Here is a 57,671-nt window from a genome sequence, read left to right as displayed (position 1 = left end):
GCCAGTTCAGAACTACCATCATAACGGATATTCCAACTAGGGTCAAGACACTTTTTACTGAGTTGACAATGACGCTGGTATACATTTCGTTTAAAGTCTCTGTATCATTGGTGACACGGGTTACCAGTTTACCAACCGGATTCTGATTAAAAAACTCAATAGAACGCCCTTGAATATGAACAAAAATCTCATCTCTGATTTCATAAATAATTTTTTGACCTGTGTAATGAAGCAATATAGTTTGAAAATAAGCGATAATCAAACCTGCTATTAGAATAATAATAAAATACACCATTAACTTAAAAAGTTCTGTATAGTCCATAGACCTTAATTGATCAATTTCTTCAGATGTTAATAATTGAGTGCTATACACTATACCTTGATCCGTTACAAATGCGCCATTATGATCTAGGCTACCTTTTTTTTCTCTTATTCTTAAAGCTTCTTCATAAGTTAAATTATCAATCAGATAGTAGCGACCCTCTTCATATATAATTGTGGCTTTTGACGCTTCCTTCATCTTATTGTCTTCATCTTCTATATAACCTGTTTCTGCTATTACAGAACCTTCTTCAGGGGATACTTGGCTATAGATTTTTTGATAGTTAACGATTACTTCATCAATGGCTTGACCAATAATAATCGGTCGAATCAATTCAAAAGCAACCACCACCACCAATAGTATCATGGATAGCGTTATGGCAAAATAATGCTTTTTGGCATATTTAAGCAGTCTTTTTAATAACGCGCCATCATAGCCTTTTTCTATGGTTTTGTCTTCTATGTCCATTTTACCACCTACCCTTCCTCTATGATTTCTTTCTCTAGCTGTTGTTGCTTGACCATTTCATAGTAGAGGCTTTTATTGTTAATCAACGTTTCATGATTTCCTTGTTCAACAATATGACCGTCATCTAGAACAATGATTAAGTCCGCATGTTGTATCGTAGATATACGATGTGCTATTAGAATCTGGGTTTGATGGCCTCTTTGATGTTTAAGCATATCCAATATGGCTTCTTCCGTCTTTGTATCCACAGCTGATACGGCATCATCCAAAATCAGAACCGGTGCTTCACAAAGTAAGGCTCTGGCAATGGAAATCCGTTGTTTTTGACCTCCGGATAGCGTGACACCGCGTTCCCCAACAATGGTATCATACCCCTCTTTAAACTCTACTATATTATCATGCACGCACGCTTCCTTTGCTACGTTCATTGCCGCTTCTTTTTGAATAACCTCTTTTGCAAAGCCTATGTTATTGATGATTGTATCTGAAAAAAGAAAATTATCTTGTGGTACATAACCAAAGCTTTTTCTTAACTTTTCAAGAGGTAAATCAAGTACATCCACACCATCCAGAAAAACCGTGTTCTCAGGTGGATCAAAAAGCCTTAAGAGAAGGTTGGCTAAGGTGGTCTTACCACTACCGGTAGGTCCTAGAATACCGACCGATTGTCCTGCTTCTATTGAAAGACTTATGTTCTTAAGAACCGGTTCAGCATCTGCTTTATAAGCAAAGGTCAAGTCTTGCATCTGAATGCTACCCTTAAAATGCGCCACCTCTACTAATGCTTCTTTATCAACCACGGTACTCTTTGTTGCCATAATTTCTTCGTAACGGCTTAGAGAAGCCATGCCTTGAGATACTATATTAATGCACCAGCCAAAAGCCATCATTGGCCATACCAAAATCAATATATATTGTACAAAGGCTACAAAATCACCTAAAGTTATTTCTCCTCGAATGGTCATCCGACCTCCAAATCCAAGGGCAATTGCAATTGACAAACCACTAATGAGCGTCACCAAAGGCATCATTATTGCAAACAGCTTTACAACATGCATATTCTTATCATAATTATGCTGATTCGCTACATTGAACTTAGATATTTCATAGGTTTCTTTTACAAAAGCCTTAATAACACGCATACCGGATATGTTTTCTTGAACCAGATCGGATAGGTGTGCAAAAGCCTCTTGTTTATCCTTAAACCGTTTTCGTATGAACTTACCTAATATCAGACTTCCAATAGCAATTACCGGTAGAGGTAATATACTTATTAAGGTCAGCTTTAAGCTAATGGTTTCAATCATCTTATAGAGTACCAATACTGTTAATATAACCGCATCAAGAGCCATTAAAACACCGGGTCCAACCATCATCCTTATTGCATTTAGATCATTGGTGGCATAGGCCATTAAGTCACCTGTTTTGTGTTCATTAAAAAAATCAGTGGATAAGGACTCTAATTTAATAAAATAGTCTCTTCTCATGTTTTTTTCAATATGTCTGGAAGTACCAAATATATAGTAGCGCCAAGCGAAACGTCCGAGCGTAATAATAATACCGATTATTAGCAACTTAACAAGTTCTCTCATGAGTAAAGCCATTGTAAGAGCACCATATTGAAGGTCATTGGTAATGTTCCCGGTAATCACCGGAATATTCAACTGTATAACATCTACTAATATTACGGCGAGTACACCTAGGATATAGTGACCCATATATTGTTTCATATAGCCAATCAGTCTTTGGCCTTTGTTGATTACTGGATCCATAATTGCCTCCATATTTTTCTGTCATTACCTATTGTTGATTCCTGATTTAATCGAGGCTATAGCGCTTCCATAAATAAAAACCGGTAACTACAAGTATGATTGATAAGAAGGGCTGTGCTTCCTTTGTCTTGAGCCGTAAAATCGGCATCAAATCCGTTTTTATCCATGCTCTCTACCATAACGCCTTCTCCATCCGTCCCCATCAAGGTCATCCACCGAACATCCTGATATGTATGACACTTTAAGTGTCCATCTTCCTCATAACTAAGCTCCAGTAAATCCATTTGATATAGACCCATTTGAGTACTTGTCATTCGTTCAAAACAGGCTGGATGAGGACCTTTACCAAACCAGTTGACCTGATTTTTTTCACCCCTTAAAGTTATCATAGAGCCAAGTCTATCTGAATAATCATTTGCCTTACCTTCATAATAAATGTTGAGTTCACCCGTTGAAAAGATCTCATATTTAATCTGTAATAAGGTTTTTACCGTCTTAATACTTATTTCAAAATGAAGATCAACTTGAGAACCTTTTTTCTCTATTTTGTATGCCTTAACTTGTCTTTGTACATCATCTTTGATTGCATTAGACTCAGTGTCTGATAGACTTCTCAAAATAGGTCGAATAGGCTGTTTTAGTAATTCTTTGTTATCCACTTTGATTTGTGTGATGTGACCTGTCTTTTTATCGAATTCATAACATACTTTTTCACCAACCACCTTGATGATTTGACTGGATTCGTTTATCATACAGTCGATATTCGATTTGGGTATGAAAATAATAGGGTTGTAGCCTTCCTTCTCAAACTGTTGACTGGCAAGTATATGTCCTTTTTTAGCCCACCACAAATCTTTTGTAAGTAGGACCTCAAAAATAATATGGTACAAAACGCTCTCATTATTTAATTGCAACCATGATTTTATAACACCTGATATTACCTCACCTGGTTTTATGCTCGCCGAATCAAAGCCTTCCATCTTAATCGGCGTACCATCTTCTTGGATGGTGATGCGCACTTCTATTTCTTCTGCCAATAAGTTAAGGTTCTTAATGCTGTAAAAAGCTGTCTGTGAATCGAAGCTGATGTGATAGGCTTCAAATGCTTTTTTTATTTCATATGCTAATGGCCGAACTTCAAAGTTCCCCTCCCCAAAGTGACTTTGATGTGAAAAATAATTCATGAAACTACCTATAAAGCCACCATGCCATCTGGTATGAACATGCATGCTCTCCATCACCGGCCTTAAATTAATAAGTTCCTCATTGGCCGTTTGCCTGTTTGTATATAGAACAGCAGGTTTTTTCTTATAGGCCATTGCTGTATATTCATCCATCCCTTTCGAAAAACGACGGTCTTTTAACAGGAGCATATCACCTCGAATATCAAGACCTTTTCCAATTCTTTCTATTGTTTTTTCATGCAGCATCTCCATTACAAATACATCACTAATGTGAAACGCTTCGTCACCTTGAATCATACAAGAGCGTCGATCGTCTAATGACATTATTACTTTTTTAACCGCTAGATTTTCATTTTTATTAAGCGTGCTTTTTAATGACCACATAATACTGCAGGGATGATTCCTCGCATTACCTATAACAGAAACCGCTTTTGTAATAATACCCTCTATATTTTTATTAATACTATTGATTTCAGTCACAACATAAAAACCCAATTGGTTACAACACTCATAAAAAACATCATCTACATTGTCACTGTCAATTATAAGGGCATTCATATTATATTGTTTTAAAAGCATTAGGTCTTTTTTATACATCTCTGGATAACTGGCCTTTTTCAAATCCTTATGATAGTTGATGCCTTTTAACAACAAGGGCTTATTATTCATTAATATTTGTGCGCCGCTGGTTTTTATTTCTCTAAAACCGTATTGGAGGCCTACAATTTGAAGTATCTCATCAAAGTGGTCCGTCATGATCACAAGGACATCATATAAGTAGGGTTCTTGATCAGACCACAATTTGATGGTACTTATTGGCACTTCAAAATAACCTTTGCTTGTCCTTCTACCTTGGACAACCATCCTTGTATCCATCGCACCTATAGACTCTTGATCTACATCTTCATGAAGAAACAATTTTATTTTCACCGGAATCTTTTCATCTAATAGATTGCGAACTCGAAAGTTAACTTTCATAATAGACCTTATATAATCCTGGCTAAAATCACACCTTAAATATAGATCCTCTATATGGGTCATAGGATTAAGGGGCCTATCTGATTGAATATGTTGTTTCCAATCCGAAATTGTATCATAAACCTTCATCTTAAAACGACCTTCATATTCTTTATCCATGTCCCTATCACCGGTCTTTTTCTTTATTAAAGCCATTTCAATTACCTCCAATACGCATAGATCTTCCATCAATAAATCCTTTTTATCCCGTTCCCTCATTATACCTTATGAAGACATCTTTGCCTATGGAGAAAAAATCTGCATAGCTCAAGACAAAAGAAAAGCTATTTCTTCAAAGGTCTTCACACCTTGACGAAATAGCCTGTTTTTTCTATTTAGCAATTGGTCCACCGTGTTTTTTTGAATCAAAGGCTTCATGTTCCTTACCCGACTTCTTCTCAGGTCGCAAATGGCTATCTTGATGACCTCGTTTTTTTTTCTCTTCTATTAATTTTTTTAGTTCCTCTTCTGTCTTTTTCTCCATAACAATCACTCCTTCTCTATAAACATAATTATAACATGCTTAAGGCGTCAAAATTATATAGTTGAACTTAGTTTTGACCCTTTAACCATATCATTAAAGTATGACCGTCTTGTGTCTATGATTTACTTTTTAGTTTCTAACATAAGCCAACGTTGATTCTCTTTCTATATAATTTGCTTCAACTATGATGTTTCTTTCCATAGATGTGTTTTTTTCTAATTGATCGATAAGCACTAGAGCTGCATAGTGGCCTAGTTTCTCGGCATTGATATCCACTGTTGATATGGTTGGACTATTAAATATGGATAAAGGGGTATTGTTGAACCCGGCAAACGCAATGCCAAGAACACCGGCTTCAATAGTTGCCTTGTATGCACCATAAGCAACCATATCATCCGTTCCCACTATGGCATCAGGACTTATGACTTTAAGCATCTGCTTCATCGCTTCATAAGCCTTTTGTTCTGTTGGCTCACTTTCAATTACGAGTCTATCATCCCATTCTATTCCATTTTGCTCAAGTGCTTGGCGGTAACCTCTAAGGCGATGTCGGTAAACTGTAAATTGTTGCTCACCACCGATATAAGCAATCTTTCTATGACCCTGCTTAATTAAGCGGTTTACAATGTTTTCCATGGCCATTACATTATCATTATCAACCCATAATACCTTATCCCTTTGTGCTTCCGGTCTTCCAATAACAACAAAAGGCTGGTTTCTCTTCATGAGTAGTTCCACACTTTTATCCTTGATTCTTGTTGAAGTCAGAATAATACCATCTACCCATTTGCTGTCCATGTAATGTTTGATAGTTTCTACTTCTTCTTCTTCACTTCTACAATAATTGTACATAATATAATAACCTTTTTGCTTGGCATAGACACTAAGGCCGCGCATCACTTGCATAAAAAATGGATTCTCAAAAACTGCTTCATCCTTGCTTGGTAAAATGAGACCAAGTGTGTAGGTTACTCTATTGGCTAAGCTTCTTGCAATAATATTCGGTTGATAATTCATCTCTTTCATCGTTTCAAAAACACGCTTCTTAGTAGCCGCACTAATTTTGGGACTATCTGCTATCACTCTTGAAACTGTGGATGGTGATACCCCTGCTTTTTTTGCTACATGTTTTATGGTTACATCCATTTCGACACTTCCTAACTTCATCATTTTTGTTGGTTACTCTAAATGCTCTTCAACTGTGGCTTGATACTCATCCACTTTCTGGGATAAAAATTCTGCAAGACCAACAAACTCACAACCATATAGGATGCTTCCATCATAATCGACTTTTCGCACAATCTTGACGACACAATAAAAATAATTCTGACTGTCAAAATCAATTCTGGCATCAAAATAATAACCTAAAGGCAGTTCAGATTCACATTCAAATCCTATACCTGTCCTAGATATGTTCACAACATGTATTTCTTTATTGACCCTTGGTATGATTTCATGATCTTGTCTAAATAATTCGTTAATGGCTAACTCAAGTCTAATCGGCAAACGTTTATTTTTTCTTCTCTCTTCCATTTCACTTCTCCTCTTTATCTGCTACGTATCTCTTGCTCTTTCGAGAAGTTCTTTACCTACCTTAATGGCACTTCTAAACTTCTCTTCCTCAAACAGTCCAACCATTTCGTCATACATACCTTGATTGTCCGGAAATATCTGGCTCATAGTAAATACGCTCTCTTCCTATTATTCATAATCTTTTTTAAGCTGTGTCCGAATCGTATTTGGGTTGATTTGCTTTAAAGTGCCTTCAAACTTACTAATAACTTTGCTATCGTGAATGCCGTCTTTCATTTCATTGTATAAGGCTTCCCACGCATTGCCATCCTCCGGAAATGTTACGCCGTATAAAAACAGTGCACTTCTTGATGAAACTTCTTCTTTAATTTGGTCATAGGCTTTCCTAACTTTATTCTCAACTTCTACAAGAAAGTTTTTGAGTGTAAATGGACATATTAGCAAAATATTATTAGCTTCAAAATACATCACGATATCCGTGGTCCTAAGCAATTGATTTAAGGTGCTTTTAAACAGAATCCACTGTGCTTGATCTAAACTATGGTATTCTACTAATACAAAAGAGAGAGGATATTTGCCACGCATGGCTCTATTGATTTCATCCCTGATCTTGTCTATATCTATTTCCATATAATTTTGAATCTGAACTTTATCTTGATTCGATGGCATGAGAGGTGAAGACTTCTGTATGTCAAAGAAAGACAGAATCTTTTTGGATAAATGGGTTCGCTCCATCGGTAAAACAATGATATCTTTAACCTTAAGTGCCAAGGCATCATCTATGACATGTTTGGAATACTTGTGGATTAAAACAATAGTACGCACTTTTTCCATGTCGATACGACGAATCTGGTCTAAAGATTCTTCATAATTATTTTCATCTAACTCTTGAATATAAAGGTCAATCTGATCCTTGATTAAGTTATATTTGAAGTTTAATTCACTTTTATTAAAAACCTCTAAAAAATCATGGCCATTATTGACTAAGATACTTAATATATCGTTTTTTACCTGTATGGTATAAACATGAATCAGTACTTTTTTCTTCACAAAAATCACCTCTCAATACTTATTTATCGGCAAATCTAGGTGATTTATTAAGTATCTTACCTTATCATATAGGACACTTAGCCGTTCGTTACTAAGTAACGCTCAGCTGCGTAAACGGATATTGCCCCATCTGATGCTGCGGTTATAACCTGGCGTAAACTTTTAACTCTTAAGTCGCCGGCAGCAAATACGCCCGGTACACTTGTTGCACAATCTTCATTGGTCTTAATCCAACCTTTTTGGTCTGTTTCAACCTGATTTGTTACTAGTCCTGAATTAGGATCACTTCCAACGGCGATAAAGACACCACTGACTTCAATTAACTGTTTTTCATCGGTCAACCTGTTGCTGACATGAATTTTTTCTACCGTTTCCTCACCGATGATTTCATCGACTTCACTATCCCATATTATTTCGATGTTCTCTATTTTGAAGAGATGTTCTTGTAATACCTTAACCGCTCTAAGCTCATCTCTTCTGTGAATTAAATAGACCTTCTTACATAGTCTGGATAAATATATGGCATCCTCAACCGCCACGTCGCCTCCGCCCACGACTGCAGTCACTTTGTCTCTATAAAAGGCGCCATCACAAGTCGCACAATAAGAAACACCCATACCTGAGAATTCGTCTTCACCTTTGGCACCAAGCTTTTTCCAAGATGCACCTGTGGCCATAATAATGGTTCTTGCCTCATAACTGCCGTCATTGGTTATGACTTTTTTTATTGGACCCTCTGTAATCACTTCTGAAACTTCTTCACTTATGAACTCAACCTCTAATGTTTCAGCATGCTCCCTGAACATATTGCTAAGCTCAAAACCCGAAGTCGCTTTAATACCCGGATAATTCTCTATTTCATATGTGTTAACAATCTGACCACCAGTAAAAGCTTTTTCTAAAATTACAAAAGACAGTTTTGCTCGACTGGCATAAATCGCTGCTGTAATACCAGCCGGTCCGGCACCAATAATAATTAAATCTAATACGTTTTTCATTTATTTACCTCCAATAACCATTTATTTAGCTTAAAGCTTTCTGAATGGCTTCTTCCAATTTTTTAATAGTTACAGGTTTTTGCATAAACCCAACCACACCTTCACGTAGAAGCTGTGCAGTTACTTGCACCATACTATACCCTGATAGCAAGATGACCTTATTATTGCTACCCACTTGACAGATTTTACGATACAGCTCTAAGCCATTCATCCCTGGCATCATCATGTCCATAATGATGAGGTCAATACTTTTTCGGTAATGGCTAAAAACTTCTAAAGCCTCTTCAGGAGATCTACATAAGACTACATTGTAGCCTAGCATATCCAAAATATCTTTTAGTAGATTTAAGATTACCACTTCATCATCTACAATGAGAATCGTTTTCTTGGTATAATCCACTTCAAACTGATTAAAATCATTTGACATTCTTTTTACCTCGTAAATTCCCAACCCCATATCTCTCAAATCCACGTCGATACATTCCAGTTAAATTATACCAAGTCAATTAGGGGAAATCAATGTAGATATTGTGTTTTAGCTTTTTTTTGTATATGATAAAATGGTTAAGGCGTCAAAGCTATAACGCTACTATTTCAAAAGGAGAATGTCATGACCTATCAAGAGAGTTTAAAAGCCCTGAAAAATATAGAAGTTGCCCAATATCGTCCTGATCATAATAACAGTCTTCATCTTATGACTTATTTGGGTTCACCTCAAAACACTTTACCTGTCATTCATATTGCCGGGACGAATGGAAAAGGTTCTACAGCAAAGTATCTCCAAAATATTTTAACCTATTCCGGCTATAGGGTTGGTACTTTTCTATCACCCCATATACTGGATTACAAAGAACTTATTGAGGATTATGAAGGTTTCATCTCAGAGTCTGATTTTGCCAAAAGTACGGATATGGTACTTCAAGCCTGTAACTGTATGGTAGACGATCACCTTAACCATCCTACCCTATTTGAATGTCTTGTTGCCATTGCTCTTGTTCATTTTAGTCATAAAAAACATGATTTCATCATAATTGAAGTCGGCATGGGTGGTACGTATGACGCTACCAATGTCTTTGATAAACCATTGATGACCATCATCACCCCAATTTCTTATGATCATGAAGCGTATCTTGGTTCTTCTCTTGGGGCAATTGCTGCCCATAAAGCCGGGATTATCAAAGCTGATGCCCCCGTTATCATGGCGCCTAATCCGATAGAAGTTGTAATAGAAGTTACCCAAAAAGTTAAGGAAGTGGATACCTATCTATACCTGTTAGATGAAAGTCTCATACAAGTGTCTCTGCTTTTTAACAGTATCAAGAAAAAGTTGTTTAATATCCAAACGCCTTTTTATGCATATAAGGGTCTATCAACCGCTATGATTGGCAAACATCAGGAAATTAATATTGCAACAGCTCTACTGGCCATCCATGAACTCAAAAAAAAATGGTCCGTACCAGATGCAGCGGTAAAATCCGGTATTGCTAACACGCATTGGACTTGTCGTAATGAATGGATTTCCTATCGCCCCATGATCTTATTAGACGGTGGTCATAATCCTCAAGGTCTATTGGCTGTAAAAGAAATCTTAGAAACTTACTGTAAGCACAAAACTATAATTACTATAATTGGCATACTTAAAGATAAAGATTATAAAGCCATGTTGAACCTAGTCGACGCTTTTAGCCAGAAAGTAATTATGACTTCACCACTTAGTCCCCGTGCTATGACCTTAGATGACTTAGATTTACCCCAGAATTCAAATCTAGAATGGATTGATTCTTTCGAAAAAGCTATTGAAAAAGGTCTAAGTTTATTGAATCAAGATAGTATTCTTCTCATTACTGGTTCTTTATATTTGGCCTATCCTGCTAAAGCCTGGTTAGAAAAAAATCTATAACTGTTCGTTCTTTTTCAGTACCGTCTTGATTCGGGGTGATTTTTTTATTAGATGCTCTAATTCCTTATCTTCCGATATATAAGTTGACATCTCAGGATATTCCGAGAGTATTTTTAACAGCTCATTTTCACAAGCTGTTGTATTATTTTGTTTTAAATAGCAACAAGCTCTATTATAAGCCAAGTACACACCATCTTCGCAATGCCTCATACCTACACTAAAGACTTTAATCGCTTCCTCCAACATGCCCATATCCCTTAAAATAACCCCTTTATTTAAATAGGCATATCCATATGAAGCTTCTTCGACAATGGTCTTGTTAAAATAGTCCATAGCCACCTTATTCTGATGTCTACGCATGGCCAAAACGCCTTTATTAAAGAGTACCATATAATGATCCGCTTCTATTAATGCTGCCTTATTAATGAGTTCTTCCGCCAACACATACTTACCTTCTTCTTCATAAAGGGCACTGAGATTAACCAGACTCCAAAAATCGTTATCGTCAATTTCCAGTGCTTTCTGGTAATGGCGAATGGCCAGTTCACTTTTTCCGATTTGGTCATATGCGTAAGCCAAGAAAAAATGCGCTCTTAAAAAAGTCGGGTCATAAGATATGGCTTTTTCATAATAAGGGATTGCCTTATCAAAATCATCTAAGTGGTCGTACAATATGGCTATGCCATAATATGCTACTGCTTCTTGTGGATCAAGAGCAATGACTTTTTCATATATATCCATAGCCTGATCGTTGGCCTCTAGTTCATCGTAAAGAAGTGCTAACTCCAACATCCATTCTGTATCTCTAATGCCTGCACTTAATGCTTTTTCGTATAAGCTCTTCGCTTTAAGAAGTTCACCTTTATCATAATGTTGTCTTGCAATGAGAATCATATTGTCTCTATGGTATTCTTTCATTTTCGTCCTCATTTAATATTCTTCAAAACTATTTCTATAGTATCACTAGGTTTTATTCTATCACATTTTTTCTTAAGCGTTTGATTATTTTTCCTTACAATCATTAGACAATGCTGTTATAATGATTAAGTGTAACTTATAACTGTATTCACGAGAAAAAAGGAGATCGTCTATGAACTTTTTTTCCTTAGATAGCCCCTTTCACAAATATGGTACGATGGTTTTTGATATGGTTTTACTTAATTTTTTATGGCTCTTTACGAGTGTCCTATCTTTTGGATTTCTTTTTCCGCTTGCATGCGCCGGACTCTTTCACGGCATCTATCATGTTATTATTCTGGAAGAAGGCTACACGCTGAAGACTTATTTTTCAGTATTTCAAAAGAAAATAATCCGAAGCCTCGGATTGACTTTGATGACATTTTTATTATACGGTCTGGCCTTGCTCAATATTTGGAGTGTATGGAGCGGTTATATCGACATCATCATTCTCCTACCCATCTATTTGTTCATACTTTTTGAAATCATGATTACCATGACTTATTCATATGCTTTACTCGGCGAGACCCATATGACCTTAAAACAACTTATGAAATATGGTTTTTTACTGGCCAACAAACATCTCTTAGCTTCTTTGATATGTGTCATCACTATAATTGCCCTTATCTTTGCCACTGCTTTTTCTATGCTCACACTCTTTTTTTTAGTTGCACCTGCTTATTGGCTTATGGCGAATGTTATTCACAAAGGCGTCTTGTCTAAGTATCATCTTAATAAGCTGATATAATATTAAAAATCCCCACAACAAGCTATGAGCTGCACTTCTTAAGCTGGTTATTCTTCCAACTAATGGGTACAATTCTTAGATCCATGGGGATTCTTATTGGCCTTAACTTCTTATGCCATATAGGCTTATGGATTCTCTTCTAAGTTCGATGGCTTCATCTAAAGTTACCGGTTTTGAGAAGTAATAGCCCTGAGCATAATCACAACCCAGCTCACATAGTAAATCTAATTCTTCTTTCTTCTCCACACCTTCGGCCGTTACGGATATTTCCATACTTTTTGCTAAGTTAATCATGGTTTTGACCATTTTATATGCCTCTGGTTCAAATCTGATTTTACGTATATATGATGCATCAATCTTAATTTCATTTATATCCATTTTATTTAATATAGCCAGAGACGCATAACCCGTTCCAAAGTCATCTAAGTTAACATGAACACCAAAGTCTTTAAGTTCATTAATATTTTTTGAAATTAGGCCAATTTGATTATTTTTAAAACGATCCGTTATATCAATTTGAATTTCATTGGAATGGATGCCGTTTTCAACGATAGACTTCTTAAGACCATCAATATGTTTTTCATTCATCAATTCCTTGCTTGTTAGATTTACAGAGATAAAGCAACCTTGTCCGGTTTCCTCTTTTATACGTTTAACAGCTTTTAATGCCAGCTTCATAACCATATGTCCAATCTCTAAAATCTCGTCACTTTCGTCTGCGATAGGTATGAATTCTTTGGGTGAATACTTAAAACCGTTTAAAGAACGCCATCTCAAAAACCCTTCAAATCCAATAATTCTAATACTCTTAAGGTCTATAATCGGTTGATATAGAAGATCCATTTCATCATCAAAATCCGCCGTTCTAAGAGATAACTCAATATTATTATGACGTTCAACCTTCTTCTGAATAGATTTTTCATAGAAGATGTACCGCCCGCTACCACTCTTATCTTTTTTTGCTTCATACATCGCTTGGTCTGCTTCTTTAAGTAGTATATTATAGTCATTATATTTGGATACATTGTCTACAATTCCGATGCTTGAGCTCACGCTTATACTTAAATCATCCACCCTAATAGGCATGGCAATTTCTTTTTGAAGGCGCTTTATCAATTTCACGATTTCTCTACGGTCGTGGTTAAGGAAAAGTATGGCAAACTCATCTCCACCCATTCTAGCGACAACATCTCCGTCTCTAACTGAGTTTTGTAGTCTGTGACCAATTTCTCTTAATACATCATCCCCAACGACATGGCTATAATTGTCATTAACTTCTTTGAAATAGTTTAAGTCAATTACAGCAATCGAACGATTTTGCGGATTCATAATCTCTCTTTGGTTGTTTAATCTACCCTTAAGCTGTTCGATGAAGTATTCTCTATTATACAAGCCTGTATTGGAATCATGTTTAGCTTGATACATGATTTTTTTGGTATTATTGATTTTAGTAATCCCACTTTTGACTTGTTCCGCTATCGTATTAATATATTTTAGGGCAACTTCATTGGTTTCAATCCATTGTTTGATCACAACAAGCATTATTTTGTCATTCATCGGATATGCCACTACTGTACCTATATTGTTATTCATAATAATGTAATCTTCATTAAAATTCTTTTTTATGATGTTTCTCAAAGATTTTAAAAGTGTTTCAATTTGTTTCTGATCAAAGCTTTTTTCGCCTTCACCATAGAACTCAATATAAGAGGCGTCGAAGTCCTCACCGGCAATACACATCAGTCTTAGCTCAAAATACCTTTTTAGATACATATGCGCCTTTTTATACATCTCTATAACAGATTCTGATACATTAATATGTTTTGACATCTCAAGCAATGAGGCACTCATACCCTCCGCTCTTTTTTGCTCTGTAATATCCAGTAGTGTCAAAACCATGCCAATCGGTTGATTCACTTGATCAAATACTGGAAAATAGCGTATGAGTTTATAAGTGTCATCTTCGAATTTCCGTTCAAATTTATAAGGTTTTTTTGTTGTCAATACTTGGTCCATGGGGCAATCCGGACAGCTTTCTTTAAGCCCGTATATCTCTCTATAGCAAAGGCCGGACGCCTTCCATATAAGTAAATCCCGATCTGCAATACTATTTTTCCATTGTATTTCATAATCTAAGTTAACATAGATGATGGATTCAGAAATACTTTCCAAAATCAGACTCTTTTGCTGCTCAGACACTCTTAATCGGCTCATAAGGCCACTTAATTCCATGTCCGTATCGTATTGATGACATGCATCTTTTACCAATTGAACAAGGCTGTCGTCATCCCAGGGTTTCTTTATAATATTATAAACATCGCTATGATTGATGATTCTTTGAGCAAAGTCAATGTCCATTTTATTTGCCATTAGAATCATCTTAATACCTTGGTACTTTCGTTTAACTGTATGTATCAATTCAAGACCATTCATATCGCCCACCATGTAATCTGTAATGAGCACACTTGTCTCTATATTAATGTCAAAAAATGTCCTTATAATATCCATAGCTTCGCCAGAGTTCTCAGCCATTTCAATAACGTACTCCTGTCCAAAATTCAGACTCAATAGTTTCTCCAAACTTAAAAGCTGATCTATAGATTTCCCCACACACAATATCGCTTTATGATGTACATTAATCATTGTTTCACCTCCATTCCATCCTCCACAATTTAGTTAATGTTACTCTTTAATATATAAAAAAACATGATATAAAAACAACTCTGTTTTTATGCGCATGCTTTCATCAAAATGTCACTTAAATAAAATTATATTACAATACTATTATACCACAATCTTAACTTCATTGTCTCAAATTTTTATTTTTACATCCTATTAACCCATTTGGACAATTCCATCTGCATTACGATGCAAATGCAACGCTCTTAAGTCCTATTTCCTTGAACTTAATCATTAGCCTTCCGTAATCTTTTCTCTTTCTCTTTGTTTGATGTTTTCGATTGTACCAATAAAATAGTGGTCATATGTCAAGATTTCGGACAAAATAAATAGAAAGATTGGTTAAGGCGTCAAAACTATATAGTTGAACTTTCACCTACCATATGTAGTTATGAATGTATCAACGTAATCTACATATGGTAGGCGAATTTAGTGAAACTTAGTTTTGACCCTTTAACCAAGATTATGATTTACCGATATTTCTTATTCACTTAATGAGTGTTGATGCACCAATCTTTAGATCTTTTGCCACTTCATCTTGTGTTTTACTAGATGAGTAAAAATAGTTTACAGCATCCTGTTTGAACTCATTACTGTATTGCTTGTGTTTGTTGGACATAATAGAACCTCTCCAGTTCCGGCCTCTTACATTCACTACATTCCGCTCCCCATATACCGGAGACTTCTTCACCAAAAGCTCCAAGTTATACTTTGGCTTCCATGAATTTCGCTACTAAGGAATTAGCGCATCAGTCTCTTTGTCCTCTCTCGATGTTTTATAACAGTGCTACAGGATTCACTTTATGTTACTATGGTCAGTACCTTTGATAGAAGCACTTTGGTCCATTTTCATGACGCTTCATGCATCGCTTCTCAACCATACATGGTCATATATCTATCACGCTTCTAGAGAACAAAAAAATGATGGTAACAAAGCACCATCATTTGTATAACTCTATTTTCGTTGACCTAGAGGAACATATGTCACCTTAGGCGCCACACTTTTATATGCTGGTCGTATGATTTTCCCCTTATTTACAACTTCTTCAATTCGATGGGAACACCAACCGGACACTCTAGACACAGCAAACAAGGGTGTATATAATTCTTCTGGTATGCCAAGCATCCTATAAACAAAACCAGAGTAAAAATCTACATTGATTGACACACCTTTATACATCTTTCTATGCTTCTCGATAATAGAAGGGGCCAGTCTTTCCACTATATCAAACAGCTCAAATTCTGCTTCAAGGCCTTTCTCTTGGGCCAGCGTTTGAACATAATTCTTAAATATAACCGCTCTTGGGTCTGAAACAGAATAAACCGCATGACCTATACCATAAACCAATCCTGTTTTGTCAAAAGCTTCTTTATTTACCAATCTTTCAAGATAGTCTATCACTTGTCCTTCATCTTTCCAGTCTTTAACATTCTTCTTAATGTCCTCAAACATAGCTATAACCTTAATGTTAGCACCACCATGCCTTGGCCCTTTTAGTGAACCTATGGCTGCCGAAATCGCCGAATAGGTGTCTGTCCCGGTAGAACTCACGACATGTGTTGTAAAAGTGGAATTATTACCACCACCATGCTCAGCGTGTAAAACCAATGACAAATCTAGCAATTCCGCTTCAAGAGGGGTGAATTTATTATCCGCTCTTAACATGTATAAAATATTTTCAGCGATACCCAAGTCCTTATGAGGACTATGTATAAATAAACTTGTGTTACCATGATAATGTGCATAAGCCTGATAGCCGTACACAGCTAATAATGGCAACTGAGATATAAGTTGCATGCTTTGTTTTAATATATTGTCTACCGCAATATTGTCCGGATCCTCATCATAGCTATAAAGACTCAAAACAGATCTTGCAAGCACATTCATAATATCTTTACTCGGTGATTTCATAATCATATCATTTACAAAAAAACTTGGTAATGTACGGTATTCAAGCAATTGTTCTTTAAAGACTCGAAGCTCATCTACATTTGGGAGCTCACCAAACAGAAGCAAATATACGGTTTCTTCATAGCCGTGCCGTCTATCTCTTAAAAAGCCATCTACCAAATCTTCAATATCAATCCCTCTATAAATCAATCTCCCAGGAACCGGTTTCGTTTCACCTTCATCAATGATATATGAGTGAACTTCACCGATTCTTGTTAAGCCGGCTAAAACACCTTTACCACTAATATCTCTAAGCCCTCTTTTAACTTCAAATCTTGTATAGAGCTCTCTATCTACTTCATTACAGGCTATTGCCATCTCACTCCATTTTTTTATTCTATCCACAATATCATCCTTCCGTTCATAATTATAGCCATATAAAATCAAGTCTTTTCATTCATCAGTGTGTTAACGTACGAATCTGAATCTATTCTATCACTATACGAAAGAAAAATCAAACTTGACTTATTAATACCATGGTTAAAAGGTCAAAACTAAGATTCACTAAATCCACATACAATATATAGATTATGTTGATACATTCGTAACTTTATATTGTATATGAAAGTTCAACAATATAGTTTTGACACTTTAATCATACCACTCAATGACAACAACTTCCGGTGGATTAAAGACCCTTGGTAATCTAGGGTTAAATGAAAGACCCCGACTTACGATTAAATCCGTTGCTCTTGTATAGGCATAATAGCCACCTGCATATTTAGGTAAGAAGCCTTGGTTTGGAGCATATAAACCATTTATCAAAAAAGGTATTCTAACTTGACCACCATGGGCATGACCGCTTGCAACAAGATCAAATCCATAGCTTTCATATACTTCTATATGCTCTGGACGATGGCTAAGCAATACCCTATAGCCGGTTTGACTGTCAATATCTTCAACCCGATTTAAAGACCGAATTAGAGCCTCTTTACCACTATACGCTAAAGTAGCATCCGGATCGATTACACCTGTTATTGTGATTTTATTATCTCGTATACTAAGGGTTACAGATTCATTTTCTAAAATTATCACACCATAGGCTTTAATCGTTTCAAATATCAACTCAGGATCATCATGCCAATATTCATGATTGCCGGAAACATAGTAAATTGGGCATTTATCTTTTATACCCTCAAGAAATTCAACCGCACCTTGAATAGATCTATTTTCATCCATAAGATCTCCCGTTATCCAAATCATGTCTGGCGCTTCTTCTGTTATCATATTCAATAATCGTCCCTGTCCTGTTCCATAAGTGCTACTATGTAAATCGGATATTAAAATAACTTTTAGATCAAATATCTCTTGTTTACCGTCTATTTTGTAATATCTATAAATCGGTTGATTCCAAAAGATAAGTATAAATAAACAGATTGTAAGAATAATACCTATCCATCTTTTGAAATTTTTTCGACCTTTCATCTTGTTCACCTCATTCATAATATTAATTCGGATAATTATCCCATATATGATACAAAAATGCAAGCTTTCGAAAGACAAGAAATCGGTGCAATCCCTTTGAATATAGGACTTCTTTTGATAATTTCCTAGATAGTTGCCGCGACGCTTCAAGGCATTAACATGGCATAGGTTTCCTAAGAGAACAAAAAAATAAGCACCTAAAAAGGTGCTTGTAAAGGATGAGGGGGAGAGTATTTAATACGTAAGAGGTAACTCATTCTTACATTTAATATAATACACTATACTCATAAATAGTCAATACAAAATATCTATTTTTTTATTAAATTTAAATAATGTTCATAATGTTCAACTGTTATTGTCTATATAATCCTCTATTACTTTCAAGAACTGGTCACCGTATTTTCTTATCTTACTTTCACCAACACCGCTTATCGCCATTAAACTCACCTTATCTTTTGGCTTTTGACTGGCCATTGCTTTTAATGTCTTATCGTGAAAAATAGTATAGGGTGGTAATTTTGTTTTAACTGCAATTATTTTTCTAAGAGCTTTCAATCGGTCAAAGAGTTGATCCGATGACTCAATGGCTACAATCTCTATACGATTAGAATATACTTTTTTACTACCGTACAAAATCGATTCTGCTTCTTTTGCTACTTTTATAACCGGATAACCATCTTGAGTCACGTGTAAATAACCCTCAGCTATTAATAGATGAATCATTTCTTTGATTTGTATTAAAGTATAACTTCTCAGAATGCCATAAGTTGAGAGTGACTCTAGTGGTGTTTCTAACACTTTCTTAGACTTTGAACCTTTAAGAACTTCTGCAACTATGGACACGCCATATCTCTCTTTCATTCTGATTATACACGATATAATTTTTTGGGCTTCTGTTGTGATTTCTACACGGTGAGCTTTTCCATCACAGTTACCACAACCTTCACACATATCTTCATTCGCTTCTTCTCCAAAGTGTTCAAGTAACTGCACTCTTAAACAGGTGTTAATATGACAATAGTTAACCATTTTCTGAAGTTGTCCAAATCGATATTTCTTTCTGTCCGGCGTTATACCCGGTGTCTCTTCGATCAAAAATCTTCTAAGCTTCTGGTCACCTGGTCCGTATAATAATATACATGCTGATTTTTCTCCGTCCCGGCCGGCACGTCCGGCTTCCTGATAATAGGATTCAATATTTTCCGGCATATTATGGTGAATCACATATCGGACGTTGGATTTATCAATACCCATACCAAAGGCATTTGTGGCTACCATAACTTTATAATCATCATATATGAAACGCTCTTGATGCATCCGACGTTCATCCTTACTCATACCACCATGATACATACCAACTGCTATATGCATACGGTCAAGGGTATGGTATAGCATTTCGGTTTCTTTCCTTGTGCCACAATAGATAATTCCTGAACTTTCACTGTTTTTCTTGACATATTGGACAATATAGCGTTTTTTGTTTACGCCCTTCAAAACAGAAAAGTGAAGATTTTTCCGATCAAAACCGGTAACAAAAATCTCAGGCTTGTATAACGACAATTGATCCATGATATCATCACGTACCAGTTCTGTCGCCGTAGCTGTTAATGCAGCAATCACCGGTCTATAGGGCAATTTGTTCAATATATTCGCAATGTTTCTATAACTTGGCCTAAAATCATGACCCCACTGTGAAACACAATGAGCCTCATCAATAGCAATAAATTCAATTGTATTATTACGGATGATATCTCTTATCAAACGGCTTTCCATGCGCTCCGGAGCAATATAGATCATTTTGTAGCGCTGTGCCCTTATACCTTCAAGTCTATCTAGCATCTCCCCATCATCAAGGGTACTGTTAATATAAGTTGCTTCTATCCCCATGTCTTCTAGCGTATCCACCTGATCCTTCATCAAAGATATAAGTGGTGATATCACTAAGGTTACACCTGAAAAAATCAACGCCGGAATCTGGTAGCAAATTGATTTCCCCCCACCTGTCGGCATCAAAATCAAGGCATCTTTTCTGTTCATAATACATTCTATGGCTAATTTTTGTCCTTCCTTGAAGTCGGTATATCCATAGTACTTTTTCAAACATGATTCTATTGTCTTTGTTTTGCCATAAGTTTCCACTTGGAACCTCCGTATAATCTTGCTTTACTAAAAACTTAAGTTTTGTCTACACCTCTATGAATACAGTCCGGCGTCAAATGATATATCATATCTTTCCGCTCAACAACAATTTTTATCTTCTCTATTACAGTCAAATCTTTATCAATCTTTTGTAATAATTCTTTTGTCGGATTCATGGCAATAGGATACCCTACAGATTTGAGCATCTCAAAATCTCCAGCAGTGTCACCATAAGCATAAGATTGACTAAGATCTATATCATATTCAGATACCAACTGCTTAAGTGCTTCTTTTTTATTCCGACTATCCCACATAGGACGCACTTCACCTGTATAATAATGTTCATCATCCATCTCATAGACCGATCCAACATAATGATCGAATTTGAATTTTTCACTAATTTCACGAACCAACTCAAAAGGAGAACCGGATATGGTGATAATCTGATGACCTTGGTTTTTATGCCAGATAATCCGGTCCCTTGTATATGTATATACACGGTCTCCATTTTGTTCGATGACCTTGCTAGCAATAAATTCTACTTGTGTTCTATGAAGTCCTCGTATTGCTTCTATATAGATTTCTGCCATTCTAACCAAGTAATCATCATAGTTACCGATGCGCTTATCCCATCTATTATATTTTTCCCGTAATTCCTTATACCATACTTCGCTACTTATGATATCCGATTTTATCATTTTCTTAAAAATAGCCGTAATCATACCTTCTCGATACAATGTACCGTCAATATCAAAAAATGCTGCTATCTTGCCCACACTAACACCTCTATTCTTGAGATTTCTCCGATAAATATAAACCCATTAAAATTAGCACTGTTCCGACTAAAGTCATATAAGTGATTTTTTCTTTAAGGACCCATGCCGACATTATCGTTGTAACAACCGGTATAAGATAAATATACTGGTTGGTCTTAACCGGACCAATTGCCTTAATAGCGTTATTCCACAGAATAAAAGCCAATGAAGAAGCGACAACCCCCAGAAAGAGCATACTACCAACTATTCTATAATTAATGACTTCGAAAGTAACAGGCTGTCCTTTAACTGCTACAGCAAACAAGAGTACCAACCAACCATATAGGAAAACTTTTCTGGTAAGTTGTATCATATGGTAATCTTTTGAGGTTTTTTCCATTAAAACTGAGTATATAGCAAACATGGCTGCAGCGCCAAGGGCTAAGAAATCCCCTATAGGCTCAACCCCTTCAAACTTGCTACCATTGATGATGATTAGAAAAACACCCAGATAGGCCAATATGAATCCAATAATACTTTTCAATGTAAAAAAATGCGTTTTATAAACAAGCATAGATAGTATACCTGTCAAGAGGGGTATGGTCGCCACAATTAAACTTACATTAGAAGAATAAGTATGCTGCAATGCTGTGTTCTCAAAAACAAAATAAAAAGCAAGGGCAGCACCTATGAACAAAAAAAGAATTTCTTCTTTAAGGGATGTCGGCTTTTTGAATTTGGGATATAGTAACGTTAGGAATAATATCGCTAGCAAATAGCGCACCACCAGAATCTGTAATGGTGTAAACTGGTTTAGTAAAATCTTGCTCACAATAAATGTGGAACTCCATATGGTAATCGTGGTCACTGCAAATAAATGTCCTTTAATTGATGTTTTCATGATGCACCTTATACTTTCTCTATTTTCTTCTCATCATTTTAACATAGTTTTCTAAATTTCTCATCTTGAATCAAAAAAAACAGGTTATATCTAAATTATTGTCGTTTCGTAACTCTTCATCTAGCTTACGCTTTTAAATATTATCAATACTTAGTTTTGACCCTTTAACCAATACTTCATTATGACGAATAATCTTTTTCTGAGCGTAAGCTACTCTTATAGATGATGATAATCGATTGCTATTTGAGGCTACTGAATTGTTACGTCGTTTCTAAATCCTTCTTAAAACTAAAGAACTAGGAAGTGTCTCAAACAGCTTGAGGCACTTCCTAGTTTTATATTTATATATATGGTTAAGGTGTCAAAACTATATAGTTGAACTTTTGCATACAATATATAGTTATGAATGCATCAACGTAATCTATATATTGTATGTGAATTTAGTGAAACTTAGTTTTGACCCTTTAACCATATATGGTTAAGGCGTCAAAACTATATAGTTGAACTTTCTCATACCATATATAGTTACGAATGTATCAACGTAATCTACATATGGTAGGCGAATTTAATGAAACTTAGTTTTGACCCTTTAACCACATATTATTATTATTATCTAAAATATCACCTTTCTGTAACCGATAATAGGTTCACGCATGTAACCGTCTAAAGCTGTAATTCTAACCCCATAAGAAGATGTAGCATGAATAATCTGACCATCACCAATAAATATGGCTACATGCGAGATTGATCCACCATAACCATACACAACCAAATCTCCAGGAAGGAGCTGATTTCTTGCTATTGCAACACCATTCTTACCTTGTCCTCTTGATGAACGGTCAAGTGCATAACCAAACTTCGCAAATATCTGACTGGTATAACCTGAGCAATCGACCCCACCGGTTAGGCTGGTACCACCATAACGATATCGTGTGCCAACAAAATTCTTCGCATATGCTACAAGCTGAGTTCTAACATCTGATACAGGTTGATTTGGATCGTATTTATGAATGTAATCTTTATGAACATATCCTGTAATTTGACCGGCTGATTTCACTTGATACCATGTATCTATTTCACCAATGATGGTCACTTCCTCATTGGAACTTAGCTTTCCTACTATATTGTTTGGATTGTTCAAATCCGGTTCAGATCTTAGGTTCAAGATACTTGCTGTTACCATTGCCTTTATTTGTACTAGAGGTGCTAAATCACTCTTAGATATCACGGTTTCTAAGGTGATTGTATCATCTTCTTCATAACTATCCAATCGCTCTTGCCAATCTTTCTCTAATAGAGCCTCGTCCATCATACGTTCAAAAACTCTATAGTTCATAATAACGGCTTGTTCTGATGTACTGTACCCATCGGGATTGATGTTCTCATCACCTGTACCGGAGATAATCATATTACCAACCGCCAAATTGATGCTTTTCCTGGCCCAACTCGAAATAACATGCTGATCGTTAAATTCAGGTGTACTTTTGGTTGACGTCAAAATCTTCACTTGATTTTCTTCTTCAATTTTTTCTATCATACGCATCATCATAACAACCATTTGTTCCCGCGTCACTAACGCTTCAGGTACAAAAGTATTTTCTGTGATGCCTGTAGCAATACCTGCTTCAAAAGCTTTTACTATAAAAACCTTATCTGTATCTTCGAATGGGTTTTGTACCGATTCTATATCAATGATGCTGTTGGTTGATGCTTCATATGTTTTAACCAACAATTCTACATACGCTTCTCTTGTTAATTTTTTTTGAAAGTCTTGTACAAGCGTGTCCGTTACAAGATTAATCTCAATGGCAGATTCTATTTCCCGAGTTGCCCAAGGAGATGGTGACGCTGCCTGTGCACGGATACCTACTGACAAACTTAGTATTACCAAAGTACACATTCCCAGTACTTTCACATAATGCTTTTTAATTGGTGTCCCAAACATGTTGTCCTCCTTGAAGTCAAACGCTTTTTTATTGGATCTTTCTCTCTTTTAAACATCAAAGATTAAGCTTCAATCATTTCACCTCATTAACCAACATTATAGAGAAGTTCTAATAATAAGTCAATGAAAATTTAACAAATATTTAATAATCAGCTAAGGTGTCCTACTTCATCCTTAAGCGATTACATACAATCTATAGTTATGAATACATCCAGATAACCTATATGTTGTACATAATTTTAAGAAACTTAGTTTTGACACTTTAACCATAAAAATATTATCATTTTTGTTAATAAATATTTAATAATTCATCCTTCTAGACGATTTCATAATTACCTGTTATATACATCCTGCTTCATCTGCAAAAATACTTCTCTTGTAATTTCACCATTAGCGTATCGTCTGTTCAAAATATCTTCCGGTTTATTCATTTGCTGTAATTCATTCACTTCCATTTCATGATATGAATGATCTACACAACCGCAAGAATGGCAGACTTTGCTACACCTGAAGTCCAAGTAATTTTTGAAAACTGGGTTCTTGAGGTCGAAAAAAACAATGATACATATATATGTATATGTATCATTGGTTAAGGCGTCAAAACTATATAGTTGAACTTTCACCTACCATATGTAGTTATGAAAGTATCAACGTAATCTACATATGGTAGGCGAATTTAGTGAAACTTAGTTTTGACCCTTTAACCATCATTGTTTTATTTGTGTATGTAGTTATCTTTATTGTGGAAGGGTTAGCAAAAGACCTTTATAATCTAATATCTGCCTGTGCACCTATATCTTTTACTACTGAAGCCTTATTAGGATTCTGTGCATAAACTTGATATTGGGAAATCATCTGATTCCTTTTGAATCCGGGAATATGAGTATCTTCACCCACTTTTGACGTCACCTTACTATGCTTAATCTCAAGACTTTCACTTCGACTTTTATTTAACCTTGCACCTTGTTCAAAAGCATGACTTGCAGATACCTTATTAGATTGGATCTGGGAAACTTTCATGTTATCCGTGCCAGGCTTATTTCCTTGCTCTATTAATAACCCATTGCCTTCAGGTTGAGTCTGAGTTTTATTGCTTCGTGTAGTCCTGTCCGATTTTGGTGGCAAGGACATACTTTCATATGCACGAATGCCCATAGACCTAATGTTCATTTTATCACCTTCTTAAGTCATCCTGTTAATCATTTCATCTGACTTTAGAGTAACATAGCTATATGAACACTATATGTCCTAACCGTTACTATTCTAATGCCTGATGCTCAAAAAAGACCATATTCCATTTCAATGGTATAATCACCACAGTTTTCACAAACATTAATGCTTACAATATAAGTACCGTCTACAACGCCTTCTTTTAAGAGTCGTGGTAATGTCTTATCCTCATAGGACTTTGAAAGACTACTCATAACATAGCTACCTTCCTTGGCAAATAAATAAAAATGAAACTCAAGAAATCGATAAGTGTTACTGGTGTCACTTTTATTATTATGACAGACTTCACAACCTTGGTCATAATACGCCATTGAAAACTCAACCAGCTCACTTTCTCGAAGTAGTTCTAGTATTTCTTCCACTGTAATACCAGAAATCGGATTATCTTCGTCGTTTAAGAACATACTACATTTTTCACTATCTAATATAATTTTTTCATCGTTGTAAACCCATTCATAAGTAGACATTGTTTTGACCCCTTTCTATAATTACTCGTATTCTTATAGCCATTAATTCATCACTTCGCTTTCCCTCTTGTAGGATTTCTTAGTGATGGTTAGGCTTGCTTACTATCAAAGAGCTTAGAGAACATCTGCACAGCTAAATTAATTATTCAGATTAAGCTCTTTTATTGCTTTGATTAGTTCTTCTATTTCTTCTAGGCTTGTATCAAAAGATGTAACCCATCTAATCATGCCGCCATCTTCTTCCCATGTCATCTGATAGAAGTAAAAAGTAGTAAGGAGCTTGTCAATCCATGTCTGAGGCATTTTCACAAACACCATGTTTCCATAAGGAATGTTCATGAAATCAAGCGCTTCTATGTCTTTAATCTCTTCATAAAGCTTGCTCATAGCTTCGTTTGCCTTTCTTGCATTCCTAAGATAAAGATCTTTCTCCAACAACGCAATGTATTGAGCGCTGATATACCTCATTTTGGACATAAGTTGCATGCCTTGCTTTCTGATATATTTTAAACTATCACTTGTTGCCCTATCAAAAGATACAATCGCTTCTCCATACATCATACCATTCTTGGCACCACCAAAAGATAGTACATCAACACCTGTTTGTCCAATCATCTCATCCAGACTTACACCAAGCGCAACTGCCCCATTGGCAATTCTAGCACCATCTACATGTAGTAATAAACCATGACTATGAGCATAATCGGCTAAGGTTTTTATCTCTTGCCTTGTATAGAGTGTCCCAAGTTCAGTGATCTGACTTATAGATAAAACTTTAGGTTGATTATGATGCTCGTTGCCCATATCAAATAAAAACTTATCAACTTCAGCAGGTACCAACTTACCATTGATATGAGGAACCGTTAATAACTTAGCACCTGTATAACGTTCAAAAGCACCACACTCATCTACATTTATATGGGCTGTATCCACACAAATTACCGCTTCATAAGACTTAAGCAAGGTAGCTAATCCAATGATATTAGCACCTGTGCCATTTAGAACCAAGCTGACTTCACAAGACCTACTGAATAATGCCTTAATCTTTTCTACCGCTTCTTTCGTTATCGGGTCATCACCATATGGAATGGCATGCTCCTGATTGGCTTTCACAATCGCTTCCATTATTTCTGGATGTACACTGGCTGTATTGTCACTTTTAAAGGTCTTCATAAATGGTCTCCAATTCTATTTAATCCTATTATAGTTCTTTATTTCTCACGTTATTAAAGACTTATATTCATTTTCTTCTCTCTTAATTATATCATATTTGCCGTTTTTTGAAGTAGTTTCTTTATATAATATGCTTTCACAAGAAAAGAAGCTTTGCTTCGTTATGAGCTTTGCTTCGTTATGAGCTCTGCTCATATTTCTGAACGGTTCGAAAGGAAAGGACCTTGACGCATTCAGCTATGTTTTAAAGCTGAATGCTAGAGTATGACTTTCCTAGAGAACAAAAAAGAGGCTTCGCTTCCTTTTGCGTACAAATTCCTCACGCCTAAAGATTCCTTAACCTTATAGCTATAGTAGGAGTTAAAGAGTCATAAAAAAAAAGGTCAAGACCCTCATCTCAACCTTATCAATATCATACTATAATATTTCTTTTAAATAGCTTATTAAATGATTAACCTTTTTAAACTGACTGTAATCGACATTAACTAAGTCAATATCATATTCTGCCTCTAATGCTTCTAGTATCTCTACTAAATCATCTTCATCCATTTGAAGATCATCTTCAAAATCCATAGATGCGCTGATTTCGTTTGGATCACCATGCCCAATGACTTCTGCAATTATGCCTTTAACCACATTTGTAATCATAGTTTACTCCTCATATTCATAATTATATTCATCTAAATCGTAATCTTCGTACCTTAAATTTTTAACAACTTGTCTTGAAGACTTTTTAATTTTTTTTGGTGTTTTTTCGTCTGTTTGCAACTTCAAATTACGTCTTCTTCTCTCTTTTTGAATAAGAAATATTTCAAAATCCAATGGTTCTTGCCTTTCCATTCTTCTCTCCTTGTTAATAATCATTCATTCCATTAGCATCGTCACTTATTTTGCAAGACTGCACAGGCTTCCCCGAATGTTAATCCTTTATAGAAGGGGCTCAGAGACCTATTCCTATATTTTCATTATAGTCAATGAATCAAACTAGTCAAGTATTATTTTATCTTAAAAAAGAAGTTTACACATTGTCTTATTTGCTTAAGACATCAAAACTATTTAGTTGAACTTTCACATACAATATATAGTTATGAATACATCAAGATAATCTATATATTGTATGTGAATTTAGTGAAAAAAGGTAAACCTCAAATTCTATGATTACGAGATCTACCTTCCTAATAAATCTACTCTATGTCGATTAATTATCCGATGGCGCTACCATAGAAGGAAAAAGTTGCTTTTTGGCTTTAGTGGCTGACGCCATACTTTTGCTATACCGATGATTGTATTCAAAAAACAATTTGTCTTCCTCCTTAAGTATGATGTCTAGAAGTCGACCTTCATAAGCTTGCATCGTTACATCAAGTTCCATCTCATCGCCATGCCTATTTATATATTCAATCAAATCCGGCATCCCATCTTCCGATAACGTTGTCAAATAATATAGATCTAATTTACCGGTGCGTTCATATTGCTTTAAATTATTACGAACAATCATGGCATCCATATTTACAAAACTTATGACCAGATAATAGGCAAGCCCAACCATAATACCCCACTCAATAACCTTATAACTCGGTTTCCAAATTCCTAGAGCTATTAAACTCATGAAAACAGCCATAAAAAGAATAATCAAGTAAACATAAAGCCTTAGTCTCGTATAACCATACACAGACTCATAAAGATACATCTTATAAAAAGAAGATGCCATCATAATGTACGTACAGGCAATGGTAACAGTTAAACTCATACGTATTACAAGACTGTTTTTCACAAACTTCTTAACAAATAAGACACCACAAGTATTTAATATACTAAGTAGCAATAGTTCAAAAAAGCCTTCTCTCGCATAATTGGCATAATCATAATTTTTAAGCAGTTCTGTGGATTGAGCTAGAAATAGAAATCGAATCTGAACATAGGCAAAGACCAAATAAAGTAAATTCAAAAGTAACAAAACGGTAACACCAACCAATGCCGGAATCACTTCATGATTCACTTTAGCTAGTACAGCAACCTCTGCTTTTTCTCTTTTTATTTGGCTAAGCTTGATTAAATAAATACTTAATCCATAGAAAAAACAAGCAATAACCATAAAGACATAATCAACCCTAACCCTATTTGCTTTAAAATACCGACATGTTTATTATAGGCTTTTGAACCATGATTGAAGTATTTAAAAAAGTTTGATAGAGCACCTATAAAGTGATTGACGCCCTCAACTATATACGCTGGCCATTTAAAGCTTACATGACTATAACTTAAAGTCATTAATAAACCCACCAATAGAAGTGCAGATAGTACTCTAATAACATCCACCGTAGTAATCGCAAAATTAAGGCTAAGTATAATACTATAAGCACCCAATCCAAAAAACTCTTTTCCTATTGGTAGCTTGGCTTCTTTTTTGAAATGCCACATGGCAAGGACAGTCAATACCGTAACCAAAAAAACAGATATCCCCAAATCCTGTTCCACAAAAAACAGCATTGACATTAAAGCAATAGCAGTTGCATATATCCATGACTTTGACATGTTATAATTCCTCCTCTTCATAAACCAACAGGTCACCCGGTTGACATTTTAACACTTCACATATTTTTTCCAAGGTAGAAAAACGTATGGCCTTGGCTTTATTATTCTTTAGAATTGAAAGATTTGCATTGGATATGCCCACTTGTTCTGCAAGTTCTCCCAGACCCATCTTCCTTTTCGCCATCATCACATCTAGATTTACTATGATACCCATTGCTTCATCTCCTTAGATTGTCAGGTCATTTTCATTTTTATAATGAATCGCTTCCTCAAATACATCAGCAAGGACAAAGCAAAACAAAGATGCCAAAGCCAAGATGCCGCTGGCGTAAAGCACAGCCAAATAATATTGTCTAACAAAGGTAATCCCGGTAAATGCGAAAGCATAATCGACATAATCTGTCACGATCCATGGCAAAAAGATTATACTCATCACTGCCACAACCATTAGCAATACCATAACGACACTTAATATTCTTGGTAACCATACTCTTTTCTTCATAAACCCACCTCATTTGTTATTTGATATTTCTTGTTGTTTGTTGTTCTTTATCTCTGTTATTTCTGCTGTTATTTCTGCTGTTATTTTCTGAATATTTGCCGAATATTTCTTCATTTTATTTATAGCTATAATAACACAACTTATTTCTTTTATCAATATATATTTATCGTTTAACAATAAATATATATTGATAATACTATTTGTCTGACTAAGCACCTATCAACTACCTATTTGGAATCCGCGCCAGCATGGCATCATAGTAATAGTTATGTTATAATAACGATTAATGTGTCAATACTAAGTTCTAGGTTCAGATACAGTATATGTGACGCATCAATTGTATCGTTTTAACACTTAAACCAATGACTGAATACTAAAAAATTAGAGGTGATACTATGAGCGAAATAAAATTAACAGAATATAGCCATGGCGCTGGTTGTGGTTGTAAAATCTCCCCTGCCATCTTAGATACAATTCTTGAGACGTCAAGACCCATCATTCCCAATCCAAAGCTTCTTGTAGGCAACAGCAGTAAAGATGATGCCGCTGCTTATGACCTTGGAAATGGCACTTCCGTACTTAGTACAACAGATTTTTTTATGCCAATTACAGATGATCCTTTTACTTTCGGTAGAATATCCGCAACCAATGCTCTGAGTGATATTTATGCTATGGGTGGTAAACCCTTAATGGCTATTGCCATCTTAGGATGGCCTCTTGATAAGTTAGCACCTGAGATTGCAAGAGATGTTATTGATGGTGGCCGAAGCGCTTGTGAGGAAGCTGGTATTCCTTTAGCTGGCGGACATTCCATCGACTCACCCGAGCCTATTTTTGGTCTGGCTGTCACAGGTATTGTTAATAACCATCAGCTTAAACAAAACAATAAAGCTATAGCTGATTGTAATATCTTTTTGACAAAGCCTCTTGGCATCGGTATTCTAACTACCGCTCAAAAACGAAAAAAAATAGAAGACAATCATATAGATGTTGCCATAGATGCTATGTGTACCTTAAATAAAATTGGTGGTGAATTGGCCGCTATTGATGGGGTTGTTGCCTTGACGGACGTTACAGGCTTTGGACTTCTGGGTCATTTGACTGAAATCTGTGAAGGTAGTGGTATATCTGCTCATATCCAATTTGATCAAGTACCCTTCTTACCAAACACCCAAAAATACCTGGAGCTTGGTTGTATTTCCGGCGGCACACGCAATAACTTTAAGAGCTATGGCCATAAGATTGCACCTATGACCGATGATCAACAACATCTGTTATGTGATGCTCAGACTTCCGGTGGTTTGTTAGCTATTGTTAGAGATGAGAGCACTGATGCATTTTTGGAAATAACCGCCAAAGCCGGATTAGACCTTAAGCCTATTGGTCGTACCACGAACCTTGGTCAACACTTTGTCACAGTAATATAGAGGGTATGTTTATGGAAACCAGTCATGATTTCTTAAATATTGTTCTTAATGAACGACCATTAATAGATGTCCGAGCACCTATTGAATTTCAAAAAGGCGCCTTTAAGCATGCTGTTAATCTACCCATTATGAACGATGAAGAACGACATATTGTAGGTATTAAGTATAAAGAAGATGGAAACGCTGCAGCTACCGACCTAGGTTACAGCCTTGTCAGTGGAGATGTCAAAGCAACACGGATCAAGGCTTGGATTCAGTTCATTGAAGAAAACCCCATGGCCATGCTGTATTGTTTTCGTGGTGGTTCCAGGTCCAGAATCAGTCAAGAGTGGATTCGTGAGGTTGGTAAAGATATTATTCGTCTTGAAGGTGGTTATAAAGCTTTCAGACAATACTTACTTTCAGAGCTAATGCCCGGGGCGCAAAAAGCCAAGCCTATTATATTAGGTGGTTGTACAGGCTCTGGTAAAACTCTGATTCTAAAAGACCTCAAAAATGCCATCGACCTAGAGGCCATTGCCCACCATCGTGGTTCCTCCTTTGGACATCATATTGACGAACAACCTACACAAATTGACTTTGAGAACAATCTGGCCTATGCCTTAATTCAACACAAATCAAAAGGCTATAAACATGTCATTTTAGAAGATGAGGGCAAAAACGTGGGTAAGAGATTCCTTCCTACCAATTTGGTCGCCCATTATAAAACCGGTGACTATGTCATTGTAGAAGTCCCTTTAGAAGACAGAGTCCAGATTACCTTACAAGAATATGTGATTGAATCCCAAACCCATCATATTAGGCGATTTGGTGAGGAAGCAGGTCTAAAGCTCTGGTACGACTATATTCTCACCAGTATGCATCGCCTTGAGAAAAGATTTGGTGGGGACCGACTTAAAATTGTAGTTGATCTTTTTAAAGAAGCCTACCGTACTCAAATGACCAGTGGTGAATATAAATGCCACGAACCATGGATTACCATGTTTCTTAGGGATTATTATGATCCTATGTACAACTTCCAAATGTCTAAAGTGCAACATCATATTGTTTTTAAAGGCAACCAAGATGACGTTCACAGCTATTTGAAAGCTCTGGATTAGAGAAGAACAAAGAGGCGCTTATAAGCGCCTCTTTTACTTTCAACATCGACCATGAAGTTCCTGAAGACAGTGTGTATGAAGGTAGCAAGACAGCAGGAGCTGTCTGCCGACATTTGGTGCAGGACGCACCAACGGTCGGCCGTAGTCATACATACTGCGGAAGGGTTTTCATGGGACCCCCCTATATCGTTATAACCTTTTTTGCTTTCATCATGATGTCCACTATTTCTTCCATATTAGAAATACGTCCAGTGATTATAGATGCACGCATATCATAAGCGTCAATACAAGTACCACATGCGATAATCTCCACACCTTTTTCATCTAAACCATGCATGACATCCATATAGCCATTTTCCTTAGATAAAAGCCTCACACCTGAGTTATAGAGTATGATGAGTTCAGGACTATCCTTTCTTGCCCATATTTTTTTTAAAAATGCACCCATAAGTTTGTGTCCTAAAGCATCATCTCCCGAACCCATTTTATCACTCTTAATTACAATTATATTCTCCATATCGTCTCCGCATTCTTTTTTATTTATATGGCCGCTACGTCTACTTCACGCCAACTGACCACTTGATTCTTTCCTTGCTCTTTTGCAATCTTGGTCGCCTTTTCAGCGTAATAGATAATCTGTTCAATATCACGCCCGTCAATAGGATAACTGGCCATCCCAATAGATACAGTGGTTTCAAATAGAAAATCCTCTTGATGGTCTTCGATTCTAGCACGTATCCGTTCTGCAAGGGTCTCACCCATCACATGATCTGTATTTTCCAAAATCACTATAAACTCATCGCCACTCAACCACCTAAAGACTTTATCTTCTTCTCTTATGGCATTTTTAATAATCGTGCCAAGTTTCTGTATCATTTGATTGCCTGCTTGATAGCTTACGTCATTATAATACCTAAGGTCATCACCATCAATAAACAAGACACAATATTGATCCGTTTTTCTTCCTGTTCGTGTAATTCTATTAGCCAAATATTGATTCGCTGCTTTGGCATTTGGAAGGCCGGATATCTCATCAATTAATGCATAATTATATACTTCTTCATAATAATCCAATGATTGCCTGAATCGATTAATAACGCCACCAAGAATATTTCTTACTAAGCCCTCACCAGAGTACTTAAGACTGTTGTCAACTTTTCCTTCTTCCTTAACCACGAACATATAATAATCCTCTAAAGAAGTAATCGGTTCTTCATATGCATATATAATTGAATGTAACGTGATATTAGGATAACCAATTTCTCGCATTTCTTGGCGATAATAGTTCTTTGCCTCATCCAATACATCTTCGATGAATGCCTCGTTACTGTCTTTAATAATGATTGTAAAGGCATCTCCTTCTGTACGGTATACGATTTCCCTTGGAAAAAACTGACACAAAACTTTAGCCGCTGTCCTAATAATCAAATCACCGGCTTCTCTTCCTAAAACATGATTCAGTTCATTTAGATTTGTGATATCAAAAATACAGACAATACCGCAGGTCCCAAAAAGGGTGGTATAATCTTCTTCAATGAATTGAATGAAATTTTTTAATCTTGTTAAGGGGTCTACATGTAAGTCCCTATGCAGAACAAATTCATTCATATTAATCTCCCATCATACAAAAGCCTCTAGATTCTATATCTATATACCTATGATCTATTTAGCTTATTGTTTCCATATAACATTCTACGCTTTATTTTAGATTTTGACAAGACCCAAGTTGTAAAATTTTATAACCAATTTAATTATTTGATTTTTTTATGTTTTTTTATGTTTTTTCTACTGTTTTATGACCGCCCGAAATATTATACACTTCTTTGAAGCCTTGATTAATTAGTATATTTTGCACCGCATTACCTGTCGTTCCCTTATTGCAGTATGTAATGATTACAATATCTTTATCTAAATCCTTTAGATGCATTCTAAAATTTTCATGAGGTATATTGATGGCGCCTGTTACATGTTTCTTATCAAATTGCTTAGGTACCCTTGTATCAATTATTTTATAAGGTTTTCCGGATGCTTTAAGTTTCTCAAGTTCATCAACCGTTATAAGGCGACGTTCTTTGTGGATGGCATTGTCCAGTATCATACCTGTGTACATAACCGGATCTTTTGTGATTGAAAAAGGAGGTGCATAGCCTAAATCAAGATGGAAAAGATCTTCTGCTTTTGCACCGTAGCTAATCGCCGTTACAAAAACGTCCAATCGCTTATCAACACCATCTTCTCCTATGATTTGAACACCTAGAAGCTTACCTGTTATTTTATCAGCAACCGCTTTGATAACAAGTTCTTTGCCTCCCATATAAAAGGGCTTACTGGGCTTTATGTTGTGGCTAACCACAACTAAATAGCCATGCTCATTTGCTTCTTTTTCAGATAATCCCGTCTGAGCTACGGCCAGATCAAATATTTTGAAAATGCCGGTTCCAAGTATGCCTCTAAACAATAAATGACCACCGGATATATTTTCACCTGCAATTCTGCCTGTCTTATTAGCGGTTGATCCAAGAGGCCTAAATACCGGCTTACCTGTAACCACATGGTATTGCTCTATACAATCACCGCAAGCATATACATCTGTAATATTGGTTTCCATTCTTTGATCCACTTTAATAGCACCTGTTTCTCCAATAGCAACGCCCCCAGCTTTTGCTAAAGTCACTTCCGGCTTCACACCTGTCGCCACGATAATCATGTCGCCATGAACCGTTTGTCCATCTTTTAGCTTAACACCCTCTTCAAGGATGGTTTGAACTGTAGCACCAAGCATGACTTTTACATCTTTTTCTATTAAATGTTCCTCGACATAGCTTGCCATATCCGAGTCAAGGCCTGGTGTTACTTGATCTAACATTTCTATTAATGTTATGTCTATACCGATGTTTTTAAGATTTTCGCAAAGCTCCAGTCCTATAAAACCGCTTCCAATAATAATCGCTGATTTTGGTTTATTGGTATCTATAAATCCCGTGATTTTAAGCATATCTTGAATATTTCTTAGTGCAAAGACATGATCCTGATGAATCCCCTCAATAGGTGGCATAACAGATACTGCACCTGTTGCTAGTACCAAGCGGTCATAATGATCCTCAAAAATCTCATTAGTATATAAGTTTTTAACCGTTATTGTCTTTGAACTTGTATCCAGCTCTAAAACCTCATGAGCAATATATATATCAATGTTATATTTCTTTTTGAAAAATTCTGGATTTCTTGGTGTAAGTTCTTCTTTTTCTTCTACTTCGCCACCTATAAAATAAGGCATGCCACAACCGGAATAAGATATGTCCTGATCTTTTTCATAGATGACAATCTCCGAATCCTCATCATTTCTTCTCGCTTTTGCTGCTGCTGATGTACCTGCTGCTACTGCGCCAATCACTATAATTCTCATATGACACCATCCTTTCGTAATCAATATATTATTATTGTCTATAAAGCTATGAAGCACCTTCTTATGGAAAGTGCTTCATTTACTTTGACTCTATTATATAACAGTTTACTACTTTATGCCTTAATTATATCATTATAAATGGCTTCACTGGATATACCACCATAAAATCTTAGTTTGCCGTTGATTTGGACATAAGGTATCGGAAATTCTTTTTTCATCAAATCGACAACTTCAGATTGATCCTCTAGATTGTTTTCCATGACATCGATAAATTCAAATTCTAAATCATCAATTTTATCACTTAAATCTGTTACCATTTCATCGTACATCTCGCCCATAGTGGCTTGAGGTCCACAACCAGCAGGGCCACAGCCACACCCCCCTGTTTGTGCAGGTGCTTCATTTTTAAGTCCATAAACTACGATTTTTGTGTTTGCTTGATTTTCCATTTTAATTTCCTCCGAAGATATTTTCTGACATCTGATTGAGCATCTCTATGCCTCTAATTTCTTTTTCCTGCATGGGTACTTTTAGCACTTGTATGTCTGTAAATTGATTATGAATTTCTTTCAAATATTTTTCTTGCATATTTCTGCGATTTCCAAAGAAGGGTGTTACGGCTTGATCATCGGGAATAATAAGATTCGCCACGATAAGTTGTGTATGAACATCTGCTGATTTTAGCTCTTCGGATGCGCGATACGCTTCAATAATCGGTGTTTTTTCCGGATACATAACAAAGCCAAAAGTGGTTTCCTCTTTATTTTTCATCATATTAATAACCTTGTCAAAACGGGCTTTTTGAATTTTATCCGCGGTACTGATTTCCGTAGAAATACCGGCTTTTAATTGAATCTGTTTGCTCCAGTCCATAGGCAACTCAAGAAGCCTTAGCGTATGGCCGGTTGGTGCCGTATCAAAAACGATAACTTCAAAAACGTCGCCACTGGCATATTCCATAAACTTTTGGAAGGAAGCCATTTCTTCCGTACAAGGTGAATCCAGTTCTTCTTCCATGGCTTGAATTGTATTCGCATCAAAATTCAAACGGGCATCTTTTAATATGGATTCTTTATAATCATGAGTAGCTTTTTTCTGGTCAATCTTCACGGCAAATAAGTTTGAAATTCCATCAATTTGTGTGACTTCATCTGTAACCGGCTTATCTAACACATTACCAATATGAGCCGCAGGATCTGTTGTCATAAGCAAGGTCTTAAATCCCTTATTTGCTGTTTTGACAGCTGTTAAGCATGCCATAGAAGTTTTACCAACGCCGCCTTTACCTGAGTAAAAAATATGCTTTCTTTTACCTTTTTCCGGATAGATGAGTTTTCCGATATCAAAATTCAAGTTATCCAGATTAATTCTTGGTACAGAATCAAATTTAGCTTCTTCTTTATCCTTAATAGCAATTGAAGCTTCGTTTTCTAATGGTACATTAAAGAGCTTTGCACCGCATTTCTTAAACATATAAATACCTTTTAGTTCACCGTCAAATAACTCCATAGTCTGAATGGTCACATCTGGGAAGGCTTCATGGGCTTTTTCTTTATAACCTTGTTGCATTTCATATCTGGATTTAAAAAAAGGGTTAACGATTTCAGATTCCGGTATAAACCCGTTGATGATGATTCTGCTTGTAGTCACACCAATCTGTGCCAATTCATTAGATGCACGTACCGTCTCTTGAAGCGATGTTTGCTCCGGTTGCATAACAAATACAAAATCAGTTTGCTTAGGATCTCTTAGCTTTGATAAAGCTCTATCGTATTTTTCCTTACTTTCTTGAATCAAAGCCACCGGTCCCATACAGGTTTGGCCGCTACCTTTAGAGCTGTCTTCAATATGCCTGCTCCAGTCTACCGGAAGCTCCAACAAACGGATTGTATGACCTGTAGGCGCTGTATCAAATATAATAATGTCATAATTATCATCATCCATAAAGTCAATAAACTTATCAAATGAAGCCATTTCCTCTGTACAAGGTCCACTCAGTTGCTCCTCAGCGATCTTAATCATTTCCTCATCAAATAACGCTCTCATAGGTGCTAATGATCTTTCTTTATATTCTTTTGTTGATTCATCCGGATCAATCTCCATGGCATATAGATGCTCGATGCCATTGATCTTCGTTATACTATGACCAATCTCCTGATTAAATACATCTGATAAATTAGCAGCAGGATCTGTGGTGACAATCATAGTTTTTTTACCACTATTAGCATAATGCACCGCTGTTGTACTGGCCATAGACGTCTTACCTACACCACCTTTTCCTGAGAAAAATATAAACTCTGTCTTATTTGTTGTTTTATTCATTAATTATTTGCTCCAATTCTTCAAGTGTCGGATAGGCTCCGAATTTAATAATGTTACCATCAAGTGTGGTGATGGGTAAAATGTCTCTACCTTTTTCCTTAACTAATTTGAAAACACTTTCATTTTCTTTAAATTTCATTGGTTGCTGGGTAATCATATAACGTTCCACTTTTGCACCCTCATATTTTTTCTTAATATGTTCAATATTTTCTCCCAGCTTTACTAGACTATCATCAACACTAGGACCGCAAAGACCTGTTGAACAACACATTGGTGGATCATAAAATTCTATTATCATCATTTTCTCCTTTTAGTATATGGTTTGTTTATGTATATATTTGAGTTTATGCATATACGAATTAAAAAATATTTTCATATATGGTTAAAGGGTCAAAACTAAGTTTCACTAAATTCGCCTACCATATGTAGATTACGTTGATACATTCATAACTACATATGGTAGGTGAAAGTTCAACTATATAGTTTTGACGCCTTAACCATATATGCTAAAACATTGTCTCTTTAAACTCTACAAAAGAACATTTGCTATCTTTATACTTCTCAAGCAAAGCCATATCTTTTGCATATGACTGACTCATTTTACTTTCTTCTAATAATAATTCATAAAGCTTCGGGTAACGCTCTATAAATTTTTTGCTAATCTCATAGTAAACCCATTGCGCTTGTTTATCATAACTAATGATTCCTGCATTTTTTAACTTTGCCAGATGCCTTGAGACATTGGACTGCGTCATATTTAAAATCATTTCAACTTCACATACACATAGGTCTTGATTGAATAATATACCAAGAATTCTAAGCCTATTTTCATCACCTAATGTTTTGAATATTTCCGATAATTCCATAAGCATTGCCCCCAATCGTATATGAGCAGAATCGAATATACTAATACTACCTCATAGTTAATCTTTCGTCAAGTCAATCGCAATAATACTAATTCTGATTTATAACCGTGTTAACTTTTGCTAATTATTTTTCTCTTAGAACAAAGAGGACCATCAACAGAGCTGATAATCCCTTTTAATTCTATACCAAATATTCTTTTATTTCCGATGGCTTAGGTACTCTACCCATCATCTTAAGTGTCCCGTCAACAACAAGTGCCGGCGTACTCATAACCCCATAACCCATGATTTCTTTCATGTCAGTTACTTTTACCACTGTCGCTTCAATGTTTAGTTCTTTTAATGCTTTTTTTGTATTTGCTTCTAGATTTGTACAGTTCTTACACCCTGGTCCTAATACTTTGATTTCCATAAATAGCCTCCTAATTCTAATGTAGTAAAAAATTAAATAAGTAACCTACAGTAATGATTCCGAAACTTGTAATCATTACAAATATAGTTATTAATTTTGGTTTTATGACTTTTCTAAGTAAGATCATCGCCGGTAAGGATAGGGCCGCCACTGCCATCATAAAGGATAAGGCTGTACCCATGCCCATACCTTTTGATATTAATGCCTCTGCTATAGGAATCGTGCCTATGACATCTGCATACAAAGGTATGCCAACGACCACACCCACTAAAACGGCAAAAGGATTACCGGGCCCGGCGTATTTGGTCAGAATATCAGCCGGTGCCCAACCATGTATGGCCGCACCAAGGCCGATGCCAATTAATAAATATAGCCATACATGCTTAACAATCTTCATGACTTCTTCTAGTGAAAACCTAATACGTTCTTTTCTTGTGAGTGTTTTTATTTCCACATCACCCATGGACATTTCATAAACATAGCCTTCAACTTCACTTTCCAGGTTGAGTTTGCCTATGACAATACCTCCAATAATACCAATAATGACACCCATGGCTATATACAGGGCTGCCACCTTCCAACCAAATGCAGCCAATAAAACAATTATGGCACCTTGATTAATAAGTGGAGATGTAATTAGAAAGGAAAAGGTTACACCAAGTGGTATGCCACTTTCTACAAACCCAATGAAGATCGGTACCGATGAACAAGAACAAAAAGGCGTTACAGTACCAAGCAGTGACGCCATGATATTTCCTTTTATACCACTGAATCTTTCAAGAATCTTCTTAGTTCGCTCCGGTGGAAAGTAGCTTCTGATATATGAGATTAAGAAAATCATAATACTCAGTAACATCAGAATCTTAATCACATCATAGATGAAAAAATGTACTGAAGAACCTAAGTTAGTATCCATGGACAACTTAAAGACGTTTTCCACTAAAGCAGCTACCATGTCATATAACCACTCGAACTTTAGAATGCTGGTAAAGATACTCCATATCCCATTAAAAAAATCTAACATTTTAAACCTCTTTCTAAAATCATAGTTCCATTTATTCCTTCAACCCAAACATTATAGACTTCCAAGAAGAAAAGAAGCTTCGCTTCGTTATAAGGTCGAATAATAAATCTATTTATCTTTTGCTTAAGTTATGATGTTGGTTAAATGCTTTAACCTGAATATAATCATCTATATGTTTTAACCTATACATATCCTTCAAATATGAAGCATCCTTCTCCAAATGTCGAACAATATCTTTAAGCAAGGCGATTAACAACTTATTAGAATGGTCAATATCATAGTACATCAGTTGCTCCAATCTTTTAGATTCAACAAAGTTCAAGTCTCTTAGTTTAGCCAGATGTTTGGATATCTTAGGTTGTGTTTCCTCTAATATGGCTTGTATTTGACATACACACAAGCTTTTGTTATATAACAATATCATAATTCTCAAACGCGTCTCATCCGATAACACCTTAAAAACATCCATAACTTCTGTCATGTCTTACCTCCAAATTAAAAATACGTACATTCCCATATGGGTATATACGTATTGTACTTTGTTTTCTTCTTTCTGTCAATGGATTTTTATTGACATTTCTTGTATCATACCATACCCTTAATACCATACAAATAGAAAGTATCCTTAAGGCATCTACTAAATAAATGAGCTTTCTTATGGAAAACAATTACTATGGAGGTAATATGATTAAGGATAATAAAGAGATCATCACACAAGCCCCTTTTAAAGAACTAAATAACATAGAAGAACCAAAAAATGAAGCTTACCCGGAACATTGGATTCGTAAGACACTTTTGTTTTTACTGAGTCAAAGCTTTTCTTTGTTCGGTTCTGCTTTGGTTCAGTTTGCAATCATATGGCATATCACACTAACCACCCAATCCGGTGTTATGATGACCATCTCCACGGTTTTTGCTTTCCTTCCCCAGTTATTTATTTCTCTATTTGCAGGGGTTTGGGCTGATCGTTATAACCGCAAAACACTGATGATTCTCTCGGATTTTCTTATCGCAGGTGCTACTTTGGTTTTAGCTATCTTGTTCTATTTGGGTTATGGCAGCTTGTGGGCGCTTTTTATCGTTTCCGGTATACGTTCTCTGGGAACAGGTATTCAAACCCCTGCTGTTAATGCTTTTTTACCACAAATTGTTCCTAAAGCCAAGCTAATGAAGGTCAATGGTATTAACAATAGTATCGGTTCCTTAATCATGCTGATTGCACCTGTTATTAGTGGTGTTTTACTTACTTCTTCTACACTGGAAGTCACCTTTTTTATTGATGTTATTACGGCAACTTTCGCTATACTGATTTTATTTGTTCTCAAAGTGCCACCTCATGAAAAAGCCCTTTTAAGCCAACAAGAAGGCTATTTCGACGACCTAAAAGCAGGATTGCTTTACGTTCGTAATAACCGATTCATTAAAGACTTATTGATATTTTATGCCGTCTTTTTCTTTTTATTGGTTCCCGTTGCTTTTCTGACACCGCTTATGGTGGCGCGTTCTTTTGGAGACGATGTTTGGCGTCTAACGGCTAATGAAGTTGTCTTTTTCCTTGGTTCAATAATAGGTGGCTTACTTATTTCCATATGGAAAGGCTTAGAAAACCATAATCATACCATCGCTATTTCTTGTAGCTTACTGGGTATTTTCACCCTTGCTCTTGGGCTATCAAAATACTTTTCTGTCTACTTGTTTTTCATGTTTCTAAGTGGACTCATCGTACCATTTTTTGTGGCCGCCATCACCACAATGCTTCAAGAGAAAGTGGAAATCGATATGCAGGGAAGGATTTTCGGACTGACACAGATTGTTATGGCCGGCGTCATGCCTCTTGGTATGGTCATCGTAGGTCCGGTTGCTGATCTTGTCGCCATTGAAAGTCTTTTTATCGTTACCGGTTTTTTAATGGCACTTCTTGGTATAAAAGTATTTTATAACAAAAGTACGCAATCATGAAAAAATTCTCCCTTATAAAGCAATAACTGATTTATATTTTTTAATCTTTCATATGATTTTAAATATATATAAGCCAACCCATACAATGGCGATATCAGCCGACATATGAATCAACCATGAGGCAAGAAAACTTTTGGTCCTATCCACAAAGTATGCAAAAATAATTCCACCGATAAACAGACCCAATAGTGCGAGTCCCATCACCCATAGATCAAACCAAGTTCTAAAATTCGAAACATGGTAGAGCGCAAATACCAATGCAGAAAATATATAGGCTAAGCGATGCCAACCCGCCTTAACTAGCCCTTGAAAAATGAATCCTCTGAAAAACAACTCTTCAATAAACGCATTCACTACAATGGTATAGATACCGACGAATACAATTTCATTCTTTGATACAGCCATACGTCCTGATATGTCAGCTATTATATCATCCATTCCAATTAGCGGTCGAACAAAATAAAAAGCCAGCATAATCGTTAAGAAAACCAGTAGCGACCAAAATGATATTAAAGGTATATCCGACTTATTCAGCTTCATGGACCACTTAATCTTAAAATCATATTTATATAAAGCCATAGGCAGCAACAAAAACAAGGGCAACTTAATGAGTGTCTTTATAAGATAAGGGGTGTAGATTACTTGCTCAATAATGTATAGAAAGACCATAACAAATAGTGTATAAGCAATTATTGTTATTTTTATTTTCATTCCCTTACTACCATACCTTTCAAGTTGTTTTCAAAGAAATGGGGCATTATCCTATGGACATGCCCCATTCCACTCAAACGGAGAGAGGGGGATTTGAACCCCCGGTTCCTTTAGAGAACGACAGTTTTCGAGACTGCCACCTTAAGCCACTCGGACATCTCTCCAAAATCACTATAATAATATACTATAAAAATCCAGAGCTAGTCAACCCCCACTGTAATAAGATAGGGCGTCTCTAATCTTTTATTATCCTCTTTTATTACCCTGGCTTCCGGATTAAAAGGCTTTCCTCTATAGTTCTTGGTAACGATGCATTCCCTTCCATCTTCCAGTTTGATAGTGAAGCCGATTGGATAAGGTGATACCCGTTCTGCAAAGGCTCTAACCAACTTAGGATCAAATGCAGTGCCCATGCCCTCAATGATCATCTTAAAGGCTTGTGCCGGATTAAGGGCATCCCTTTGACGTCTTCGACTGGACAAGGCGTCAAAAACATCTGCAATGGCTACGATTCTACCATAGATACTGATGTCTTCTCCAGCTTTCTTTGTCGGATAGCCACCACCATCATAGCGCTCATGATGTTGCAAAATAGCTAAATAGCTACGCATAGGCAAGTTGAACTCATCTTTGGCGAAACGATACCCTTCCACGGTATGGGTTTTAATTAATTCATACTCTTCATCTGTGAATGCCCCCTCTTTTTCTAGAATCTCTTTGGGTATGAACATATTACCGATATCATGAAAAAACGCACCTATAGCTAAACGGTACATCTCAAGGGATGACAATTCTAGACATTTACCAATAATCAGAGAAATAACCGTTACATTAACCGGTTGTTGATAGGCATAATTTTCAATCATCTTAATATCAAAAACATCATACAAATCAATTTTTTCGCTAATAATATCTTCCGTCAACTTATCAATAGACTCTAAACAGGCCTGCATGTACTTATGATAAAGACCTTTATTCTTACTCTGAATGGCCAAATATAACTTCTTAAGATTCTGTGTGGCTTCATTTCTGCTTTTTGAAGTTATGGTACATTGAATCTCAAGATCCTTGGAAAAATCATCCAGTACGTATAAATAAGGGATTTCATATTGGGACAAATTCTGTATATAACGCTCTGTTATCTCCGTGCCTTTTTTTGCTAATATGGTTCCATTGATGCTATAGAAATCATCGGCAATCTGCATGCCGGTCTTAAGATCTGAAAACTCTACAAGTCTCATACTTAACCTCCATCTAACTTCCACGACCTTGTCAAAATCATTATAGCATTTCTAAGGGTAAAATCAAATAAAAATTAATACTCTTCTCCTCCTCACATTCTCGCAAGTTTACAGAGTTTTCTGATATCTTGCAGTTCTTAAACCTATATATTTGTTTTTGATAATATAGTATCCATCTCCGCTTTCAATTTCTTTTTCTTGTGTTCCATAAGGCATTCGTGTACCAAATAAATTCTGCTCCTTCATACTTCCCATCAAGATGCCGTTCTGTTCTTCTCTATTTGTTGCAGTAGAAACAAAGAAAATTCCATATTTCGATCCTTCTCTAACCAGTACAATCATTTTTTCAACCACATCTTCATATGTCTCTGATAACCTGGATTCCCGACAACTCATAACGAGGTTGGCGGTTCAACTACAAGGTCACTATATCCTTGCTTCTGTTTTTCTAGAATCTCGCCTACACGAACCACTTGACCTGGCTGCTCAAAGCATTCTATAACATCCAGTTTATCCAATATACTTTGCAGTGTATAATCTTTGAAAAGATTCTTTTCCTGCATTTGTTTCTTAATGTATGGTTAAGGCGTCAATCCAACTATGCGCGAAATATCACTTTCGTAGCAAAAAAGACCCGCTAGCCAAACTCATGTCTAAGGGGTCTTACTTATACTGTATTAATTTTTGTTACCACCACCACACCGGAAGAACCGTCCCTCTGGTTTATTATACAGAGTTCTCTTTGAACTCCTTTATCCTTCTGTAAAAAGTACTTCTTGATGAAATACCAAGCTTAACCATGGCGTCTTTAACCGTTATCTCTTTCTCTTCAAGCTTATCAATCATTTCAGCTAATAGTGGTATTGAAACTGCTACTTTTTTTCTGCCAATATATTTTTTTTGTTTTTTTGCGATCTCAATACCAACTTCTTGTTTCTTTCTTCTCTTACTTTGCTCTACTATATATAGTGGATAAATAAGTGCGTAGATAACTTTTCTATTTGAGTCGTCAATATAGAAATCTCCAGCTTTTAAAGTGGCACATCTTACTATGATATCAAGTAGAATTTTAAGGCGCTGGTAGTTATTTTTCCCAATATCTGTAACCCTATCAAACACGAATGATTGACCAGGGTATATATTTTTTGTAGAGAGCTGAGTATCTGGCTCGACATATTGATCAACAACAAGATTATCACCTGTATACTGGTAATCTGTTCTTATGAGCCATTCAAGAGGGTCCATATACTCAAGTCCTGCCTCATCAAGGTAGGTCCAAAGATCTTCTCTATTCTCCTGGGGTACTCTTTCATATATGAATGTTGGAATTTTGTTTTCTCTTAGATAAGTTTCTTTTCTAAGCTCCAGATTAAGGCCAGGTATACCTTGAAAAGTTTCAGGTGTCAGTAAATCTATTACCTGATAATATGGTTTGAATACATATTCAAAGGAGTCATCCTCATAATGTGTTTGTGTAAGATGGCATACAGCATATTTTATATCTAGTAAGTCCATTGAGTATATCGTCGCTTCGACAGATTTCTTTTTCAATTTCCATTCATCCTTTCATATGTTGCTCTGATTATCAAGGAAAATCTACTTTGAATCATATGCTTATAGAAAGCTTTATGTGTCTCACTGATATGTTTTATTGAATCAATGATTGTTACTATTGCCTCCATATTAAATCGTTCATATACCTTTATAAGTGCATCGTTACATTCTTTGTAAGCCATGCTACTAATCACTTCATAATAGGAACTCTTTTTCCCATTAAGTAATATCTGCGATGTTGGAAATGCAAACACTCTCATTTCTGTTTCACTTTGATCAGCGATAATTTTTGCCATCTCATCTTCATCTATCATTTTTGGGAAAAGACATGATCCATTGTCAAATATTGGTGCCAGACGATATTCATTGTTTTCCTTTATGAATCCCCAATTACCCCCATGTCGATCAAAGTTACCAAGAAGTGCATCCAGTATATATAATTCCCAGAATTGACTAATCGTGTTTTGAGGGTCAGCTAATTTATTATTAGCCAAAAGGATATCTGTAATGCCTTCATAATCATATGTGAATTTTTCTCTATCTTCTTCGATGCTACTCTCACCAACATCATTAAATGCAACGAATTGTTGACCCTTAGCCACAAAGTCTTTTATAGCCACAACCTCTTCACCTTTGTAGGTACCAAGATAAGTTTCTTGAACTTCATACCCCATAGTTGCCATGATTCTACAGCCTAAATACTCTGATATATGATTATTTCTAGTTAGAAAACGTTCTTTTTTTCTAAATTTTAGTATATAGTCTTCGCTACCAACAGTAACGCCTATTTTACGTTCTGCACCGCTATATAACTTTTTATTTTGTGAGTATATGCTATAATCCATAATATCTCCTTGTATCAATAGGGTATTCGTTTTGTTTTGATACTATCATTATACTACATATTCAAGTTGTGTCAATAGGGTAACTTTTTTATTTTGGCACACTGTATTTGCAGAAATTTAGCTTTTGAAAATTATTTTTTTCTAACTGCAAAAGAACCTGAATTAATGAGTAAGTTATTAATTCTACAAGATTTATATAACCTATCCGATCAAAAAGTTATTCAGGAATAAAAAGTATTATAAGACCAAAAGAGAAGAAGATTATCGAGAAGGTTACAGGTACAGCTTCTTAAAAAAGGATTGTGAAAAATGTAATTTCAGAGAAGAATGTGCCGAAAAAAAAGCAAAAAAGAAAGTACTCTCAATTGGCCTTAATACCGCTGAATTTTATAGTAAGTCACAAGAACAAAAAGACGCTATCTTTAAAGAAAAGTATCATAAAAGAGCCAGTATAGAAAGTAAGAATGCTGAGCAGAAGCGATTCCACGACTTAGATCGAGCCAAAGGATATGGCTTAAGAAGTGTATCAACACAAGCCAAGCTGACTGCCCTAGCGGTAAATCAAAAGACAATATCAAGGATAGTGGTAAAGCAGAATATTCATGTTTTGTACCGGAACCATTACCACCGAAAAATCCAGTTATTCAATATGATGATGAAATGATTTATTTGATATCTGAAGCAAACAGATATATTGGTAGACTGGATGAAGTGACTGACACATTAATTTCCCCTAGTTATTTTGTATATATGTATGCGAGAAAAGAGGCAACGCTTTCCTCGCAGATTGAAGGTACAAGAGCGACTTTTTCAGATCTAATAAAGGCAGAAGCCGGAATGGCAGATGAAGTACCAAATGATGTTGCAGAAATTGAGAACTATGTGAAAGCTACAAGCTATGGTTATGAAGGGCTAGAAACTTTGCCACTTTCATTAAGGTTAATCAGAGAAATTCATGGAATCCTTATGGATGGTGTCAGAGGAGAAAATAAAACGCCGGCTGGTCGTGAAGCTTCACTTCACTGCTCGCCATGCAACCCGGGAGAATACAGAAGATCTCAGAACTGGATTGGTGGATATTCAATTAGCACAGCAAGCTATGTGCCACCATCAATTGATTATCTAAATAATTGCTTGGATAGCTTTGAAAAATTTATGCATGAAAATGATAGAATATCACCGCTTGTAAAAGCTGCTCTCATCCACAGTCAGTTTGAAATGATCCATCCTTTTTTAGATGGAAACGGACGGGTAGGGAGATTATTAATTGCATTTTATTTAGCTACAAATAACATTTTACACAAACCGACACTCTATCTATCAAAATTTATAAAACTAAACCAGCAAGCTTATTATGAATGCTTATCTAATATTCATGTAAAAGGTGATTATGAGACTTGGATCAAATTCTTCTTAACAGGCCTTATAGAAACAGCACAAGAAGCAGTGGAAATTGCACGAAGTATATCTGCACTTAGAGAAGAAGATTTAAAGAAAATCAATGCAATGGGGCGAATAAGTGAAAATGCTCTTGTAATCTATGAAGGATTATTTGACAAACCGACAATTAATATTGAAGAAGTAACAAGCAAATTGGATGTCAGTGTTGCAACAAGTGGTCGCTTGCTAGAGAGACTTTGCGATGAAGGGGTTCTAAGTAATCTTGATAATCGTAAAAGGAAAAAAGTTTTTATTTATAAAAATTATATTGATGCTTTTAACAAAGATTGATAGAGTGATATTTAACTGCTGGTTGATAGAAGGCGTGAATGGGTAAAAAAGAAGCAGTTCAACTTGCAATTGAAAAAGTACTTGAACCCTCCTGTCTAAATTCAGCTTAAATAAAGAAGAACTACTATTTCGCATACAAAATATATACTTATGAAGACACACTAATTGTTATGATTAAAACAAAAAATACAAAGGTAGTAAATAATCGTCTTGGATTTGAACATCCGAGTAAATGGCAAATCATGATTCGTGATTTCATAGCCAATAATTTTAGGTGAAGATAAAATGTTGACAAAAGTTTGCGATTACCAAACAATCATAAAGTTACACCATCAAACCGGAAGAACTGTCCCTCTGGTTGCAATTTTTTGTTAATGACTTTGAGAAATTGAGATAATTGCCATCATACTGAAGATATCTATGAACAACAATGCAATAATTGCAGTTCTAAATACCGCCAAATTTGTGTGCCTATATTTCATGATTAGCCAAATTAGTCCAATATTTCCAAAAAGTAAAATTGAAACAATAAATATGATACTTGATTTCATAAACTTACCTTTCCGATTTTAAAGGGCTTGCTTAAATTGCAAGAACAATTGATTGCAATCTAAAGATGAGTTATATGCCGCTACCCATTCAGCAATTGCAACTCCTCCAGCAAGTATTGCGGCTACAATTCCTATAATTGTTCCTATACCAGCAGTTGGTCCAGCACTAGCTATAGCAGCAGCTATTGCACCTGCACTAGCTCCACTAGCCGCAGAAGCTGCCCATAAGTTTGAATCTAAGTCTCTTACTTCCGAACAAAATTCATATGCTTTATCGCGAGCCACTAGATTTTTACTGTCATATCCAGCCCATCTACCATATGTATTGCCTAAGCTTAAACTAAAGAACATTCCAGAAGTGTTAATCCTACTATCACTATAATAGTAGCTGTAATTCCAATATAGGGAATATTTTGATGCTGTTGCTTTTGATGCTTCCGCTGTTGGTTTTACTGCACTTAATGAATCATCAATTTTAAACTTGGCACTCTGTTTTGCACCAGCTTCTTTAATTTCCATAGTATCATCAGTGAGTTTTACGACAGATTCTTCTCCACCACCAGTTACCTTTACAACTTTTGTATCGCCTTCATAGCTTTCTGATATTGTATATGTGACTCCGTCAACTACAAATTTTTGTTGTACTTCTTTCGCAGAGGCAGGAACGGTAATGCTAATAAGCATCACTAGTGTAAGTATAAAACTGATCATCCTATTAGTCAATCTCTTCATAATAATAAATCTACTTATAATATGTTTGTGTTTAGCTTAAGTGACTGAAAACAATTACCCTCCTTTGCATCGGAAATTTTTTGGCTAGTTGACACGCTACCCGTATTTATTTAGTTTCTGATTTGCAAATCATGTCTTTATTATATAAAAACTATAATTTTAATGCTACTACCCATTTGGGTAGGCAATATAGTGTAATAAGTGTTTCTCTGTTTTTTTCTTAGAATATACTATTAGGTCTACGACCTTACCACCATCGGCTTTGAAAGACATCAAAAAAAGATGTTTGAATATCACAACATCTTTTTTATATAGGGATTATCCCAAGATTTGACAAAGAGCCGCTAAATATCACTTTCAAGGCAAAAGAGATCCGCTAGCCAAATTCATGACTAACGGGACACTATTATTCTGTATTAACTTTTGTTACCCCACTGAGCCAGAAGAACCGTCCCTCTGGTTGCCTGGTTGCTGGTCTAATAAAAAATCTACAATGTTTTTATGAATGATACCGTTTCTTGAGCGGTCAACTTTATCCATAGATAGGACTAATTTTTTATGGTTATCTGCTATGGCTTCAAGTACAGAAAACTCTCTTTCAATCGTGGATGCCTCTGCTAGAAGATAAGTAACCTGTATATACATCTTATTAGAACCTTTTTCAGCTATAAAATCTACCTCTTGATCTTCTAGCTTACCTATATAAATCGTATAGCCTCTTCGCCTTAATTCAAGATATACAATATTTTCAAGTGCTTGCCCGATATCCTGTTCATTGTTGAAGTATATTGATCGAAATCCTAGATCATTCATAAAATACTTCTCATTCGTTTTAAGGATTTCTTTCCCTTTTATATTATACCTTGGAATACCATGTACTAAAAATGCACTTTTTGCAGCATCAATGTAATTGTAAATGGTCTCTTTAGATAAACGGCGGCCTTCATTCTTTAGATATTTTGTTATTGAAACTGCCGAAAAAATCTGACTTATATTATGCATCATATACATCATAAACCTTTGAAGAAGTTCTACATCTCTAATATTATGCCGTTTAACAATATCTCTTAACAATATTGACTGATACATATCCATCAAATAATTCTTTGTTGTATTATGATCTTCAAACTGTAATGTACCGGGCATACCACCTGCTTGTAAATAACTAAGAAATACTTCGTCTTTCTTTCCATCTCTTTTTACTGAAATGAGTTCAGAAAAGGACAATGGTAATACCTCAATAGAATAAAATCTACCCGTCAAATAGGTCGCAAGCTCTCCTGAAAGAAGTTTTGAATTTGAGCCCGTAATGAATACCTCTGCAATACCTTCTGCATTCAGTGAATTGACGACTTTTTCAAACCCACTTACTTCTTGTACTTCGTCAAGAAATACATAATATTTTTTATCGGATATCATTTTCTCACGAATATATTTATTTAGCATTGTATAATCTTTAATCGGCTCAAATTGCATCCATTCAAAATTGATACTAATGATCTGCTCCTTAGCTACACCTTGTTTAATGAGTTCTTCCTGAATCTGCATGAGTAAAGTAGATTTGCCAACACGACGCATACCAAGTAGCACTTTAATAACTTGCCTCCCAAGAACTGATTGGATCTTATCTAAATAGAAAGTTCTTTTTATCTGCAATTGTATCACCTCAAAATAATAGTATCACAGTAAGGTCTTTTATACAAGACTTTACTGTGATAATTCTTTTCTATGTCTTTTATAAAAGACTTCTGCGCGAATAATTAAAAGCCCACTCGTCTACAGTATTAACTCTGTAATGTTACCGCACCGTAGGAACTGTCCCTCTGGTTGCTCCTCTGGTTGCTCTGGTTTCACTCAGCCTTTTCAAATACATATTCAGAGCTTTTCTCATACAAGAATTCCGGATCAATATCTGCTTCATTACACCATTCGATACTATCAAAAGAGACCCTAACCGATTTGAATTTACTTTCATCTTTCAGCTCTCTATAAATACCTTTATCTAAGTAAGGTTTCATATCAAATAATCTTTTTTCACTATTATCAAAAGTTATAAGTAACTGATAATCGCTTAAAGGCTTAACATTGGTAACAGCAAGATACATAATTACACCTCCTATTTTAATGGATCAATCTTAAAAGGAAGTTCGCTATTCATAGCTATTTCCCAGTTAGCCATCAACTCTTCTTGATGAAGTTCTGCCCATGCTAAAACAAGTTTATGCTGCTTTTGGGGTAAATATCCTTCTTTTAACTCACAGGTTTTTATATCAATAATTGCTTTATATTCTGCGTAGTAAGCATGAAAAAGGGGAGGATTATGTTCTTCTGGAGCACAAAACATTCTAATTATTATGCCATAAAACATACTTATCGTTGGCATCTTGTCACCTCTTTCAAAATATCATAGTAATATTCTTCCTTCAGCATAATTATAACATACTCTATTAGAACATTCCATCTCAACCCTACCCAAGCATTTATGCGCGAAATATCACTTTCAAGGCAAAAAAGACCCGCTAGCCAAATTCATGACTAACGGGTCTCTATTATACTGTATTAATTTTTGTTACCCCACCGAGCCGGAAGAACCGTCCCCTTGGTTTGGTGGTTGCCATTATTCGTCAATTCTTTTTTCTAACTCTTTGTAAATATTACTATCTTTTCTCAAACCAACTATAACAATGATCATAACACCATTTTCTTCTTTTAATTTGTATCCTACCCGATAATCACCATCAAATCTAAACTTTAGATAATCTTTAAGCTCTCTTGCTAAAGGCTCACCATAACCACCTCTCGCTTTAGGCAAAGGATTTTGTGCTATCTTGTTTGCTTTGTCTCTTAGATTAGATATTTGAACTTTCGTTAGTTTTAATTTTTTGATATCCTTTTGAACACTTTCAGCCCAAATAATCTTATAACCTTGCATCTTTAAACACCAAGACTTTCAAAAAATTCATCACTATCAACATATTTAGTATTTGGATCATTAAGTCGTTGTTCCATTACTTTAATCAACTCTAAGTCCAATTGTTTTTCTACAATACTTTCCATAGCTTTAAATTGCTCGTAAGGTACAATTACAGCGGAAGGTTTGTTATGGTTGAGAAGTATTTTGGCGTTTGTGAGTTCTTTTAGATATTTACCAATATGTTTTTTAAAATCAGTAATAGGTATTACTATGTTTTCAAAGCTTTCAGCTATCATAATATTCCCTCCTTTATATATTAAATATTAACACAAAAGTTAATAAAAGTCAATATATGATGCGAAATAATGTTCATTATAAAGTGCCTTTATATAAACGAAGCTTTCAATAAGAGAAAAGAGATCTCCAATGGAAATATCTAAAAATAGTTCCTAATGTACTTAGTTGCTCTATCGAATACAGCAATTATATTCTCCATATTCAGCATGAAAATGAGGTGGCAAATGGTCTCTATAATTCATAAATATTTTTATTCCTCTGAACATACATATCGTTGGCATAAACTTTATCTCGCCCCTTATCATCAATATATTATATATTAACACCCTTATCTAGGAGAATTATATCATATTCATTTACAACATTCCATATTAACTCGGTCAACCCAACTATGCGCGAAATATCACTTTCAAAGCGAAAAAGACCCGCTAGCCAAATTCATGACTAACGAGTCTCTATTATACTGTACTAACTTTTGTTACCCCACTGAGCCGGAAGAACCGTCCCCTTGGTTTTTTTCCTCTGGTTGTCTGGTTGCTGGTTACCTGCGGTTTTCCCAATGGGTTGTGGCTTCATCATAAATATCATCTAAGGACATCTCTTCAAATACATGATCACTTAGTTTTACATAGTCCTCACTACTTATATTTTCAGAGTGTCTAATAAACCTTAGAAAACCAGAGTAACCTAGTTCCTTAATTAATATTCTAGACCCTTTTTCAATTATTTCTTTATCTGTAAAACCGCTTTTATCATTCAATAACATTAATATCCATCTCCTTCCTAAGGAAATCTATAGGATTATATAACTTTATTAATCCTATTGTTTCTTTCAGGTTACTTTTATTTCTTTCTATAGTTCTTAGAAAATTATCATCACAGGTTAAAAAACAATCACATTCACTATAAACTGCAGCCGCAAGATGAAGTGCATCTTTATCTTTTGCATTTGACTTTGAAGTTATTTCCTTAGCCATATCTCTAATTTTATTATTTGGGTGCACAACTACTTTACATAAAGATGAAATCGCCTGAATGTGAACTCTACGTTCCATAAATGGATTTCTACTATTTTCATATTCCAAAATAAATGACCAAACTAATTCATAAGCTTCTTTTTCAATTAATTCAAATAGAATATCAATTGCCATTGATTCAAATCGTATTCGGATTTGTGACTGATCATCAAATATTCTATTGTATATATTCATGTCAAAATAAATCTTCATAATTATATTGCCCTTTGCCAAATATAGTATAAGCATAACCCTATTATAATCACCTTTGCTATAGTTACATGATATCATCCACCTTCAACTTATGCAATAGCCCGGTTAATTATGTACGAAATATCACTTTCAAGGTAAAAAAGACCCGCTAGCCAAATTGTACTGACCCCCAAAAGTTAGACCTAAAAATCTAACAATTGGAGGTCGGTACATGACTAACGGGACTCTATCATACTGTATTAATTTTTTTACGCCATCAAACCGGAAGAACCGTCCCTCTGGTTGTTCCTCTGGTTGTTTGGTTTTACTTCACCATTAATATTTTACTTTTCTCAAGTATCTCTTGATCTTGATTGATCATACTTAATATTCGTTGAACTGGCCCAGAAGGAATGTTTTTATCAGCTTCCCATGCTTCAACAGTTTTTGCTGCTACACCTAATGCTCTGGCAAAAGCCGCTTGACTTAACTTCTTCTTTGTTCTGATTTCTTTGATCTGTCCTCCATGAAAATGGGGTAAATCGGCAATCTCAACTACATGACGATTACCTTTAGTTTTATCCCCTTTTTCATATTCTATAGATTCTGCTAATCCTTGAAAAATACTTTTTGCTACATCCATCCAATCACTTCTTTCTTATTTCATCATTAAGTAACTTAATATATTTCTTAATTTGGTTACACGCTTCTTTTGATAAATTGACTTTTTCAGATTTTGAGTAGGCTGATATAAAGTATATTTTCTCATAAAATGCAAAGTCAACATAGACTACTCTTATCCCGCCACTTTTTCCAGTATCCGGTAATGACCATCTTAGTTTTCTCAGCCCACCTGTTCCTTGAATCAGGTCTCCCACTTCAGGATAAAGACAAAGAAAACTTTCTAGTTCCCTAATGTTATCTTCAGATAAATCTAGTGATTTACAACACTTTTCAAACTCATTCGTTCTTATAAACTCTCTTGTCATATTATATACCCCATAAGTAATTATACCCTACTGAATAGGGTGTAGTCAATGTTAAATACCAGTTTTTTTGCAACGAAATTTAGAGTAAATTCTTAGCCCTTGTTCCATATCACACATTATTATCAACTATTCACAAAACAGCTCTTTAAAGGCAAAAAAACCGCTAGCCAAATTCATGACTAACGGGTCTCCATTATACTGTATTAACTTTTGTTACGCCACTGAGCCGGAAGAACCGTCCCTTTGGTTTTGGTTGCTATGGTTGTGATTGCTTAGTCCCTCTGGTTGCTAATTAACTTTGACTCAAGGTAAACTGAATCCGTACATAAATCTATCCTATTATTCCAATGATTATTTGAATCTATTTTATTATTGATATCCCAAGCAATGTTTCCAAATTCATCAATGAAGGCTTCTTTAAACTTGTTTTTATTCTTCAAATTTTCAAATACTCCATATAACATTTCATTCATATCATAAAGTTTTACTTCTCCATTATCAAAATGGACTGTCAAAGTATAATCATCATTCGCTATTAAATTTACTATTTTTCTTGGTCCTGATTCAAAATATGCTTTAACATCTTTTGGCATTTGAACTGTTTTCATCTAAGACACCTCCTCTTACTTTAAAGGATCAATTGTAAATAATTCTTTTTGTTGTTGCGCAAGATACCAAACTTCTCTGAGTTCTTCTTGATGCAATGCTGCCCATCCATAAATCATCTTTAATTGCTTATTTGGCATATTACCATTTATTTTTTCTACTTCTTCTATAGAAATACAGCAATTATATTCTCCATATTCAGCATGAAAATGAGGTGGCAAATGGTCTCTATAATTCATAAATATTTATATTCCTCTGAACATACATATCGTTGGCATAAACTTTATCTCGCCCCTTATCATCAATATATTATATATTAACACCCTTATCTAACATAATTATATCATATTCATTTACAACATTCCATATTAACTCGGTCAACCCAACTATGCGCGAAATATCACTTTCACCGCGAAAAAGACCCGCTAGCCAAATTCATGACTAACGGGTCTCTATTATACTGTATTAACTTTTGTCACCCCACTGAGCCGGAAGAACCGTCCCCTTGGTTTCTTTTTTTGTTATTCTGCTTTAGCAGTTCTTACTGCATAGATTACAAATCTAGCACTATCTTCTACTAGCAATAAGTCTACAGTATCACCAACTGCAAGAGTGTTCATTGTAATTGCCTTGTAAGAATCAGTTGCATCAAATATCTTAGCATCTTTAAGATCATATACAACATTTCCAAGACCATCAATACCTGTATTTAATGTTCTAGCAGTATTGGATTTTGCAGCTATTTCATAATCAGTGACAATATCATCAGCCGGAGCAACTAAATCAACATCACCTGTGGCATCATTAATCTTAACAATCAATAAGTCCCCAGCTTCAACAGCAGCAGCAGCAGTATTTGCATCTGCGTCTTTATTATCTTCTTTAGTAAAGTACTCTGCTTTAACACCATCAACGATTAATTCTAATCTCCAAGTGTTTTCTCCTGCTAATTTGACAGCATCTTTTGTTGCAATTGCTTCTTTATCTGTTGCTTCAGAACCTAAATCACTTGCATTAACGACAATTGCTACAACTTCATTTTTGTCATTAACATAGACATCACCGTCTTCAATTTCTGTGAATTTAACATCTTTTAACAATGCTACAGCAATATCATCAGCATCAGCATCATCAGTATAATCTGAGATATCAAATACAACTGCACTTGTTAATAGTTTGTTGCCAGCAACAAATCTATCCTTTGTTTCAAATTCTAATCCTGTATTAGCTTCTAAAAGATCAATAACTTCAACACCTTCTATTTCGCCATCTTTGTCAAAGGTAATTTTTACTACATTGTCTACATCCCATCGATCAAATGCAGAATCACCAGTGAAATGGACCTTACCATCAATATCAACACCAACATCTTCAACATTAATGTCATATTCAACAACTTTTCCTGCTTCATTTACAACGTCAAGATTAATATATTCATTTCTACCCATTGGATATTGATCCTTAATCTCAGCTGTAACAAATGCATACATTGTTGATGAATCAACATCGCCTAAATCACCAGCGATATAAACAGCATCACCAAATCTGTTAAGGAATAATGTTACATCACCTTCGTCTTGGAACTGCTCTGCAGATTTCGAATCTAAAAATGATAATTCTCCATCTTCATTTAGATACTTA

General features: G+C 35.5%; 64 protein-coding genes, 1 tRNA gene and 1 pseudogene (1 of these 66 running past the window's edge). 7 read left to right on the top strand and 59 right to left on the bottom strand.

Going from position 1 to position 57,671, the window contains the following annotated elements:
• The 10 genes from AC6F8J_RS03110 to AC6F8J_RS03065 all read right to left on the bottom strand — a co-directional run.
• On the bottom strand, positions 1 to 790 hold the 5' end (the start) of the coding sequence (locus AC6F8J_RS03110) for an ABC transporter transmembrane domain-containing protein (protein WP_500720916.1). The gene continues 1,271 nt to the left of window position 1, outside the view; only the first 790 of its 2,061 coding nucleotides appear in the window; the start codon lies at positions 788 to 790; its stop codon lies off the left edge, out of view.
• 8 nt (positions 791 to 798) lie between these two features.
• Entirely contained in the window at positions 799 to 2,562 is a 1,764-nt protein-coding gene (locus AC6F8J_RS03105; protein WP_500720914.1) for an ABC transporter transmembrane domain-containing protein, read from the bottom strand.
• A gap of 56 nt (positions 2,563 to 2,618) precedes the next feature.
• Positions 2,619 to 4,919 carry a beta-galactosidase small subunit-related protein gene (locus tag AC6F8J_RS03100; protein ID WP_500720912.1) on the bottom strand — a complete coding sequence of 767 codons (2,301 nt, stop codon included), beginning with the start codon at positions 4,917 to 4,919 and terminating at the stop codon, positions 2,619 to 2,621.
• A 175-nt stretch (positions 4,920 to 5,094) separates the two neighbouring features.
• Positions 5,095 to 5,247, bottom strand: a complete 153-nt coding sequence (locus AC6F8J_RS03095) for a hypothetical protein (protein ID WP_500720911.1) — start codon at positions 5,245 to 5,247, stop codon at positions 5,095 to 5,097.
• 129 nt (positions 5,248 to 5,376) lie between these two features.
• Positions 5,377 to 6,417: a substrate-binding domain-containing protein gene (locus tag AC6F8J_RS03090; RefSeq protein ID WP_500720909.1), complete on the bottom strand. Its 1,041-nt coding sequence runs from the start codon at positions 6,415 to 6,417 to the stop codon at positions 5,377 to 5,379.
• A gap of 9 nt (positions 6,418 to 6,426) precedes the next feature.
• Positions 6,427 to 6,780, bottom strand: coding sequence for a PilZ domain-containing protein (locus tag AC6F8J_RS03085; RefSeq protein WP_500720907.1), 354 nt, complete (start codon positions 6,778 to 6,780; stop codon positions 6,427 to 6,429).
• 21 nt (positions 6,781 to 6,801) lie between these two features.
• Positions 6,802 to 6,927 carry a hypothetical protein gene (locus tag AC6F8J_RS03080; RefSeq protein WP_500720906.1) on the bottom strand — a complete coding sequence of 42 codons (126 nt, stop codon included), beginning with the start codon at positions 6,925 to 6,927 and terminating at the stop codon, positions 6,802 to 6,804.
• Between the two features lie 21 nt (positions 6,928 to 6,948).
• Positions 6,949 to 7,830 carry a hypothetical protein gene (locus tag AC6F8J_RS03075; RefSeq protein WP_500720904.1) on the bottom strand — a complete coding sequence of 294 codons (882 nt, stop codon included), beginning with the start codon at positions 7,828 to 7,830 and terminating at the stop codon, positions 6,949 to 6,951.
• Positions 7,831 to 7,907: 77 nt separating this feature from the next.
• Positions 7,908 to 8,828, bottom strand: a complete 921-nt coding sequence (trxB, locus tag AC6F8J_RS03070; RefSeq protein WP_500720902.1) for a thioredoxin-disulfide reductase — start codon at positions 8,826 to 8,828, stop codon at positions 7,908 to 7,910.
• A 25-nt stretch (positions 8,829 to 8,853) separates the two neighbouring features.
• Positions 8,854 to 9,255, bottom strand: a complete 402-nt coding sequence (locus tag AC6F8J_RS03065) for a response regulator (RefSeq protein WP_500720900.1) — start codon at positions 9,253 to 9,255, stop codon at positions 8,854 to 8,856.
• 183 nt (positions 9,256 to 9,438) lie between these two features.
• Between AC6F8J_RS03065 and AC6F8J_RS03060 the strand changes: the two genes are divergently transcribed.
• Positions 9,439 to 10,728, top strand: a complete 1,290-nt coding sequence (locus AC6F8J_RS03060) for a glutamate ligase domain-containing protein (RefSeq protein ID WP_500720898.1) — start codon at positions 9,439 to 9,441, stop codon at positions 10,726 to 10,728.
• Here AC6F8J_RS03060 and AC6F8J_RS03055 read toward each other — a convergent pair.
• Positions 10,723 to 11,646: a tetratricopeptide repeat protein gene (locus tag AC6F8J_RS03055; protein WP_500720896.1), complete on the bottom strand. Its 924-nt coding sequence runs from the start codon at positions 11,644 to 11,646 to the stop codon at positions 10,723 to 10,725. The two genes, AC6F8J_RS03060 and AC6F8J_RS03055, sit on opposite strands and share 6 nt — an antisense overlap.
• A 172-nt stretch (positions 11,647 to 11,818) precedes the next feature.
• Between AC6F8J_RS03055 and AC6F8J_RS03050 the strand changes: the two genes are divergently transcribed.
• Entirely contained in the window at positions 11,819 to 12,433 is a 615-nt protein-coding gene (locus AC6F8J_RS03050; RefSeq protein WP_500720894.1) for a YesL family protein, read from the top strand.
• A 102-nt stretch (positions 12,434 to 12,535) separates the two neighbouring features.
• On the opposite strand, the gene AC6F8J_RS03045 is transcribed toward AC6F8J_RS03050, so the two are convergent.
• From AC6F8J_RS03045 to AC6F8J_RS02965, 17 genes are all read right to left on the bottom strand, one after another.
• The gene (locus AC6F8J_RS03045; RefSeq protein WP_500720892.1) at positions 12,536 to 15,076 is read right to left on the bottom strand and encodes an EAL domain-containing protein; all 2,541 of its coding nucleotides are present in this window, start codon (positions 15,074 to 15,076) and stop codon (positions 12,536 to 12,538) included.
• 523 nt (positions 15,077 to 15,599) lie between these two features.
• A complete protein-coding gene (locus AC6F8J_RS03040) occupies positions 15,600 to 15,731 on the bottom strand; it encodes a transposase (RefSeq protein WP_500720890.1) in 132 nt (43 codons plus the stop codon).
• 336 nt (positions 15,732 to 16,067) lie between these two features.
• Entirely contained in the window at positions 16,068 to 17,411 is a 1,344-nt protein-coding gene (locus tag AC6F8J_RS03035; RefSeq protein WP_500720990.1) for a citrate synthase, read from the bottom strand.
• A gap of 243 nt (positions 17,412 to 17,654) precedes the next feature.
• On the bottom strand, positions 17,655 to 18,488 hold the full coding sequence (locus tag AC6F8J_RS03030) for a metallophosphoesterase (RefSeq protein ID WP_500720888.1): 834 nt from the start codon (positions 18,486 to 18,488) through the stop codon (positions 17,655 to 17,657).
• Positions 18,489 to 18,833: 345 nt separating this feature from the next.
• On the bottom strand, positions 18,834 to 20,627 hold the full coding sequence (gene recQ / locus AC6F8J_RS03025) for a DNA helicase RecQ (protein WP_500720886.1): 1,794 nt from the start codon (positions 20,625 to 20,627) through the stop codon (positions 18,834 to 18,836).
• A 35-nt stretch (positions 20,628 to 20,662) separates the two neighbouring features.
• Positions 20,663 to 21,403, bottom strand: a complete 741-nt coding sequence (locus AC6F8J_RS03020; protein ID WP_500720885.1) for an HAD-IB family hydrolase — start codon at positions 21,401 to 21,403, stop codon at positions 20,663 to 20,665.
• 10 nt (positions 21,404 to 21,413) lie between these two features.
• Positions 21,414 to 22,283 carry an EamA family transporter gene (locus AC6F8J_RS03015; protein ID WP_500720883.1) on the bottom strand — a complete coding sequence of 290 codons (870 nt, stop codon included), beginning with the start codon at positions 22,281 to 22,283 and terminating at the stop codon, positions 21,414 to 21,416.
• A 613-nt stretch (positions 22,284 to 22,896) separates the two neighbouring features.
• Complete coding sequence (locus tag AC6F8J_RS03010) at positions 22,897 to 24,228, bottom strand: NlpC/P60 family protein (protein ID WP_500720881.1); 1,332 nt, start codon at positions 24,226 to 24,228, stop codon at positions 22,897 to 22,899.
• Between the two features lie 765 nt (positions 24,229 to 24,993).
• The gene (locus tag AC6F8J_RS03005) at positions 24,994 to 25,398 is read right to left on the bottom strand and encodes a hypothetical protein (protein ID WP_500720879.1); all 405 of its coding nucleotides are present in this window, start codon (positions 25,396 to 25,398) and stop codon (positions 24,994 to 24,996) included.
• Between the two features lie 107 nt (positions 25,399 to 25,505).
• Positions 25,506 to 25,925 (bottom strand): DUF3785 family protein, encoded by a 420-nt coding sequence (locus AC6F8J_RS03000; RefSeq protein WP_500720878.1) that lies wholly within the window; start codon positions 25,923 to 25,925, stop codon positions 25,506 to 25,508.
• 138 nt (positions 25,926 to 26,063) lie between these two features.
• Positions 26,064 to 27,098 (bottom strand): aminotransferase class I/II-fold pyridoxal phosphate-dependent enzyme, encoded by a 1,035-nt coding sequence (locus AC6F8J_RS02995; protein WP_500720876.1) that lies wholly within the window; start codon positions 27,096 to 27,098, stop codon positions 26,064 to 26,066.
• 417 nt (positions 27,099 to 27,515) lie between these two features.
• Positions 27,516 to 27,746, bottom strand: a complete 231-nt coding sequence (locus tag AC6F8J_RS02990) for a DUF1493 family protein (protein ID WP_500720874.1) — start codon at positions 27,744 to 27,746, stop codon at positions 27,516 to 27,518.
• 3 nt (positions 27,747 to 27,749) lie between these two features.
• A complete protein-coding gene (locus tag AC6F8J_RS02985) occupies positions 27,750 to 27,938 on the bottom strand; it encodes a hypothetical protein (protein WP_500720872.1) in 189 nt (62 codons plus the stop codon).
• A gap of 358 nt (positions 27,939 to 28,296) precedes the next feature.
• The gene (locus AC6F8J_RS02980; protein ID WP_500720870.1) at positions 28,297 to 29,193 is read right to left on the bottom strand and encodes a DUF4153 domain-containing protein; all 897 of its coding nucleotides are present in this window, start codon (positions 29,191 to 29,193) and stop codon (positions 28,297 to 28,299) included.
• Positions 29,163 to 29,633, bottom strand: a complete 471-nt coding sequence (locus AC6F8J_RS02975; RefSeq protein WP_500720868.1) for a hypothetical protein — start codon at positions 29,631 to 29,633, stop codon at positions 29,163 to 29,165. The genes AC6F8J_RS02980 and AC6F8J_RS02975 overlap by 31 nt, the downstream gene beginning before the upstream one ends.
• Position 29,634: 1 nt before the next feature.
• Entirely contained in the window at positions 29,635 to 29,847 is a 213-nt protein-coding gene (locus AC6F8J_RS02970; protein WP_500720866.1) for a helix-turn-helix domain-containing protein, read from the bottom strand.
• A gap of 12 nt (positions 29,848 to 29,859) precedes the next feature.
• Positions 29,860 to 30,135, bottom strand: coding sequence for a hypothetical protein (locus AC6F8J_RS02965; RefSeq protein ID WP_500720864.1), 276 nt, complete (start codon positions 30,133 to 30,135; stop codon positions 29,860 to 29,862).
• A 395-nt stretch (positions 30,136 to 30,530) separates the two neighbouring features.
• Here AC6F8J_RS02965 and selD point away from each other — a divergent pair, with 395 nt between their 5' ends.
• Together selD and mnmH are read left to right on the top strand one after the other, a co-directional pair.
• Positions 30,531 to 31,562 (top strand): selenide, water dikinase SelD, encoded by a 1,032-nt coding sequence (gene selD, locus AC6F8J_RS02960; protein WP_500720862.1) that lies wholly within the window; start codon positions 30,531 to 30,533, stop codon positions 31,560 to 31,562.
• Between the two features lie 11 nt (positions 31,563 to 31,573).
• A complete protein-coding gene (mnmH, locus tag AC6F8J_RS02955) occupies positions 31,574 to 32,662 on the top strand; it encodes a tRNA 2-selenouridine(34) synthase MnmH (protein ID WP_500720861.1) in 1,089 nt (362 codons plus the stop codon).
• A 181-nt stretch (positions 32,663 to 32,843) separates the two neighbouring features.
• On the opposite strand, the gene yedF is transcribed toward mnmH, so the two are convergent.
• The 10 genes from yedF to AC6F8J_RS02905 all read right to left on the bottom strand — a co-directional run bounded on the left by yedF (position 32,844) and on the right by AC6F8J_RS02905 (position 41,173).
• The gene (gene yedF / locus AC6F8J_RS02950; RefSeq protein ID WP_500720988.1) at positions 32,844 to 33,206 is read right to left on the bottom strand and encodes a sulfurtransferase-like selenium metabolism protein YedF; all 363 of its coding nucleotides are present in this window, start codon (positions 33,204 to 33,206) and stop codon (positions 32,844 to 32,846) included.
• Positions 33,203 to 34,270, bottom strand: coding sequence for a diguanylate cyclase domain-containing protein (locus tag AC6F8J_RS02945; RefSeq protein WP_500720859.1), 1,068 nt, complete (start codon positions 34,268 to 34,270; stop codon positions 33,203 to 33,205). Before AC6F8J_RS02945 ends, yedF begins: the two co-directional genes overlap by 4 nt.
• A gap of 166 nt (positions 34,271 to 34,436) precedes the next feature.
• A complete protein-coding gene (locus AC6F8J_RS02940; RefSeq protein WP_500720857.1) occupies positions 34,437 to 36,068 on the bottom strand; it encodes an FAD-dependent oxidoreductase in 1,632 nt (543 codons plus the stop codon).
• A 113-nt stretch (positions 36,069 to 36,181) separates the two neighbouring features.
• Complete coding sequence (locus AC6F8J_RS02935) at positions 36,182 to 36,517, bottom strand: hypothetical protein (RefSeq protein ID WP_500720856.1); 336 nt, start codon at positions 36,515 to 36,517, stop codon at positions 36,182 to 36,184.
• Between the two features lies 1 nt (position 36,518).
• A complete protein-coding gene (locus AC6F8J_RS02930; protein WP_500720854.1) occupies positions 36,519 to 38,390 on the bottom strand; it encodes a TRC40/GET3/ArsA family transport-energizing ATPase in 1,872 nt (623 codons plus the stop codon).
• Positions 38,383 to 38,688, bottom strand: coding sequence for an arsenite efflux transporter metallochaperone ArsD (gene arsD, locus AC6F8J_RS02925; protein ID WP_500720853.1), 306 nt, complete (start codon positions 38,686 to 38,688; stop codon positions 38,383 to 38,385). The genes AC6F8J_RS02930 and arsD overlap by 8 nt, the downstream gene beginning before the upstream one ends.
• A 208-nt stretch (positions 38,689 to 38,896) precedes the next feature.
• A complete protein-coding gene (locus AC6F8J_RS02920) occupies positions 38,897 to 39,256 on the bottom strand; it encodes a metalloregulator ArsR/SmtB family transcription factor (RefSeq protein WP_500720851.1) in 360 nt (119 codons plus the stop codon).
• A 181-nt stretch (positions 39,257 to 39,437) separates the two neighbouring features.
• Positions 39,438 to 39,668 carry an MTH895/ArsE family thioredoxin-like protein gene (locus AC6F8J_RS02915; RefSeq protein ID WP_500720850.1) on the bottom strand — a complete coding sequence of 77 codons (231 nt, stop codon included), beginning with the start codon at positions 39,666 to 39,668 and terminating at the stop codon, positions 39,438 to 39,440.
• Between the two features lie 16 nt (positions 39,669 to 39,684).
• On the bottom strand, positions 39,685 to 40,692 hold the full coding sequence (locus AC6F8J_RS02910) for a permease (RefSeq protein WP_500720848.1): 1,008 nt from the start codon (positions 40,690 to 40,692) through the stop codon (positions 39,685 to 39,687).
• Positions 40,693 to 40,804: 112 nt separating this feature from the next.
• Complete coding sequence (locus tag AC6F8J_RS02905) at positions 40,805 to 41,173, bottom strand: metalloregulator ArsR/SmtB family transcription factor (protein WP_500720847.1); 369 nt, start codon at positions 41,171 to 41,173, stop codon at positions 40,805 to 40,807.
• Positions 41,174 to 41,376: 203 nt separating this feature from the next.
• Between AC6F8J_RS02905 and AC6F8J_RS02900 the strand changes: the two genes are divergently transcribed.
• Complete coding sequence (locus AC6F8J_RS02900; protein ID WP_500720845.1) at positions 41,377 to 42,651, top strand: MFS transporter; 1,275 nt, start codon at positions 41,377 to 41,379, stop codon at positions 42,649 to 42,651.
• A gap of 48 nt (positions 42,652 to 42,699) precedes the next feature.
• Here the strand turns inward: AC6F8J_RS02900 and AC6F8J_RS02895 are convergent, their stop codons facing one another.
• The 7 genes from AC6F8J_RS02895 to AC6F8J_RS02865 all read right to left on the bottom strand — a co-directional run bounded on the left by AC6F8J_RS02895 (position 42,700) and on the right by AC6F8J_RS02865 (position 47,002).
• Entirely contained in the window at positions 42,700 to 43,362 is a 663-nt protein-coding gene (locus AC6F8J_RS02895; protein ID WP_500720843.1) for a CPBP family glutamic-type intramembrane protease, read from the bottom strand.
• A gap of 78 nt (positions 43,363 to 43,440) precedes the next feature.
• Positions 43,441 to 43,526, bottom strand: a tRNA-Ser gene (locus AC6F8J_RS02890).
• Between the two features lie 36 nt (positions 43,527 to 43,562).
• A complete protein-coding gene (locus tag AC6F8J_RS02885) occupies positions 43,563 to 44,603 on the bottom strand; it encodes an HD domain-containing phosphohydrolase (protein ID WP_500720841.1) in 1,041 nt (346 codons plus the stop codon).
• Positions 44,604 to 44,711: 108 nt separating this feature from the next.
• On the bottom strand, positions 44,712 to 44,999 hold the full coding sequence (locus tag AC6F8J_RS02880) for a hypothetical protein (protein ID WP_500720839.1): 288 nt from the start codon (positions 44,997 to 44,999) through the stop codon (positions 44,712 to 44,714).
• Positions 44,996 to 45,166, bottom strand: coding sequence for a hypothetical protein (locus AC6F8J_RS02875; RefSeq protein WP_500720837.1), 171 nt, complete (start codon positions 45,164 to 45,166; stop codon positions 44,996 to 44,998). Before AC6F8J_RS02875 ends, AC6F8J_RS02880 begins: the two co-directional genes overlap by 4 nt.
• A 163-nt stretch (positions 45,167 to 45,329) precedes the next feature.
• Positions 45,330 to 46,154, bottom strand: a complete 825-nt coding sequence (locus AC6F8J_RS02870; protein ID WP_500720835.1) for a hypothetical protein — start codon at positions 46,152 to 46,154, stop codon at positions 45,330 to 45,332.
• A complete protein-coding gene (locus AC6F8J_RS02865; protein WP_500720833.1) occupies positions 46,151 to 47,002 on the bottom strand; it encodes a HipA domain-containing protein in 852 nt (283 codons plus the stop codon). Before AC6F8J_RS02865 ends, AC6F8J_RS02870 begins: the two co-directional genes overlap by 4 nt.
• Before the next feature lie 190 nt (positions 47,003 to 47,192).
• Between AC6F8J_RS02865 and AC6F8J_RS02860 the strand changes: the two are divergent.
• A pseudogene (locus AC6F8J_RS02860) lies at positions 47,193 to 47,612 on the top strand (transposase); the annotation flags it as partial.
• A gap of 50 nt (positions 47,613 to 47,662) precedes the next feature.
• Positions 47,663 to 48,733 carry a Fic/DOC family N-terminal domain-containing protein gene (locus tag AC6F8J_RS02855; protein ID WP_500720831.1) on the top strand — a complete coding sequence of 357 codons (1,071 nt, stop codon included), beginning with the start codon at positions 47,663 to 47,665 and terminating at the stop codon, positions 48,731 to 48,733.
• A gap of 569 nt (positions 48,734 to 49,302) precedes the next feature.
• Here AC6F8J_RS02855 and AC6F8J_RS02850 read toward each other — a convergent pair.
• From AC6F8J_RS02850 to AC6F8J_RS02785, 14 genes are all read right to left on the bottom strand, one after another.
• Positions 49,303 to 50,016: a geobacillin-26 family protein gene (locus AC6F8J_RS02850; protein WP_500720829.1), complete on the bottom strand. Its 714-nt coding sequence runs from the start codon at positions 50,014 to 50,016 to the stop codon at positions 49,303 to 49,305.
• 426 nt (positions 50,017 to 50,442) lie between these two features.
• Positions 50,443 to 51,672, bottom strand: coding sequence for an AAA family ATPase (locus tag AC6F8J_RS02845; RefSeq protein ID WP_500720827.1), 1,230 nt, complete (start codon positions 51,670 to 51,672; stop codon positions 50,443 to 50,445).
• A 194-nt stretch (positions 51,673 to 51,866) separates the two neighbouring features.
• Positions 51,867 to 52,121: a DUF2442 domain-containing protein gene (locus tag AC6F8J_RS02840; RefSeq protein WP_275843674.1), complete on the bottom strand. Its 255-nt coding sequence runs from the start codon at positions 52,119 to 52,121 to the stop codon at positions 51,867 to 51,869.
• A gap of 11 nt (positions 52,122 to 52,132) precedes the next feature.
• Positions 52,133 to 52,399, bottom strand: coding sequence for a DUF4160 domain-containing protein (locus AC6F8J_RS02835; RefSeq protein ID WP_500720825.1), 267 nt, complete (start codon positions 52,397 to 52,399; stop codon positions 52,133 to 52,135).
• Between the two features lie 234 nt (positions 52,400 to 52,633).
• Entirely contained in the window at positions 52,634 to 52,948 is a 315-nt protein-coding gene (locus AC6F8J_RS02830; protein ID WP_500720823.1) for a type II toxin-antitoxin system RelE/ParE family toxin, read from the bottom strand.
• A gap of 2 nt (positions 52,949 to 52,950) precedes the next feature.
• Entirely contained in the window at positions 52,951 to 53,226 is a 276-nt protein-coding gene (locus AC6F8J_RS02825) for a type II toxin-antitoxin system Phd/YefM family antitoxin (RefSeq protein WP_275843671.1), read from the bottom strand.
• 171 nt (positions 53,227 to 53,397) lie between these two features.
• Positions 53,398 to 53,493 (bottom strand): DUF4160 domain-containing protein, encoded by a 96-nt coding sequence (locus AC6F8J_RS02820; RefSeq protein ID WP_500720821.1) that lies wholly within the window; start codon positions 53,491 to 53,493, stop codon positions 53,398 to 53,400.
• 275 nt (positions 53,494 to 53,768) lie between these two features.
• Positions 53,769 to 53,993, bottom strand: a complete 225-nt coding sequence (locus AC6F8J_RS02815; RefSeq protein WP_500720819.1) for a hypothetical protein — start codon at positions 53,991 to 53,993, stop codon at positions 53,769 to 53,771.
• The gene (locus AC6F8J_RS02810; RefSeq protein ID WP_500720818.1) at positions 53,980 to 54,378 is read right to left on the bottom strand and encodes a PIN domain-containing protein; all 399 of its coding nucleotides are present in this window, start codon (positions 54,376 to 54,378) and stop codon (positions 53,980 to 53,982) included. The genes AC6F8J_RS02815 and AC6F8J_RS02810 overlap by 14 nt, the downstream gene beginning before the upstream one ends.
• A 382-nt stretch (positions 54,379 to 54,760) precedes the next feature.
• Positions 54,761 to 55,078, bottom strand: a complete 318-nt coding sequence (locus AC6F8J_RS02805) for a helix-turn-helix domain-containing protein (protein WP_275843678.1) — start codon at positions 55,076 to 55,078, stop codon at positions 54,761 to 54,763.
• Positions 55,079 to 55,082: 4 nt separating this feature from the next.
• A complete protein-coding gene (locus AC6F8J_RS02800; protein ID WP_500720816.1) occupies positions 55,083 to 55,424 on the bottom strand; it encodes a type II toxin-antitoxin system RelE/ParE family toxin in 342 nt (113 codons plus the stop codon).
• Between the two features lie 272 nt (positions 55,425 to 55,696).
• Positions 55,697 to 56,032: a DUF2442 domain-containing protein gene (locus AC6F8J_RS02795; RefSeq protein WP_500720814.1), complete on the bottom strand. Its 336-nt coding sequence runs from the start codon at positions 56,030 to 56,032 to the stop codon at positions 55,697 to 55,699.
• Positions 56,033 to 56,047: 15 nt separating this feature from the next.
• Positions 56,048 to 56,269: a DUF4160 domain-containing protein gene (locus AC6F8J_RS02790; RefSeq protein ID WP_500720812.1), complete on the bottom strand. Its 222-nt coding sequence runs from the start codon at positions 56,267 to 56,269 to the stop codon at positions 56,048 to 56,050.
• A gap of 282 nt (positions 56,270 to 56,551) precedes the next feature.
• On the bottom strand, positions 56,552 to 57,671 hold a 1,120-nt coding region (locus AC6F8J_RS02785), incomplete at its 5' end, for a hypothetical protein (RefSeq protein ID WP_500720810.1).

It is taken from the genome of Petrocella sp. (assembly GCF_059865615.1).
Note: the sequence above shows the minus strand (reverse complement) of the source record. Positions and strands in the feature narration are given on the sequence as shown.

Excerpts from the sequence above, each read along its gene's own strand:
- AC6F8J_RS03105 (WP_500720914.1), bottom strand. The coding sequence starts at position 2,562 with ATGGATCCAGTAATCAACAAAGGCCAAAGACTGATTGGCTATATGAAA.
- AC6F8J_RS03100 (WP_500720912.1), bottom strand. The coding sequence starts at position 4,919 with ATGGCTTTAATAAAGAAAAAGACCGGTGATAGGGACATGGATAAAGAA.
- AC6F8J_RS03095 (WP_500720911.1), bottom strand. The coding sequence starts at position 5,247 with ATGGAGAAAAAGACAGAAGAGGAACTAAAAAAATTAATAGAAGAGAAA.
- AC6F8J_RS03090 (WP_500720909.1), bottom strand. The coding sequence starts at position 6,417 with ATGATGAAGTTAGGAAGTGTCGAAATGGATGTAACCATAAAACATGTA.
- AC6F8J_RS03085 (WP_500720907.1), bottom strand. The coding sequence starts at position 6,780 with ATGGAAGAGAGAAGAAAAAATAAACGTTTGCCGATTAGACTTGAGTTA.
- AC6F8J_RS03080 (WP_500720906.1), bottom strand. The coding sequence starts at position 6,927 with ATGAGCCAGATATTTCCGGACAATCAAGGTATGTATGACGAAATGGTT.
- trxB (WP_500720902.1), bottom strand. The coding sequence starts at position 8,828 with ATGAAAAACGTATTAGATTTAATTATTATTGGTGCCGGACCGGCTGGT.
- AC6F8J_RS03065 (WP_500720900.1), bottom strand. The coding sequence starts at position 9,255 with ATGTCAAATGATTTTAATCAGTTTGAAGTGGATTATACCAAGAAAACG.
- AC6F8J_RS03060 (WP_500720898.1), top strand. The coding sequence starts at position 9,439 with ATGACCTATCAAGAGAGTTTAAAAGCCCTGAAAAATATAGAAGTTGCC.
- AC6F8J_RS03055 (WP_500720896.1), bottom strand. The coding sequence starts at position 11,646 with ATGAAAGAATACCATAGAGACAATATGATTCTCATTGCAAGACAACAT.
- AC6F8J_RS03050 (WP_500720894.1), top strand. The coding sequence starts at position 11,819 with ATGAACTTTTTTTCCTTAGATAGCCCCTTTCACAAATATGGTACGATG.
- AC6F8J_RS03045 (WP_500720892.1), bottom strand. The coding sequence starts at position 15,076 with ATGATTAATGTACATCATAAAGCGATATTGTGTGTGGGGAAATCTATA.
- AC6F8J_RS03040 (WP_500720890.1), bottom strand. The coding sequence starts at position 15,731 with ATGTCCAACAAACACAAGCAATACAGTAATGAGTTCAAACAGGATGCT.
- AC6F8J_RS03030 (WP_500720888.1), bottom strand. The coding sequence starts at position 18,488 with ATGAAAGGTCGAAAAAATTTCAAAAGATGGATAGGTATTATTCTTACA.
- AC6F8J_RS03015 (WP_500720883.1), bottom strand. The coding sequence starts at position 22,283 with ATGAAAACATCAATTAAAGGACATTTATTTGCAGTGACCACGATTACC.
- AC6F8J_RS03010 (WP_500720881.1), bottom strand. The coding sequence starts at position 24,228 with ATGTTTGGGACACCAATTAAAAAGCATTATGTGAAAGTACTGGGAATG.
- AC6F8J_RS03005 (WP_500720879.1), bottom strand. The coding sequence starts at position 25,398 with ATGAACATTAGGTCTATGGGCATTCGTGCATATGAAAGTATGTCCTTG.
- AC6F8J_RS03000 (WP_500720878.1), bottom strand. The coding sequence starts at position 25,925 with ATGTCTACTTATGAATGGGTTTACAACGATGAAAAAATTATATTAGAT.
- AC6F8J_RS02995 (WP_500720876.1), bottom strand. The coding sequence starts at position 27,098 with ATGAAGACCTTTAAAAGTGACAATACAGCCAGTGTACATCCAGAAATA.
- AC6F8J_RS02990 (WP_500720874.1), bottom strand. The coding sequence starts at position 27,746 with ATGATTACAAATGTGGTTAAAGGCATAATTGCAGAAGTCATTGGGCAT.
- AC6F8J_RS02985 (WP_500720872.1), bottom strand. The coding sequence starts at position 27,938 with ATGGAAAGGCAAGAACCATTGGATTTTGAAATATTTCTTATTCAAAAA.
- AC6F8J_RS02980 (WP_500720870.1), bottom strand. The coding sequence starts at position 29,193 with ATGGTTATTGCTTGTTTTTTCTATGGATTAAGTATTTATTTAATCAAG.
- AC6F8J_RS02975 (WP_500720868.1), bottom strand. The coding sequence starts at position 29,633 with ATGTCAAAGTCATGGATATATGCAACTGCTATTGCTTTAATGTCAATG.
- AC6F8J_RS02970 (WP_500720866.1), bottom strand. The coding sequence starts at position 29,847 with ATGGGTATCATAGTAAATCTAGATGTGATGATGGCGAAAAGGAAGATG.
- AC6F8J_RS02965 (WP_500720864.1), bottom strand. The coding sequence starts at position 30,135 with ATGAAGAAAAGAGTATGGTTACCAAGAATATTAAGTGTCGTTATGGTA.
- selD (WP_500720862.1), top strand. The coding sequence starts at position 30,531 with ATGAGCGAAATAAAATTAACAGAATATAGCCATGGCGCTGGTTGTGGT.
- mnmH (WP_500720861.1), top strand. The coding sequence starts at position 31,574 with ATGGAAACCAGTCATGATTTCTTAAATATTGTTCTTAATGAACGACCA.
- AC6F8J_RS02945 (WP_500720859.1), bottom strand. The coding sequence starts at position 34,270 with ATGAATGAATTTGTTCTGCATAGGGACTTACATGTAGACCCCTTAACA.
- AC6F8J_RS02940 (WP_500720857.1), bottom strand. The coding sequence starts at position 36,068 with ATGAGAATTATAGTGATTGGCGCAGTAGCAGCAGGTACATCAGCAGCA.
- AC6F8J_RS02935 (WP_500720856.1), bottom strand. The coding sequence starts at position 36,517 with ATGGAAAATCAAGCAAACACAAAAATCGTAGTTTATGGACTTAAAAAT.
- AC6F8J_RS02930 (WP_500720854.1), bottom strand. The coding sequence starts at position 38,390 with ATGAATAAAACAACAAATAAGACAGAGTTTATATTTTTCTCAGGAAAA.
- arsD (WP_500720853.1), bottom strand. The coding sequence starts at position 38,688 with ATGATAATAGAATTTTATGATCCACCAATGTGTTGTTCAACAGGTCTT.
- AC6F8J_RS02920 (WP_500720851.1), bottom strand. The coding sequence starts at position 39,256 with ATGGAATTATCGGAAATATTCAAAACATTAGGTGATGAAAATAGGCTT.
- AC6F8J_RS02915 (WP_500720850.1), bottom strand. The coding sequence starts at position 39,668 with ATGGAAATCAAAGTATTAGGACCAGGGTGTAAGAACTGTACAAATCTA.
- AC6F8J_RS02910 (WP_500720848.1), bottom strand. The coding sequence starts at position 40,692 with ATGTTAGATTTTTTTAATGGGATATGGAGTATCTTTACCAGCATTCTA.
- AC6F8J_RS02905 (WP_500720847.1), bottom strand. The coding sequence starts at position 41,173 with ATGACAGAAGTTATGGATGTTTTTAAGGTGTTATCGGATGAGACGCGT.
- AC6F8J_RS02900 (WP_500720845.1), top strand. The coding sequence starts at position 41,377 with ATGATTAAGGATAATAAAGAGATCATCACACAAGCCCCTTTTAAAGAA.
- AC6F8J_RS02895 (WP_500720843.1), bottom strand. The coding sequence starts at position 43,362 with ATGAAAATAAAAATAACAATAATTGCTTATACACTATTTGTTATGGTC.
- AC6F8J_RS02885 (WP_500720841.1), bottom strand. The coding sequence starts at position 44,603 with ATGAGACTTGTAGAGTTTTCAGATCTTAAGACCGGCATGCAGATTGCC.
- AC6F8J_RS02880 (WP_500720839.1), bottom strand. The coding sequence starts at position 44,999 with ATGAGTTGTCGGGAATCCAGGTTATCAGAGACATATGAAGATGTGGTT.
- AC6F8J_RS02875 (WP_500720837.1), bottom strand. The coding sequence starts at position 45,166 with ATGCAGGAAAAGAATCTTTTCAAAGATTATACACTGCAAAGTATATTG.
- AC6F8J_RS02865 (WP_500720833.1), bottom strand. The coding sequence starts at position 47,002 with ATGGATTATAGCATATACTCACAAAATAAAAAGTTATATAGCGGTGCA.
- AC6F8J_RS02855 (WP_500720831.1), top strand. The coding sequence starts at position 47,663 with ATGATTTATTTGATATCTGAAGCAAACAGATATATTGGTAGACTGGAT.
- AC6F8J_RS02850 (WP_500720829.1), bottom strand. The coding sequence starts at position 50,016 with ATGAAGAGATTGACTAATAGGATGATCAGTTTTATACTTACACTAGTG.
- AC6F8J_RS02840 (WP_275843674.1), bottom strand. The coding sequence starts at position 52,121 with ATGTATCTTGCTGTTACCAATGTTAAGCCTTTAAGCGATTATCAGTTA.
- AC6F8J_RS02835 (WP_500720825.1), bottom strand. The coding sequence starts at position 52,399 with ATGCCAACGATAAGTATGTTTTATGGCATAATAATTAGAATGTTTTGT.
- AC6F8J_RS02830 (WP_500720823.1), bottom strand. The coding sequence starts at position 52,948 with ATGCAAGGTTATAAGATTATTTGGGCTGAAAGTGTTCAAAAGGATATC.
- AC6F8J_RS02825 (WP_275843671.1), bottom strand. The coding sequence starts at position 53,226 with ATGATAGCTGAAAGCTTTGAAAACATAGTAATACCTATTACTGATTTT.
- AC6F8J_RS02820 (WP_500720821.1), bottom strand. The coding sequence starts at position 53,493 with ATGTTCAGAGGAATAAAAATATTTATGAATTATAGAGACCATTTGCCA.
- AC6F8J_RS02815 (WP_500720819.1), bottom strand. The coding sequence starts at position 53,993 with ATGTTATTGAATGATAAAAGCGGTTTTACAGATAAAGAAATAATTGAA.
- AC6F8J_RS02810 (WP_500720818.1), bottom strand. The coding sequence starts at position 54,378 with ATGGCAATTGATATTCTATTTGAATTAATTGAAAAAGAAGCTTATGAA.
- AC6F8J_RS02805 (WP_275843678.1), bottom strand. The coding sequence starts at position 55,078 with ATGGATGTAGCAAAAAGTATTTTTCAAGGATTAGCAGAATCTATAGAA.
- AC6F8J_RS02800 (WP_500720816.1), bottom strand. The coding sequence starts at position 55,424 with ATGACAAGAGAGTTTATAAGAACGAATGAGTTTGAAAAGTGTTGTAAA.
- AC6F8J_RS02795 (WP_500720814.1), bottom strand. The coding sequence starts at position 56,032 with ATGAAAACAGTTCAAATGCCAAAAGATGTTAAAGCATATTTTGAATCA.
- AC6F8J_RS02790 (WP_500720812.1), bottom strand. The coding sequence starts at position 56,269 with ATGAATTATAGAGACCATTTGCCACCTCATTTTCATGCTGAATATGGA.